This is a genomic window from Phycicoccus elongatus Lp2, from assembly GCF_000367525.1.
Taxonomy (GTDB): Bacteria; Actinomycetota; Actinomycetes; order Actinomycetales; family Dermatophilaceae; genus Phycicoccus_A; species Phycicoccus_A elongatus.
Map to the genome: position 1 here is coordinate 639,385 of NZ_HF570956.1, position 40,672 is coordinate 680,056.

Consider the following 40,672-nt stretch of genomic DNA (forward strand, 5'->3'; position numbering starts at 1 on the left):
CGGGCGCCGCACGTCCGGCGTCGAGACCGTGCTCGACGCGGTGGGCTTCGACGACCTGCTCCTCGGCGCCGACGTGGTCGTCACCGGGGAGGGAGCCTTCGATTGGCAGAGCCTGCACGGCAAGGTCACCGTCGGGGTCGCGCAACGTGCGGCCGCGCGCGCCCTGCCGGTCGTGCTCATCGCGGGGCAGGTCCTCGTCGGCCGCCGCGAGACGATGGGCGCCGGGATCAGTGGTGCGTATGCCGTGGCCGAGACCGCGGAGCAGGTCGCCGCGGCGATGGCCGACCCGGTCGGCACCCTGGCGGACCGTGCCGCGCGGGTGGCTCGCACCTGGTCACCGCGACGGTGACCCTCTGTGGGGGCGCGTATCCTGTCGGGGAACACTTCGTGGCCTCCCATGGTTCCCCTTGACGGCCACGTCCTCGATCCCAGGAGTCAATTCGATGAGCGAGCAGCTCGACACCGCCACCCCGGACACCACCACCGAGGCGCACGGCGTCCTCCTGACCGATGTCGCCGCCGACAAGGTCAGGTCCCTCCTCGAGCAGGAGGGCCGCGATGACCTTCGCCTGCGCGTCGGCGTGCAGCCCGGTGGCTGCTCCGGCCTGATCTACCAGCTCTACTTCGACGAGCGCACCCTCGACGGTGACCTCGTGCGCGACTACGACGGTGTCGAAGTCGTCGTCGACCGGATGAGCGCCCCCTACCTCGACGGTGCGTCCATCGACTTCTCGGACACGATCGAGAAGCAGGGCTTCACCATCGACAACCCGAACGCCGGCAGCAGCTGCGCCTGCGGCGACAGCTTCAGCTGAGCCCACGGCATACGAAAGAAGGAAGTCTCACCCCACGCGGGTGAGACTTCCTTCTTTGCGTATGCCGTCAGCTCGCCTTCTGGGTGAAGGCTCGCCACGGACGGGCGACCAGGACGAAGGCGAGCAACGGCAGCCCGAGGACGTACCACTGCGCATTGCCGGCGCCGACGGACAGGCCACCACGGTTCGGCTCGATGCGGGCCATGAAGTCCACGCCGAACCACGGGAAGACGAATCCGGTCACCTGCTGGCCGACGACCCCGGACGCGTCGACGCCCGAGGTGAAGGTCGACGCGGTGTACATCAGGCCGAAGACCACGACGACGAAGGCGAGGGATGCCCACATGGCCCCGAGGGACCAGCGGGGCCGCTGGGCCGCCTCCGGTGTCATCGCGTAGGCGAGTTCCTTGGGTGATCCGATGTTGAAAAGGGCCTGGGTCACGCCGACGTCAGCGGCGGCGTCACGCAGGTTGGTGCGCAGCTCGCGTCGTGCCTCCTTGCGTCGGCGCGAGCGCATACCGCGTAGCTCGAGCCAGAAATCGTAGGTCTGGACGGCGTTCTCGATGCGGAACCGGTCGATGATCCCCATGTCAGTTCTCCTTCGGGTGCGTGACGGACGGTGTCAGACCACTGACCCTGCCGACCGAGGCGACCAGGTCATGCCAGGACTCGCGACGGGCGACGAGGTCGGCGCGCCCGTCCGCTGTGGTCCGGTAGTACTTGCGCGCCGGCCCGCTGGCCGAGCGCTGGAGGTAGGACTCGAGATGACCGGCGGCCTCGAGCCTGGTGAGCGCCGGGTAGACCGTGCCCTCCGCGAGGTCGGTGAAGCCCGCCTCGCGTAGCGCCGTGACGATCCCGTAGCCGTAGTTGTCCTCGTCGGCGAGCAAGGAGAGAAGCAGAAGGGCGAGGACTCCCTTCAACATCTGCGCGTCGTGGATGCTCATGGGTTCATCTTTCACCTAGTACTAGGTAATGTCAAGTACTAGGTGAAAGAGGACCGAACAATCGCGGCATCTCGAAACAACGTCGGGAAGTTAGAGTGCTTGCCGTGCGCATCGCAGTCACCGGTTCCATCGCCTCTGACCATCTGATGACCTTCCGCGGACGGTTTGCCGACAGTCTCGTCGTCGAGCAGCTCGACAAGATCTCGGTGTCCTTCCTGGCCGACTCGCTCGACATCCGGCGCGGGGGAGTGGCCCCCAACATCTGCTTCGGGATGGCAAGCCTGGGCCAGCGGCCGATCCTCGTCGGCGCGGCCGGTGAGGACTTTGCCGACTACCGCAGTTGGTTGACTCGCCATGGGGTCGACTGCGACCACGTGCACATCTCGACGACCAAGCACACCGCGCGCTTCGTCTGCACGACCGATGACGACATGGCCCAGATGGCCACCTTCTACGCCGGAGCCATGGCCGAGGCCCGCAACATCGAACTCCAGCCAGTGGCCGGAGCGGAGGGGCTCGACCTCGTGCTCATCGGCGCCAACGACCCGGACGCGATGCTGCGCCACACCGAGGAGTGCCGCACCCGCGGCTACCGGTTCGTCGCCGACCCCAGCCAGCAGCTCGCCTTCGCCGACGGCCCCTTCATCCGCCGGCTCATCGACGGAGCCGACTACCTCTTCACCAACGACTACGAGTCGCACATCATCGAGCAGAAGACCGGCTGGTCCCAGGACGAGATCATGGATCGCGTCACGACGCGGGTGATCACCCGCGGGCGGCACGGCTCCGACATCTACACCAAGGGGGAGGAACCGATCCACGTCGGCGTCGATGACGACGTGGCGCGCGTGGACCCCACCGGGGTCGGGGATGCCTTCCGGGCCGGTTTCCTCACCGGACTGTCCGCCGGCCTGGGTCACGAGCGATGCGCGCAGTTGGGGTCGGTGCTCGCGGCCTACGTCCTGGAGACGGTCGGGACGCAGGAGTACGCGCCGGGCACCAAGGCCTTCGTGGACCGTTTCGCGCTGGCCTACGGCGACGACGCTGCGGCCGAGGTCGCCCCGCACTTCACGTGCCCCCGTCCCTGACCCCTCCCTTCCCGCCGCTCGACCCCGGGCCGAGCAGCTGGGACCTCGGTGCCCTCGTCGCGACTGCCGAACCCGGTGAGGACCTCATCGCGGCCGGGGGAGACCTCGACCCGTCCACCCTCGTGGACGCCTACCGCCACGGACTCTTCCCCATGGGGTTGGGCAAGCATGGCAAAGGGCCCATCGGCTGGTGGTCACCGGACCCGCGTGGCGTGTTGGTGCCCGGGGACCTACGCGTCCGCAAGTCCCTCCGGAAGGTTCTCAAGCGGTTCGAGATCCGGATCGACACCGCCTTCGACGAGGTGATGGCCAGTTGCGGTGACCCCACGCGGACCGGTCGCTGGATCACGCCGGAGGTGACCGCGGCCTACCGGCGCCTCCATGACCTCGGGTGGGCGCACAGTGTGGAGACCTGGCTCGGCGGTGAACTCGTGGGAGGCCTCTACGGCGTCGCGATCGGCGGTCTCTTCGCGGGAGAGTCGATGTTCCACAACGTGCGCGACGCGAGCAAGGCCGCCCTCGTCGGGCTGGTCGAGTTGATCGCGGCCGATGGCGATGAACGTCGTCTCATCGACGTCCAGTGGCGCACCGATCACCTGGCCAGTCTCGGGGTCAACGAGGTCGGCCGCGCGGACTACCTCGCCGCTCTCGGTCGCGCCCTTCAGGCGCCCCCGGTCGACTTCCGGGGCGCCTGACCCACCACCACGAGGTATGCCGTGTGCTCACCCACGTCGGTCTGGCTCACGGTGTGCCCCTTGAGTCGGCACCAGGCCGGGATGTCGGCTCGGGCAGCCGGGTCGTCGGCCAGGACCTCGATGCGGCTACCCGCCGGCAGGTCAGCGGCCAGCCGCGCCAGAGCGATGACGGGCAAGGGGCATTTCTGGCCGCGCGCGTCGAGGTGGTGGCTGCTCACAGGCGGTCGGTCCCGAGCTGCGCGCGGACCGTGCTGACCGCGTCGGGGAGGACCGTGCAGAAGCGGTCCACGTCCTGTGCTCGATGGGGAGCCACCGCCGACGTCGGCAGCGTGATCCGCACATTCCCGTGGGTGACCGCCCCGATGGCCGCGAGCACATGGCTCGGCTCGAGGGTGTCCGCGGTGCACGCCGAGCCGCTGGCGACCGCGAAGCCGCGGCGGTCGAGCTCGTGGACGAGTGTCTCGCCGTCGACGTAGAGCACACTGAAGGTGGCGACGTGGGGCAGTCGGTCGGTCGCCGATCCGACGACCTGGACGTCCGGGAGAGCCGCGGCCGCGGCACGGATCCTGTCGATCAGCGCAGAGGTCGCCCGATCCTCGACCTCGCGGTCCGCCTCCTGTTGGCGCCAGGCCTCGGCGGCGGCCAGGGCGAGCGGGACGAATGGGGGAGCGGGCTCCAGCCCGCGCTCGGGCGTCGACACGGGCTGCCGCTTCACGCGGGTGCCCGGCCGGACGGCGAGCACCCCAAGGGGTGGGCCGCCCACGGAGGACGCGTCCGCGGCATACGCATCGGGGCGGGGTGGCAGTGGGGACCGACCCCACGAGGCCGCGAGGTCGACGAGCAGCGGAACCCCCGCCGCCGCACTGGCGGCGAGCGCGTCCGCGATGGGTTGCCGGGTGCCGATCTCCTGGTTGGCGGCGGCGAGGACACACAGGGCGACATGGGGAGCGGCGAGTCGCTCGCGGAGGGCCACGAGGTCGAGACGGCCCTCCGAGTCCACGCCGACCGCGTCGACATCCGGTTCGCGCAGGACCAGGGCCTGGTCGACGGCCGTCGTGACGATGGTCGCTCCGACACGCCGGCGCGCCTGTCGTATGCCGCGCAGACCCGCGAGGAGCGCATGGCTGCCGGTCGGGTGGAGGGTCACCTCGTCGGGGCGAGCGTCCAGCCCCGCGGCCAGCACCGAACGGGCTGTGTCGAGCAGCGCAGCAGCCCTCCGACCCTCACTGTGCAGGCGCCTCGGATCGGCCCATCCGGCGTCGAGTGCGGCGAGGAAGGTCTCTCTCGCGGCTGGGTGCATCGGACCCGGTGCGGCGTCCAGAACTGCACGCTGGAAGTCGGGGTCCGCCACGGCCGCCACGTTAGTCGACCCCACCCGCCCAGAAGGCGGTCGATGCACTAGTCTGGCCACGTTCACTGCCTCAACCGTCGAAGGGTGCCTCGGTGCGTCAGCGCGACCACGTCGTCCCCCGATCCCGGAGCCGCGCACTGCGCGTGGGTGTGCTCTCGGTGATCGCCGCGCTCACCCTCACGGGGTGTGAGCAAGGCCAGTTCGTCAACGGCTTCCTGCCGCAGGGTGTCACCGAAGGAGCCGATCGGGTCACGACCCTGTGGGTCTGGTCCTGGGTCGCCCTCTTCGGCGTCGGCTTCCTGGTGTGGGGCCTGATCATCTGGTGCATGGTCGCCTACCGGCGCCGCAAGGATGACAACGAGCTGCCCGTCCAGCTCCGCTACAACGTGCCGATCGAGATCCTCTACACGGTCGTGCCGATCTTCATGATCGCCACCTTCTTCTACTACACCGCCCGCGACGAGAGCGCCCTGCTCGACACCGCGCAGGAGCCCGACGTGAGCATCAACGTCGTGGGCAAGCAGTGGAGCTGGGACTTCAACTACGTCGATGAGCAGGTCCACGAGACCGGCGCGCAGGCCATCCTCACCGGTGAGCCGGGCGCCGAGGAGACCATCCCCACGCTCTACCTGCCCGTCGGTGAGCGCGTGCAGTTCTACCTGACCGCGCGTGACGTCATCCACTCCTTCTGGGTCCCGCAGTTCCTGCAGAAGATGGACATGATTCCGGGGCGGGTCAACACCTTCCAGGTGACGCCGACCCAGGAGGGCACCTTCAAGGGCAAATGTGCCGAACTCTGCGGCGCCTACCACTCGGCCATGCTCTTCAACGTCAAGGTCGTGTCCCGCAGTGAGTACGACGCGCACATGGCCGAGCTCAAGGCCAAGGGCCAGACCGGACTCCTGCCGAACGGGCTCTCCCGTCAGCAGTTGATGAAGGGCCAGGAAAAGCTCCTGCCCGAGAACGCGAGGGGTTGACCATGAGCGCAGTCGTCGACAGCGGCACCATGCACCGCACCGCCGAAGCCACCCGGGCGACCCACCGGCTGGCTCCGGGATCGACCGTCGTCAAGTGGATCACCACGACCGACCACAAGGTCATCGGCAACCTCTACTTCATCACCTCGTTCATCTGGTTCCTGCTCGGTGGCGCGATGGCCCTGGTCATCCGCGCCGAGTTGCTCGAGCCGGGTCTGCAGCTGGTCGACAACCCCGACCAGTTCAACCAGCTCTTCACGATGCACGGCACGATCATGCTGCTGCTCTTCGCGACACCGCTCTTCGCGGGCTTCGCCAATGCGCTCATGCCGCTGCAGATCGGTGCGCCGGATGTCTCCTTCCCGCGCCTGAACATGTTTGCCTACTGGCTCTACCTCTTCGGTGGGGTCATTGCGGCGGCCGGCTTCCTCACCCCCGGCGGAGCTGCCGCGTTCGGCTGGTTCGCCTACGCGCCCCTCTCCGACTCGGCCTACAGCCCCGGTGTCGGCGGTGACCTCTGGGTCTTCGGCCTCGCGCTCGGTGGTTTCGGCACGATTCTGGGCGCCGTCAACTTCATCACGACGATTCTGACCATGCGGGCGCCCGGCATGACGATGTTCCGGATGCCCGTCTTCACCTGGACGGTCCTGGTGACCTCGATCCTCGTGCTGCTCATCTTCCCGGCGCTGGCTGCGGCCCTCTTCGCCCTGGGTGCGGATCGACGCTTTGGGGCTCATGTCTTCGACCCGGACAACGGCGGGCCGATGCTGTGGCAGCACATCTTCTGGTTCTTCGGCCATCCAGAGGTCTACGTCATCGCCCTGCCCTTCTTCGGCATCATCTCCGAGGTGCTGCCGGTGTTCAGCCGCAAGCCGATCTTCGGTTACAAGACCCTCGTCGCGGCGATGATCGCCATCGCCGCCCTCTCGGTCGCGGTCTGGGCCCACCACATGTATGTCACGGGCCAGGTCCTGTTGCCCTTCTTCGCGATCATGACGATGCTCATCGCGGTGCCGACAGGCGTGAAGTTCTTCAACTGGATCGGCACGATGTGGGGCGGCAAGCTTTCCTTCGACACCCCGATGATCTGGGCGCTGGGCTTCCTCACCACCTTCCTCTTCGGTGGCCTGACCGGCGTCATCCTGGCCAGCCCGGCCCTGGACTTCCAGTTGTCCGACAGCTACTTCGTCGTCGCCCACTTCCACTACGTCGTCTTCGGCACCGTCGTCTTCGCGATGTTCGCCGGGTTCTACTTCTGGTGGCCCAAGCTGACCGGCCGGATGCTCGACGAGCGGCTCGGCAAGATCCACTTCTGGCTGCTCTTCGTCGGCTTCCACACGACATTCCTCGTGCAGCACCTGCTGGGTATCTGGGGTATGCCGCGGCGGTACGCCGACTATCTGCCCGAGGACGGCTTCACGCTCGGCAACCAGATCTCCACCGCTGGGTCCTTCATCCTCGGCATCTCGTTCGTGCCCTTCCTCTGGAACGTCTACACAACCTGGAAGAACGCACCCTTGGTCAAGACCGACGACCCGTGGGGCTATGGCGCCTCGCTGGAATGGGCGACGTCGTGCCCGCCGCCGCGGCACAACTTCGACTCGATTCCGCGGATCCGCTCGGAGCGCCCGGCCTTCGACCTGCACCACCCCGAGGCCGCCCCCGGTGCCGCACCGAGCGGAATCAACAAGCACCTGGGCGGTGCCGACCTGCGCGGGGCCAGCAAGGCGCCCGTGGGTCAGGACGGTGGCACCGGCTTCAAGGACGCGCCGGAGACCATCCCGGAGCCGACCGATGTCGACGACACTAAGGAGCACTGACCGATGAGGGCCATGGAGCGCATCGGCACCCTCATCGGTGTCTTCGCCTTCGCCGTCGCCGCGTGGTACGGCATCTGGACATCCTCGACCGTCAATGGCGTCGAGTTCGTCGGCGTCATCGGTCTGATCATGGGTGGCCTGCTCGGCTTCATGATCGCGTTCTACCTCTGGCGCACCCGGATCAAGCACGCAGAGGACCCCTCGGACAACCCGGTCGGCGACATCGACGACATCTCTGGTGACTACGGGTTCTTCAGCCCCTACAGCTGGTGGCCGCTGTGGCTCGGACTCTCGGCCGCGATCTGCTTCCTCGGCCTCGCGGTCGGCTGGTGGGTCTTTGCGATCGGCGCCTTCTTCGCCGTCCCGGCCCTGATCGGCTGGACCTTCGAGTACTGGAAGGGTGCACACCACCTCTGATCCGCCCCGCGCGCCGTTCCCCTGACGGAACACCTCGGCCCCCGCCACTGTTGTGGATGGGGGCCGACGGCTTTCGGGCGCGGTCGGTCCACCCGGCTAAAATGGGTTTTCGGTCGCGACCTGCGGCCGGACCGGCAACCAACGATCGTTCGGACGTGACACCCAGTGACCAAGGACCCTCTCGGCCCCCTCTCTCGCCGCCACCTGGCGGCGGCTGCAGCCGTCGGCCTCCTTGCGGCCGCCTGCACCACGAGCCCGGAGAAGAAGTCCGCCGACGCGGCCACTGACGACGCCACGAGTGCCGCTCCCACGCCCACGCCGAGCCCGACACCCGCCGTGGTGGAGATCGTTCCGGCCGACCGGGCCACCGACGTGCTCCCCAACACCCCGGTGACCGTCACGGCGTCGGTCGGCAAGGTGAGGACCGTCAAGGTCACCGATGACCAGGGCGAGGAACTGGCGGGCAGCATCGATGCGGCCGGCAACTGGACCTCGTCGCGGTTCATGAAGCCGTCGGCGACCTACACGGTCGAAGTGTCCGCCGAAGGCCCTGACGGCACGCCGAGTACCCAGCAGGCGCAATTCACCACGCTGAAGCCGGGGGTCACCGCCACGTATGGCATCAACTACTCGGGCATGACCGTGGGCGTGGGTATGCCGGTGGCCATCCAGTTCGACTCCGCCGTGCAGACCAAGGAGATGCGCGCCCAGGTCGAGAGACTCGCCACCGTCACCACCGAGCCCGCCGTCGAGGGCAGTTGGGGGTGGCTCGACAACCGCCAACTCATGTGGCGCCCCAAGGACTTCTGGGCACCCGGCACGAAGGTGACCGTGTCCGCGCCCCTCGCGGGCGTGCAAACCGGCGACACCAAGTGGGTCGGCAAGGACGAGTCCGGTGGGTTCACCATCGGTGACGCGATGATCAGCCATGTCGACGTGCCCGGCCACACGATGACGGTGACCCGCAACGGTCAGGTCATCCGGACCATCCCGGTCAGCAACGGCCGCCCCGGTCCCGAAACCGAGACGCGGAGCGGCACCAAGGTCATCATCGAGCGGCAGTCCGAGATCACCATGGACTCGGCGACGGTCGGTATCCCCGAGGGATCGCCTGGCTACTACAAGGTCGAGACCAAGTGGAACCTGCGGGTGACGTGGACCGGTGAGTTCCTTCACTCCGCCCCGTGGTCGGTCGACGCGCAGGGGACCTCGAATGTCTCGCACGGGTGCACCAACATGGCCCCGGACAATGCCGAGTGGATGTTCAACAACAGCCGGGCCGGCGACGTTGTGCAGGTGACCGGATCAGGACGAACCTTCCAGCCGACCGAGGGCATCGGGGTCTGGCAGTACTCCTTCGAGGACTGGAAGGGGCAGAGCGCGCTGGTCTAGCCCCAACCGAGATCGTGCAGCGCCTGCTCGTCGATCCCGAAGTGGTGCGCGATCTCGTGCACGACCGTGATGACGACCTCCTCACGCAGGTCCTCGCGGTCCTCGCACATGCGTGTCAACGGGCCGCGGAAGAGCCGGATCGTGTCCGGGAGGTTGGCCAGGCCCCAGCCGGCGTCACGCTCGGTCTGCGGGATGCCCTCATAGAGCCCCAGGAGGTCGGGGTCGTCAGCCGGTGCCTCGTCCTCGACGAGGAAAACGACGTTGTCGAGCAGGTCGAGCAGGTCCGGCGGCACCTCGTCGAGCGCGTCGGCGACCAACTCCTCGAACTCCTCAGGGGTCACGTCCACCATGGTGACCACCCTGTCATGACCACAACGCACGGTGCCGTGGGCTCACCGGTGAGCCCACGGCATACGCGTGCGTGCGGGGTCGGGGTCAGATGATGATGGCTCCCAAGCCGAAGGCGAAGGCGACGCTGAGGACGATCGCGATCAGACCCGGCATGAAGAACGGGTGGTTGAAGATGTAGTGCCCGATCTTGGAGGAGCCGGTGTCGTCGATCTCGACCGCCGCGAGGAGCGTCGGGTAGGTCGGGAGGACGAACAGCGCCGACACGGCGGCGAAGGAGGCCAGCGCCGCGAGGGGGCTGACACCGATCGCGAGGGCGGTCGGGATCAGGGCTTTGGTCGTGGCGGCCTGCGAGTAGAGCAGGGAGGCCGCGACGAAGAGGACGATCGCGAGCGTCCACGGGTGGTCGGTGAGGATCGAGCCGGCGTACTCCTTGATCGTGTCCTCATGCGCCTTGACGAAGGTCGTGCCCAGCCAGGCGACACCGAGCACGCAGATCGCGGCGCTCATGCCGGACTTGAAGACCGACGAGTTGAGGATCCGGCCGGGCTCGACACCGCAGGTGAGGACGATCGCCGTACCGATGGTGAGCATGATGGCGATGATCGCGGCATCGCGGGTCATGGGCGGATCCTTGATGAGGCCGACCTTGTCACTGATGGCCGTGGAGTAAGCCATGACGGCCAGCAGACCGAGGAGGAAGATCGCGACGGACCGTTTGCCGGCCCAGGTGATCTCGCGGCCCTCTTGGCGCCCGGTGGGGGCGACCAGACCGGCAGCCTTGCGCTCCTGGTAGATCTTGAGCGTGTGCAACTCGGTGGTGCCGCGCATCTTGTCCCAAGCCATCATGATCGCCGCGGTCAGCATGCAGGCCACGAAGGTCGTCGGAATGGTGACCGCCAGGATCTGCAGGTAGTCGATGCCCTCCTTCTCCAAGGTCGAGGAGAGGAAGACCACGGCGGCCGAGATGGGGGAGGCGGTGATGGCGATCTGTGAGGAGACCACGGCGATCGACAGCGGACGCGAGGGTCGAATGTCGTTCTCCTTGGCCACTTCCGTGATGACCGGCATCATCGAGAAGGCTGTGTGACCGGTGCCCGCCATGAGGGTCAGGAAGTAGGTCACGACGGGCGCGAGGAAGCTCAGGTGCTTGGGGTTCTTGCGCAGGATGCGCTCGGCGAGGTCGACGAGTGCGTCCATGCCGCCGGCGACCTGCATCGCCGCGATGGCGACGATGACGGCCATGATGATGGCGATGACGTCGAGCGGGAGGTAGCTGATGTCACCGTCTGGGGTGTGCTTGGTGACGGCGACGGGCGCCCCGAGCAGGGCCAGCGCGAGCACACCGGCACCACCGGCGAAGCCGATCGCGATGCCGCCCTTGCGCGCCCCGATGAAGATGAAGACGAGGACGACGAGCAGGTGGATCCAGAACATCAGCGGGCACTCCGTTCGGGGAGGCCGCGCTCGTCGGCGGCGTAGACCTTGCCGGTGTAGCGCGGGGAGAGGAAGTTTTCGGTGGTGAGGACGGCGTCGACCTCATCGGCGGTCATCAGGCCCATGTCGACGACGACGTCGCGCACGGTGCGTCCGGTGCGGGCGCACTCGCGGCCGACGAGGTCACCGTTGTGGTGGCCGATGATCTCGTTGAGGTAGGTGACGATCCCGATCGAGTTCATGACGTTGGCGCGGCAGACCTCGACGTTGGCGGTGATGCCCGTGACGCACTTCTCGCGCAGGGTGCGGGCCGCGTTGGTGATCAGCTGGATCGACTCGAACAGGCTCTGGGCCAGGGCCGGCTCCATGACGTTGAGCTGGAGTTGGCCTGCCTCAGCGGCGTGGGTGATCGTGACGTCATTGCCCATGACCTTGAAGCAGACCTGGTTGACCACCTCGGGGATGACCGGGTTGACCTTGGCCGGCATGATCGAGCTGCCGGCCTGCATCTCCGGGAGGTTGATCTCGTTGAGCCCGGCGCGCGGGCCGGAGGAGAGCAGCCGCAGGTCCGAGCTGGCCTTGGAGAGCTTGACCGCGAGCCGCTTCACCGCGGAGTGGACGGCGATGTAGGCGCCATTGTCGTAGGTCGCCTCGATCAGGTCCGGTGCCGAGATGATGGTGTAGCCGGAGACCTCGCTGAGCTTGCGGCTGGCGACCTCGGGGTAGCCGTCGGGGGTGTTCAGGCCGGTGCCGATGGCGGTCGCGCCGAGGTTGACCTCGAGCAGGAGGTCCGCGGCGTTCTCGAGGCGCAGGACCTCCTCGCCGATGTTGGTGGCGTAGCCGTGGAACTCCTGGCCCAGGGTCATCGGGACCGCGTCCTGGAGCTGCGTGCGGCCCATCTTGAGCACGTCGGCGAACTCGACGCCCTTGTCGGCGAACGCCTGCGTGAGGGACTTGACCTCGGCGACCAGGTCGTCGATGAGCATGTGGACCGCGAGCCGGAACCCGGTGGGGTAGGCGTCATTGGTCGACTGGCTCTTGTTGACGTGATCGTTGGGGTTGATGGCCGCGTAGTCACCCTTGGGCAGCCCCACGAGCTCCAGGGCGAGGTTGGCGACGACCTCGTTGGTGCACATATTGGTGGAGGTGCCGGCGCCGCCCTGGAAGACGTCGATCGGCCACTGGTCCATGCAGCGGCCCTCATCGAGGATGGCGTCGCAGGCGGCGACGATCGCGTCAGCGATATCGGTCTGGATGGTGCCGAGCTCGCGGTTGGCCAGGGCCGAGGCCTTTTTGACCATGACCATGCCGCGGATCATCTGGGGGACGTCGTTGATGGTCGTGTGTGAGATACGGAAGTTCTCGATGGCTCGCAGGGTGTGCACGCCGTAGTACGCCTGCTCGGGGACCTCTCGCTGGCCGAGCAGATCCACCTCGACCCTGACTCTTGGCTCCGCCTGCGTCCCCATTCTCCTGCTCCTTGTCCTCACGGCCTGCGGCCATCGATGGTGGTCCGGGGAGCGGGCTTTGTGGGGCCGTTCCCACTACTACAAAGCGTAGTGGTTTCCCCTCGGGTTTGTGGACGAATTGGCCCATTTGGGGGTATCTGGTAGGTCACTTTGTGGGGTCTGGTCGTCAGCGAGGACGCAAGGGAGGATGGGGGCATGCGCGTCGACGGCGCGGCGACGGCCGCGGTGCTCGCTGCGGTCGCGCAGGCCTTCGAGGTGCGGACTCGCGCGGTCACGCTCGTGACCGTGCGACCAGCAGGACCAAGGTGCTCGACGTCGACATCGACGACGCGGAGGGTCACCGCCGCTGGGTCGCGCTCCTGGACTCCTGACGTCGGCCCAGGCGACACCCGCGACGAACGCCGTGAGGCCCGGCTCCGCGAACGGAACCGGGCCCCGCGGCATACCTCAGTGGTCGCGGCTTGGGACGGCTGAGCCCAGCTGGGCCGAGTCGTCCTCGTCCGCGGCCTCGATCGCCTCGTGGCCGTGGCCGTCGTGGTGGGCGGCAGCCAGCTCGGCCGGGGTGACCGGATTGACGGCGTCCTTGAAGTAGAAGTGCGACAACTTGGCCCGCAGCTTGTCGCCGCGACTGGCCGGCTTGGCCACGCCGTTCTCGTCGACTCCATCGGTGATCTCGATCGGGGCGACCGGCTCGTGCTGGACCAGGATCCAGCGCTCGTCGGCGGTGAGCTCGTCGTGCCGCTCGAAGAAGGACCCGTCGGGGGTGCGGATGATCGTGCCGGACTCGCGCTGGTGGAGCGCCAGGTTGCGGTCGGCCCGCTGCAGCGAGAGGCAGATCCGCTTGGTGCACCAGAAGACGATGATCGGCAGGATGAAGAAGGCCGCCCGCAGCACATGGGTGATGTCGTTGATCGACATGTGCAACTTGATGGCGATGATGTCGTTCGCGGCCGCGAACATCAGGACCGAATACATCGAGATGCCGGCCATGCCGATCGCGGTCCGGGTCGGGGCATTGCGGGGACGGTCGAGCAGGTGGTGCTCGCGGTTGTCACCGGTCACCCAACGCTCGACGAAGGGATAGACCCCGACGACGATGTAGACCAAGGGGAGCAGGATGAGCGCCCCCGGCATGATGTTCATCGAGAACGTGAAGCCGGCGAGGGTGAACTCCAGCCAGCCGGGCAAGAGGCGCAGGGCGCCATCGGCGAAGCCCATGTACCAGTCCGGCTGCGAGCCGGCCGTCACGGGGGAGGGGTCGTAGGGTCCGTAGGCCCAGACCGCGTTGATCGTGACCAAGGCGGCCATCAGCGAGATGACGCCGAAGACGATGAAGAAGAACCCGCCGGCCTTCGCGGCATACACCGGCATCACGGGGAAGCCGACGACGTTGTCGTTGGTCCGGCCCGGGCCGGGGAACTGGGTGTGCTTCTGCAGGGCGACCAGGACGATATGGGCCGTGAACAACCCGATCAGCACGGCCGGCAGCAGCAAGATGTGCGCGCTGTAGAGCCGGGGGATGATCGCCTCGCCGGGGAAGGGTCCACCGAAGATGCCGTAGACCAGGTAGGAGCCGATGACCGGTGCGGTCTGGACGAAGCCCTGCATGGCGCGAATACCGGTGCCCGAGAGCAGGTCGTCGGGAAGGGAGTAGCCCGAGAAGCCCTCGACGATGGCGAGCAGGGCGAGCACTGAACCGATGACCCAGTTGATTTCACGCGGCTTGCGGAAGGCGCCGGTGAAGAACACGCGGAACATGTGGACGACGATCGCCACGATGAACATCAAGGCGGCCCAGTGATGGATTTGGCGAATGATCAGGCCGCCACGGACGTCGAAGGAGATGTGCAGGGTTGAGGCGTAGGCCTCGGACATGTGGACGCCCCGCAGCGGGACGTAGGAGCCCTCGTAGACCGTGTGGCCCATGCTCGGGACGAACCAGAGCGTGAGGAAGGCGCCGGAGATGAGCGCGATGATCATCGAATACATCGCGATCTCGCCGAGCATGAAGCTCCAGTGGTCCGGGAAGACCTTCTTCATGAGGTAGCCGACGGCCTTGCCGGCACCGGTGCGGTCGTCGACCCAGCCGGCGACGCCGCCGATCTTGCGGGCTGCCGCGCTCGGTGGCGTCTGGGTCGGCTTGTCGTCGGCGCGCAGGGCGTCGGCGGGACGGGCGCTGGTGCTCATCAGCCACGCTCCCAGAAGCTCGGGCCGACCGCTTCACGGAACGGCTGGGCGGACACGAGGTAGCCCTCGTCATCGACGGTGATCTTCAACTGGGGAAGCGGCCGCTTGGCCGGGCCGAAGATGACCTTGCAGTCGTCGGTGACGTCGAAGGTCGACTGGTGGCACGGGCAGAGCAGGTGGTGGGTGCCTTGTTCGTACAGGCCGACCGGGCAGCCCACGTGGGTGCAGATCTTGGAGTAGGCGACGATGCCCTGGTGGCCCCAGTCGAGCTCCTTCTGGCTCTTGATGTCACTGGGATCCAGGCGCATGAGGAGGACAGCTGCCTTGGCCTTCTCCTCGAGGACGCCGTGCTCGAGGTCGAGCAGGCCTTCGGGCAGGACGTGGAAGACCGAGCCGATGGTGACGTCGGAGGCCTTGATCGCGGTGTTCTCCGGGTCACGCATGAGGCGCATCGGGGTGAAGGCGGGCTCCTCGCCGGGACCGGACGGACCGCCGTTCCAGAAGGTGAGGGACATGCTCTTCTGCGGCATCGGGCCCAGGCCGCCGAGGACGGGCAGCAGGACCGGGAGGGCGAACAGGCTCATCGCACCACCGAGGGTGTACTTGAGGAGCGGCCGGCGGCTCAACTGTGCCTTGCCACCCTCTTCCTTCATGATGCGCACGACCTCGTCCCGGTCGGCGTCCGAGCTGCGCATGGGGTGGCGCATCTCGACGACTTCCTCGTCGGGCATGAGGGTCTTGGCCCAGTGCACCGCGCCCAGCCCGATCCCGAGCAGGGCCAGGCCCATGCCGACCCCGAGCAGGACGTGCTGCAGGCTCATGTCGCCGATGCCCGGCAGGTAGGCCATGGTGCGGATGTCGACGAGGAAGTAGGCCAGCACGAAGAGGACCGTGCCCAGAATCGACAGGGTGAACAGGCCGGCGACCTGCTTTTCGGCACGCTTGGCCGCGGCCTCGCTGAGATCGGCTCCGCGCGGCACGTGAGGGGGCAGGCCGGGGTTCTCGAAACGGTCGGGGATGCCGCCCTGACCGACGACGTGACCCTCGTCGAGACGGACGGCGTCCTTGCCGAATCCCTCGGCGGCGGTGATGTCCTGGTCGTTCATCGGCTGATCGATCCTGTCGATGTGCGGTGGATGTGGGCGTCGGTGACGAGTGTCATGCGGCCTTCTTCCCGAGCCAGACCGCGATCCCGACCAAGAGGCCCAGGCCGAAGATCCAGGCGAACATGCCCTCGGTCACAGGCCCCAGGCGACCGAGCGAGAGACCGCCGGGGTTGCCGCCCTCCTCCACGCTCTTGAGGAAGGCGATGATGTCGCGCTTGGCCGTCGAGTCGAGGTTGGTGTCGTTGAAGACGGGCATCGACTGCGGGCCCGTCTCCATCGCCATGTAGATGTCCTTGGGGGCCACGTCCATCAGCGAGGGGGCGTACTTGCCCCGGGTGAGCGCGCCGCCCGCCCCGGAGGAGTTGTGGCACATCGCGCAGTTGACGCGGAAGAGTTCGCCACCCTTGGCGGGATCACCCTTGGTGGGGTCGACCATCTCTTCGGAGGGAATGGCCGGACCCGGGGCGAGCGACGCGACGTAGGCGCTGATCTTGGCGATGTCCTCCTCCGAGAACTTGATCGTGTCCGACCGAGGAGCCTGGGCGGTGGGGGCGCGCATCGGCATCCGGCCGGTCGACATCTGGAAATCGACCGCGGCGGCACCGACGCCTGCGAGTGTGGGGCCGGCGATGGCATCACCGGAGCCGGTCTTGCGACCCTCGGCGTTGAGGCCGTGACAACTCGCGCAGTTGGCCTGGAAGAGTTGCTTGCCCTCGCTCACGTCGTCCTGGCTGACCACGCCGGCCTCGGCCGGGCGCGGTGCCACGGCGGAGTAGGCGGCCCCCATGAGGAACAGGCCGATGAGGAGCAGCACGGCGATGGCTGCGGGGTGGCGACGGCGGGCGGCCAGTGCGTTCACGGTTGCGCGTCTTTCGTCTCGGGTCGGTGTCGGTCGGCTCGGTTCAGGGTGTCAGCGAAGGATGTAGATCATCGCGAACAGCGCGACCCACACGACATCGACGAAGTGCCAGTAGTACGAGGTGACGACGGCACCGGCCTCCTGCATGCGGGAGTAGCGGCGGGTCGTGAAGGTGCGACCGATGATGAGCAGGAAGGCGATCAGGCCACCGGTGACGTGCAGGCCGTGGAACCCCGTGGCGAGGTAGAAGACCGATCCGTAGGCGTCACTCGACAGGGTCACGCCATCGGCGACGAGGTGGGCGTACTCGAGCACCTGGCCGGCCACGAAGATCGATCCGAAGATGTAGGTGAGGACGTACCACTCACGCATGCCCCAGGAACTGACGTTGAAGAGCGAACCGGAGCGATGGGCCTTGCCGTGTTCGGCCTGGTGAACGCCCAACTGGCACCACACCGAGGAGATGACGAGGATGGCGGTGTTGGCGGCGGCGAAGGGGATGTTGAGTTGAGCCGTGCGCTCTGCCCACAACTGCGGCTCGTGCCCGCGGATCGTGAAGTAGAAGGCGAAGAGGGCAGCGAAGAACATCAACTCGCTCGACAACCAGACCATGGTGCCCACGGCCACCATGTTGGGTCGGGTCGCCGGACCATGCCCGGGGATGCTGGGGACGGGCCCCGAAGGCTTGTTCTGGATCACCGCTGCATTCGCCACGCGCGCCATTATGTCGGTAAACCGCTCGGCGCGCTCCTCCGACCCCCCGATTGAGGCAACGCAGTTGATGAATTGAGCACGGGTACGATCACGACATGGCTTCCTCGACCCACTCCGCCGCCGCGATCGAGCCCGGTTCGGCCGCCTCCGCCGGTGCCGGCCCTCGCCAGGTGAGCGTCCTTCTCTACAGCGACGACATCACGACCCGCGACTCGGTGCGCGCCGCTGCGGGTCGCCGACCCGCGCGTGACGTCGAGATCATCCGGTGGCATGAGTGCGCAACCGCGCCGGCCGTCACTGCGGCCCTCGACGCTGGTGGCTACGACCTGGTCATCCTGGACGGTGAGGCCGCACCGACCGGCGGCCTCGGTCTCTGCCGCGAACTCAAGAACGAGATCTACAACTGCCCGCCGGTGCTCGTCCTCACCGGGCGTCCGCAGGACGGGTGGCTGGCGGCGTGGTCGCTGGCCGACGCTGTCGTGCCACACCCGCTGGACCCCATCCAGGTGGCCGAGGCGGTTGCGTCGCTCGCCCGCGGCGCCCGCTCCGCCTGACCGCGGTGGACGTTGAGCCGGGTCGGATCACCTGGCCCGACCTCCTGACGGTCCTCGTCGGTGGCTCGGATCTCACTCTGGAGCAGGCCCAATGGGCCATGAACGAGGTCATGAGGGGCGAGGCGACCCCCATCCAACTGGCCGGCTTCCTCATGGCGCTGCGGGTCAAGGGTGAGTCGGTCGCGGAGATCCGCGGGTTGGCCGATGTCATGCTGGCGCACGCCCATCGCATCGAGGTGCCCGGGCCCACGATCGACATCGTCGGCACGGGCGGCGACCGCCAGAACACGGTCAACATCTCGACGATGTCAGCCATCGTCATGGCGGCCTCCGGGGTGCGCCTGGTCAAACACGGCAACCGTGCGGCCTCCTCGAGTTCTGGGTCGGCGGATGTGCTCGAGGCGTTGGGTGTGGACCTCACGCTTCCGCCCGAGCAGGTGCGACAGGTCGCGCTGGAGGCGGGGATCACCTTCTGCTTCGCCAACGCCTTCCACCCCGCGATGAGGCACGCCGCACCCGCCCGAAGCGGACTCGGAGTGGCCACGGCCTTCAACCTGCTCGGGCCGTTGACCAATCCGGCCCAGCCGACGTGGACGGCGGTCGGAGTGGCAGACAAGCGCTACGCGCCGATCATCGCCGGCGTCTTCGCGTCCCGCGGCACCGATGCCGCGGTCTTCCGTGGGCGCGACGGACTCGACGAGTTGACCGTCTCGGACGTCTCGGACCTCTGGTGGGTCCGGAACGGAGAGGTCTCCGAGCTCCAGATCACCCCGGAGGCGGTCGGGGTCCGGCGACACCCGCTCGACGACCTACGCGGTGGCGATGCAGTGCAGAACGCGGCAGTCGTCCGGGCGGTGCTCTCGGGGGAGGAGGGCGCGGCCCGGCAGGCGGTCCTGCTCAATGCGGGTGCTGCTTTGGCGGTCGCCTCCGGCGCCGCGGACGCGACGTCGGAGGCGATCACGGCAGCCATTGCCGTTGGGGTGCGCCGGGCGGCGGAGACGATCGCTTCGGGTGCGGCCCTGGCCACCCTCGACGGATGGGTCGCCGCCACTCGCAGGCTGGCTGGGCAGCAGCACCGGCCCTGACGTCAGTCGAGTCCGAGGCTGAAGGCCGTCTCGAGGTCGTGCTTGGAGTAGGTGCGGAAGGCGATGTGCGTCGCCGTCCCCGTCACGCCCTTGACCTTGTTGAGACGGTCGGCGATGACGTCGGCGAGATCCTCGTGCTGGCGGACGCGCACCAAGGCGATCAGGTCGGCGTCACCGGCCACGGAATACACCTCCGTGACGCCATCGAGGTCGGCGATCTCCTGAGCCACCTCCGGAATTCGGTCGACGTCGGCGCTGATGAGGACGATGGCGGTGATCACAGGCGTGAGCCTACTGACTTCCGTGCGCCGAGCGGCAGGACGAGGTCAGGCGCTGTGGGCGAAGCCGATGGCGTCGGCGGCCGACTGAGTGAGTGCTTCCAGTTCGGCACGCGCGGCCCCGGCACCCCCCACGGGACAGGTCCACTGCCCGACGATGTCGACGATCCGCACGCCGGGCTGCTCGAGCCACCGCAGGATCTTGTCGGTCTCCTCTGGGGTGGCCGCACTCGCTGGGGCATCGGGGGCCAGGACCACCTCGGCGGTGGCACGTGCCGCCTCGACGTAGGGCATCGGGTCTGCTCCTCGCGGTGAGATCGAGGACCCGGCGAGGCGACCGTGCCGGACAACGACGATCTCCCAGCCTCCGGCGAGGGGATGCCGTCGGGCCGCGACGAGTTCGGCCGTACGCGCCAGGGGGTCCATCCGCTGGGCGCGCGCCGCGCCCCGCACCAGCGAGAGGGTGCGGTCGCGCACCGTCCGCGCGTCCTCGAAGCGCTCCTGCTCGGAGAGCGTGGCCATCCGCTCCCGGAGACGCGCCATCACCTGCCGCGAGTCCCCGGTGAGGAGGTCGGCCACCTGGGCTGAGACCACGGCATACTCCTCGACGGTTTGGCGTCCGACGCAAGGCGCGCCGCATCGCCCCATGTCGGCGAGGGCGCAGGCCGAGCGCGGCCGGGTGGGGGAGAGCCGCTCGAGACACTGGCGCAGCGGAACCACCTCGTGGATGGCGGCGACGGCCGCCTCGGCGGCTGAACGGGAGGCGAACGGGCCGGCATACCGAGCTCCGTCGCCGATCACCGCCTTGACGATCGACAGGCGAGGGAAGGGCTCGATGGTGAGTTTGAGCCAGAGGGCCTTCTCGGGGTTGCGCGATCGACGGTTGTAGCGGGGCTTGTGGGCGGCGATCAGGCGCAACTCGCGCACCTCCGCCTCGAGAGCGGTGGGGCAGACGATCGGGGTCACCGTCTCGGCGATGCGGACCATCTCGGCCATCCGACGCCGGCCTTCGCTGGCTGTGAAGTAACTGCGCACGCGGGTGCGGATGTTGACCGAGGTGCCGACGTAGAGAGCGCGTCCCTGACCGTCCTTGAAGACATACACACCGGGGGAGTCGGGGAGGCTGTCGGCGAGATGGCGCTTGCGGCGGGTGGCGGCCGGGACCCGAGCCGAGTAGTCCTTGAGCTCCTCGAGGGAGTGCACCCCGAGGTTGCCGACTCGCTCGATCAGGCCGTGGAGGACGTCGACGGTGGCGCGGGCGTCGTGGAGGGCGCGGTGGTCGGGGGTCGTGGTGGCGCCGAAGAGGACGGCGAGGGAGGAGAGGCGGTGGTTGGGGGCCTCGTCGCGGGTCACGAGCTGGCGTGCGAGATGGACGGTGTCGAGGACGGGGTGGTTGGGCCAGGACAGGTTGGCCCGGCGTGCGGCGGCTTTGAGGAAGGAGACATCGAACCCGGCGTTGTGGGCGACGAGCACCGACCCGGCGGCGAACTCGAGGAAGGCCGTGAGGGCGGCCTCGACGCGGGGCGCGTCGCGCACCATGGAATCGGTGATGCCGGTGAGGACGGAGATGAAGGCGGGGATCGGGTGACCTGGGTTGACGAAGGTCTGGAACTCGCCCAGGACCTCGCCGCCCCTCACCTTGACGGCGCCGAACTCGGTGATGCCGCACTCCTGCGGCGAGCCCCCAGTGGTCTCGAGGTCGACGACGACGAAGGTCACGTCGGACAGAGGGGTGCCCAGGTCCTCGAGGGTGCCCTGGATCATCCGCATGTCTCGAACATATGTTCCCGGCCTGACAGTGGGTGGCAGGCGCGCTGGAAAGGCTCCGCTGAGACAACTTCTGCGTGACGCGGAAACCGGGTTTCCCGCCGCTCGGGGCCGGGCTTGAGCGGGCTGTCGGTGGCGGCTTTTAGCGTGGTCACAACACCAACGAAAGGGGTGAGTTCCGATGACCTCCCGTCACCCATTGCTCGGCCCGAGCATGACGATCGACTGTGCGCGATGTCCGGTGCAGCACACCGGGTGCGCCGACTGCATGGTGTCGGCCTTCCTGGCGAGCCCGCCGGTGATGGCCGGTGAGACAGTCCTCTCGCTCGACGCCGACGAGCGAGCGGCTGTCGACGCGTTCGCTCGTGCCGGGCTTGTCACACGTGCGGCGGCGTCGTCGGCCGTTGCGCGACACCGCGACCTGCCGGGCGGGCGCGCGACGGGCTGAGTGCGACGATGAGCCCGTGAGGTCACCGAGGCGCCGGACGCGACGCGCCACGGGAGGCGCCGTGTTGTGGGCGATTTCTCTCCTCGTCGCGTGCAGCCTCACCGCGTGCTCGACCGGGGGTCACGACCCGACTCCGCGCTCGACTCCCCGGACCTCCGCGACGCTCGACCCTGCGGCCGAGGCCGCCCTCCTCGATGCCGTCGACGTGGTACTGACGACGCGAGAGCGTGCGATCCGTGCAGGCGACGAGCAGACGTATGCCGCGCTTCTCGCCGATCCGACGGCGGGCCGCGGCCCGGCTCTGCTCACGCAGTTCGCGACCTTGGCCGCCGTGCCCTGGGCCGAGTTGCGCCACCACCACCCCAGACTCTCCAGAACCCCGACCGCGACCCCATCCGGAACTGGGTCACGTGGTGCGACCACGGTCGATGTGCTCGTCCCGACGACCTGGCGGCTGGCAGGAGAGCGGGCCGACACCCACGCCGAGGAAGGCTTCACAGTGACTCTCGTCGGCGGCGCCGACGGTGGCTGGCGCATCGTCGACCACACCGCACCGATCACGGCAGCGGCGCCGTGGTGGGCGCCAGGGGCAGGGGTGACGAACGCAGCCCACGGGCTGGTCGTCGGGACCGTCGACGAGGTGACGCGCACGGCATACGCCCAATGGGTGGAGCGGGCACACGAGCTTGCCGTCGCCGCTTGGCCCTCCGGCGCCCCGATGCCGCCTCTCGTCGTCGTCGCACCGGCCACCGCCACGGACTACCTGGCCTGGTCGAAGGCCGCCGCCGGCACCGACCAGGTCGCTGCCGTGACCGACGGACCACTCGACGCGACCGGCCGTGCCGTCGCGGATCGGGTGCTGCTCAACCCGGACGCCCTAGCCCGGCTCAGCCCTGATGGGCGCGCCTTCGTCATCGCACACGAGGCGGTGCACGTCCGGCTCCGGGCCGAGTTGGCCGGACAGGCCCCGCTGTGGCTCTCGGAGGGTTTCGCCGATCACGTTGCGTATGCCGCGACCGGCCTCACGCCGACGACGATCGCCGCCGACGCGCTCGCGCCGGTGAGAGCCGGCAACCTTCCGACCCGGCTCCCCGACCAAGGTGATTTCAACGCCGAAGCTGCGACGATCGGCCCCACCTACCAGCGCAGCTGGGTGCTCGTGACCCTGCTCGTCGACCGCCACGGCGTTGAGGCGGTGCGCGAATTCATCAGGGCGGCAGCGATTCCCGGGACACAAGCGGACGCCGAAGCAGCAGCGGACCGTGCTCTCGTCAGCGTCCTCGGGACAACCCGAGCGCAACTGCTCAGCGACTGGCAGGCGCGACTGCAGGAACTCGCCGAAGAGGGATGACGAGCGAGACGGCGACGAGCGCCAGCGACAGCCAGAATTGGTTGTAAAAGGCCTGCTTGTTCACGAGACTGGCGACCAGGAGCACGAGGGCCGCCCAGCGCAGCAATTCGCCGAGATCGGGTTGCCGGCGATGGACGGCCACCATCGCGATGGCGAGTGCGCCGAGCACCACGAGGCCGGTCACCCAGAAGGGCAGCGTGATGCCGAACTCGTTGAGGAAGAACAGAAACCACGTGTTGGCGAAGCGAATCGGGTGGAACTGCACGAGAGCCGTCACCGTGTCGTGCCAGAAGGCGGCGAAGTCCGCGAGGACCCACGGGGAGATCAGGGCGGCGGTCAGGGCACCGGTCGCGAGGACCCGGCGCCACCCGAAAGGTCGCCAGACCAGCAGGAGCGGGACGACCAGCGCCAAGTGCTGCTTGCTCGCGCAGGCCAGAGCGAGAGGAATGATCGACCACCAGGCCCGGCCGCGCGCGACGAGCACGGCCCAGACAACGATCAGGGCGGCGAGCAGTGGCTCGGTCCAGGCCTGGTCGACCTGGGTGATCGTGCCCGGCACGACGACCAGGAGGGCGGCGATGGCCGCGCCGCGACGGTTCCCGAGCCCGTCGGTGGCGCTGAGGCGAGCAAGGGCAACGGTGGCGAGGAGGAGCACGAGCGACCACAGGAGCAGCGCCCACCGCACGTCACCGAAGAGCCACTTCCCCGGAGCGACGAGGACGGTCATCCAGGGCAGGTAGGAGTGGATGTCCTTGACGCCGGGGGAGCCGGTCCACGTTGCGGTGTAGAAGTTGCCGCCGCGACCCAGGACCTCGCTGGCCTGCTGGAGGAGGTACCAGACGTCGATCCGCGGCGCGGGGTCACCGATGATCGCGATTGTCGACAGCGCGATGGCGGCGACGGCAGCCGTGCCGACCACCGCCCCCCAGAGGTATGCCGCGGGGCTGGGTCCCGCGGCATCCGAAGGCAGGGTGGTGAGCCACGTGAGAACGGCCGTGACCACCGCCGCTCCCACCGTGACCGTCACGGCGGCGGTCAGCCACCCGTCGCGTAGGTACGTGAACAGCGGCACGGCCAGGGTGACGACGGCACTCCCGGCGAGGGTGACCGGCACCCAACGCTGCGCCGGATCGGGAACCACGCGACGGGCCAGGGACACCGCGAGCACGACCGCCGCAGCGGTCAGGACGAGCAGGATGAGCAGCCGGAAGCGGACGACGCTCCACTGCATGGCGGCCGTGGTCGCCAGCCAGGTGGCCGCCGCGGCGACGCCGATCCATCGAGGGCTCGGGGTGCGCGGGATCACTGCACCATCCTAGGAAGCCCTTGCCGAGGCATCTCCGGCGGCGCGATAGCCTTTCGAGTCATGGCCGACAGCACCACGTCCTCGATCGAGATTGCCGCAGAACCCGCAGCGGTGCTCGACGTCATCGCCGATTTCGAGGCCTATCCGCAGTGGGCAGGCCAGGTGAAGTCGGTCACCGTGCTCACCGAGGACGGTGACGGCTGGGCCGACCAGGTCGAGTACGTCCTGGACGCCGGCGCCATCAAGGACACCTATGTCCTGAAGTACGACTGGGACGCCATCGAGGCCGATGGCACCGGCTCGGTGTCGTGGAGTCTGGTCCGCGCTGGCGTACTCACCGCCCTCAACGGCACCTACGCCCTCACCGGGAAGGCCAAGGGACCCACCAAGGTTACCTACGACCTCGAGGTCGACCTCAAGATCCCCATGATCGGCATGCTCAAGCGCAAGGCGGAGAAGGTCATCACCGACACCGCGCTCAAGGAGTTGAAGAAGCGCGTCGAGTCGATGAAGGCGTGACCGAACCTCCCGGCAGCACTCGAGTCCTGCTCGTCACCGGCAAGGGGGGCGTGGGCAAGACGACCACGGCCGCGTCGATGGCCGTCGCTGCCGCCTCAAGCGGTCATCGTGTCCTGGTCCTCTCCACGGATCCCGCGCACTCCTTGGGTGACGTCCTCGACGTCGATTTGCCCTCGGCCCGGCACTGGCGCAGCGGCACCGATGTCCCGGTGGGTGTCCCGGGGTCGCCCGGCGGGCTCACCGTCCTGGCGGTGGACCACCACACCGACGTCGAGGCTGACTGGGACGTCGTGCGCGACCACCTGCTCCGCATCCTCGAGGGCCTGGACGTGGACCCGGTCATCGCCGACGAACTCGTCACGCTCCCCGGAGCCGACGAGGTCCATGCCCTCCTGACCTTGGCGCTCGCCGTCGACTCCGGCGACTGGGATCTCGTCGTCGTCGACTGCGCCCCGAGCGCCGAGACGCTGCGCCTGCTCACCCTCCCCGAGATCCTCGGCTGGCACCTCGATCGGTTGTTGCCCGCCCAACGTCGCCTCCTCACGACCTTGCGCCCGGCTGCGGCGGCCGCGACCGGCATACCGCTGCCGGACCGCGAGGTCCTCGACGTCATCGGCACCTGGCGTCGCCTGATGGCGCGCTGTCGTGAGGTCCTCACCGGGCCGTCGGCGAGCGTGCGCATCGTCCTCACCCCGGAGCGTGTCGTCGTCGCGGAGGCGCGCCGGTTGCGGTCCGCCTTCGCCCTCCACGGGTATGCCGTGGACGAGGTCGTCGTGAACCGCGTGCTCCCGGCGGGTGAGGACGAATGGCGCAGCGCGTGGAACAGGGCACAGGCCGACGGGCTCACGCTGATCATCGAGTCCTTCGACGGCATCCCGGTGACGGTCACCCCGCACGTGGCCGGCGAGCCGATCGGTGTGGCGGCCCTGGCGGCCCTCGCCGACGAACGCTCGGTCCTGGCGGGCACGCCGCGGGCCCTGACCGACCCGGTCGAGGTGGCGGTGCCACGGGTGACCGGGGCCGAAGACGGATTCGTCCTCGAGCAGCCGATCGGGCTGGCCGACGCGGCCGCGGTGCGGGTGCAGCGCCGGGCCGACGACCTCATCGTCAGCGTGGGCGGTGACCGGCGGATCATTGCGCTGCCGTCGGCGCTGCGGCGTTGCGTCGTTGAGAATGCGTCGGTGGGCAGTGGGATGCTCACGGTGCGGTTCGTCAAGGACGAGGAGGTGTGGCCCCATGGCCGATGAGGACGTCGACGCCGCCATCGGTTCGGTGGCCGAGGAGACCGCACGCCTGCTGCGCGTGCTCGGTGGGGGACCACCGAACACCGACGACCGCGCCGACCCAGCGACCGCGCCGACCATCGACACCACGCCGGCCACCCACTCCCGTGCTTGCACGTGGTGCCCGCTGTGCCGCGGCGTGGAGCTCGTCAAAGGGCTGAGTCCGGAGACCTTGCGGTCCCTCGCCGACGTGGCCACCCTTGCGGCGACCACCTTCGCTGACCTGGCCGCGCGGCATACCCCATCCTCGAGGAGCGAGGAGGGGGCGCCCCCACCACGGCGCCCGCGCCCACCGGTGGAGGACATCATCGTGACCGGCACCGACCCGCGCGGAGAGGAGGGGGCGTGAACGGCCCGCTCACCATTGGCATCGACATCGGCGGCACCAAGGTCGCCGGTGGGGTCGTGGACGCGCGGGGTGCCCTGCTCGCCACCGCGCGCACCGTGACACCGGACCGCTCCCGCAGCCCTCGCGTCGTCGAGGAGACGATTCTCTCGGTGGTCGACGAACTTCGTGCTGTCCATCCGGACGTTGCGGCCGTCGGCATCGGTGCCGCCGGCTTCGTCTCGGCAGACCGCTCCACTGTCGTCTTCGCGCCTCACCTGTCGTGGCGCAACGAGCCCCTGCGCGAGCGGCTCGGCGAACGCGTCGGGCTGCCGCTCGTCGTCGACAACGATGCGAACGCCTCGATCTGGGGCGAGTACCGCTTCGGTGCCGGACGCGGTGAGTCCCACCTCGTCATGGTCAACCTGGGCACGGGCATCGGGGGTGGCATCGTCTATGAGGGGCAGGTGATCCGGGGTCGCTACGGCATCGCCGGGGAATTCGCGCACATGCAGGTCGTCCCCGATGGCATTCGCTGCGAGTGTGGCAACCGAGGCTGTTGGGAGCAGTACGCCTCCGGCAACGCGCTGGTTCGCGAGGCTCGCGTGCTCATGGCGTCGACCTCGCCGATGATCACCGACCTCTTCCGGGAGGTCGTCGGCCCGGCCGACACCCTCTCCGGACCGTTGGTCACCGAGGCTGCCAAGCGCGGTGACCGTCTCGCCATCGAACTCATCGGCGAGGTCGGCCGATGGCTCGGTGTCGGGATCGCCAACCTCGCCGCAGCTCTCGACCCGGGGACCTTCGTCATCGGCGGCGGGGTGAGCGCGGCCGGCGAGTTCCTGCTGGGTCCGGCGCGCGAGAACTTCCGCCGCCACCTCACCGGCCGTGGTTATCGACCGGAGGCTCGCATCGTTGCGGCGGCGCTGGGCAACGACGCCGGCGTCATCGGGGCCGCGGAACTCGCACGGGACGCCCTGTCCACGTGAGGGCGGTGCGTGTCGCGTCGTACAACACGCGCGACTTCCTCGACGACCGCGACGCGGCAGCCAGCGTCGTGCGCGCCATCGATCCGGACGTGCTCTGCCTGCAGGAGGTTCCGCGCCGCCTCGGCGCCGCGTGGCGGGTGTCGCGCTTCGCGACGGCGTGCGGCATGGCGTGGGTGGGGCGTCATCGGGGCAGTGGAGGGACGACGATCTTCGTCTCCGAGCGCATCCGCGTCTCGGGTGCCGGTCACCACCGACTGCCGGTGCGGTTGCTCGACCGGACTCGTGGGTATGCCGTGGCGCACCTGGTGATCGACGGCTGGCAACCGCTGACCGCGGTCAGTCTCCACCTGAGCCTGAGGCCGGATGAACGGCAACGTCATGCCGGGGCCATCCTCGCCGCACTTGCCGACCAACCGGGTGCGCTCGTCGTCGCCGGAGATCTCAACGAACTCGATGACGGCGCGGCCCATCGTGCCTTTGCCCAAGGGCTGCGCGTCGTCAGCGGGTCAGTGCCCACGTATCCCTCTCGCGCTCCGCGCAAAGCACTCGACGTCATCTTTGCCACGCCGCACCTGAAGGTCGTGGCCGGCCCGCCCGTCGTGCTGGACGATGCCGTGCTCGCCGCCGCCTCGGACCACCGGCCGGTGTGGGTCGACCTGAGGCCCGGCTCGGTCTGACGCGAGCGGCAGGGACTCAGACGCGGGAACCGTCGTCGGAGTCGAAGGGATCGCGTTCCCTGGGAGCGCGCAGGACCAGCAGCCCGAAGCCGAGCACGATCGCGGCGATGCCGGCGAGCAGCCACCAGGTGGCGTGGAACGGCCGGGCGAAGACGACATAGAGAACCATGACCGGGCCGAGCACCAAGCCCGCCACCGCCCCCCAATAGTGCAGGTCCTCACCCGGTGGCAGGGCCACCTCTGGTGGTACGAAGCCGTCGTCCTCGTCGTCCTCGTCGTCCTCGCCGGCACCAAGGTCGGGTGTCTCGTCCGTGATCGACGGCCCGGTCGGGCCGCGCCAGACGGGAAAGGACAGGACGGTGACCTCTGGGGTCGAGCTCCCAGCGGGAGCGGGAGGCTCGGCGTCGGTGAGATCGGGTGGGGTGCCTTCTGTGTCCGACACGCTCGTGCCGTCGGGGTCCGCGTCACCCCAGTGCGCCACGATGTCCTCGAAGCGTCGGTCGACCACGTCGTCGGGGAGCCGTGAAGAATCTTCACGGGCACCGTCGTCGCGGGAGGTCACGCCATCCATTGTGACCCACGGTGGCGTGGGCTCGGTCGACTAGGCTGCACGGGTCGGTTCTCGGAAGGACGAAACGCCCGGTGTTGTACTGGTTGCTCAAGACGGTCGTCCTCGGACCGGTCCTCAAAGTGCTCTTCCGCCCGTGGGTGGAAGGGGAGGAGCACATTCCGGACGCCGGGGGAGTGATCTTCGCGAGCAACCACCTCTCCTTCTCCGATTCGATCTTCCTGCCGCTCGTCGTGCCTCGGAAGATGACCTTCTTGGCCAAGGCCGACTACTTCACCGGCACCGGCCTGAAGGGACGTCTGACCAAGATGTTCTTCACCGGGGTCGGCCAGCTTCCCGTGGATCGCAGCGGTGGTCGCGCGAGCAGCGCCGCTCTCGACGCCGGTCTCAAGGTGCTGCGCGCCGGCGACATCCTGGGCCTCTACCCCGAGGGCACCCGTTCGCCGGACGGGCGCCTCTACAAGGGCAAGACCGGGGTGGCCAGGATGGCCATCGAGGCTGGGGTGCCCGTGGTGCCGGTCGCGATGATCAACACCGACAAGGTGCAGCCCACCGGCACGGTGATCCCGAAGATCCAGCGCGTCGGCATCCGCTTCGGCGCCCCCCTGGACTTCTCCCGGTATGCCGGCCTCGAAGAGGACCGCTTCGTCCTGCGGTCCGCGACCGACGAGATCATGTACTCGCTCATGGAGCTCTCCGGGCAGGAGTACGTCGACATGTATGCCGCGCAGATGAAGGACAGCCTCAAGGCCAAGAAGGCGGGCACCACCTCGACCTGACTGACCGGCATCCGGGCCGGGCGAGGAGGTCGCTCGCCGGGGAACCTATCCTTGGACGGTGAGCATCACCACCGATCCGGCCCCCATGGCCGGACTCCTCGCGCCCGATGACCTGCCGGCTGCCCAGCAGCCGACCTGGCCGGACGCCGCCGCCCTGCAGTCGGCGGTCGCCACGCTCGCCACCTATCCACCGCTCGTCTTCGCCGGCGAATGCGATGTCCTCAAGACCCGGATGGCGGCCGCCGCGCGCGGCGAGGCCTTCGTGCTCCAGGGCGGGGACTGCGCCGAAACCTTCGCCGGGGCGAGTGCCGACAACATCAAGAACCGGGTCAAGACGATCCTCCAGATGGCGGCTGTCCTCACCTACGGGGCGTCCGTGCCCGTGGTCAAGGTGGGGCGGATGGCCGGGCAGTACGCGAAGCCGCGCTCGAGCGACGTCGAGACCCGCGACGGCGTCACGCTTCCGGCCTACCGCGGCGACATGGTCAACGACTACGACTTCTCGGCGCCCTCGCGCGAGCCCGACCCGCAGCGCTTGGTGCGGGGGTATCACGCGAGCAGCGCGACCCTCAACCTCGTGCGGGCCTTCACCACCGGTGGCTTCGCGGACCTTCGGTACGTTCACGACTGGAACAAGGGCTTTGTCTCCAACGCGGCCAACGCCCGCTACGAGAAGATCGCGCGCGACATCGACAAGGCGATGAAGTTCATGGCCGCCTGTGGTGCCGACTTCGAGGCGATGAAGACCACGGAGTTCTTCGCCGCCCACGAGGCGCTGCTGCTGGACTACGAGCGACCCCTGGTGCGCACCGACTCCCGCACAGGTGAGCTCTACAGCACCTCGGCGCACTTCCTCTGGGTCGGGGAGCGCACCCGCGACCTGGCCGGCGCGCACATCGACTTCGTCTCGCGCATTCGCAACCCGATCGGCGTCAAGGTCTCCGCCGGCGCCGATGTCGACGACCTGCTGCGGATGATCGACGCACTCGACCCGACTCGCGAGCCGGGGCGCCTGACCTTCATCACGCGCATGGGTGCCGGCCGGATCCGTGAAGCCCTACCGTCGATCGTCGAGAAGGTCACGGCCTCGGGTGCCCAGGTCACGTGGGTGTGCGACCCGATGCACGGCAACACCTTCTCGTCTGCTTCTGGGTACAAGACAAGGGATTTCGAGGACGTCGTCGACGAAGTCCGTGGCTTCTTCGAGGTGCACCAGGGCTTGGGCACGGTGCCAGGTGGCATCCACGTCGAGCTCACCGGCAACGACGTCACCGAGTGCATCGGTGGCTCGGAGAAGATCCTCGACGCGGACCTTGCGAACAACTACGAGTCCCTCTGCGACCCTCGGCTCAACCACCAGCAGAGCCTCGAACTCGCCTTCCTCGTCGCCGAGATGCTCTCGCGTGACTGAGGTCGTGGCGGACCTGTTGTCCGACACCCTCACTCGTCCCACAGCCGCCATGCGGCACGCGATGGCGGAGGCCGAGGTGGGCGATGACGTCTTCCGCGAGGATCCGACCGTCAGGGCGCTCGAGGAGCGGGTTGCCGGGCTGCTCGGCCACGAGGCCGGACTCTTCTGCCCGACGGGATCCCTCGCCAACCAACTCGGCCTGCGCCTGCACGTGCGACCCGGCGGAGAGATGCTCGCGGACTCGTTGGCGCACGTCGTGCGCGCCGAACTCGGTGCCGCCGCGGTCTTCTCGGGCATCACCTCGCGCACCTGGTCCTCGGTCGCCGGCCGCCTCGTGGCGGCCGACGCGCTGGCGATGGTGACCACCGGTGTCGGGCCCTATCAGGTGGAAACCCAGCTCGTCGTCGTCGAGAACACGCACAACTTCGGCGGTGGGACGATCCAGCCGCTCACCGAGATCGAAGCCCTGCGGGCGGGGTTGGAGCCACTCGGGGTGCCGATGCACCTCGACGGTGCGCGGCTGTGGAACGCGCACGTGGCCACGGGGGTGGCGCTGGCGGCATACGGCCGGCTGTTCGACACCGTGAGCGTGTGCCTGTCCAAGGGGCTCGGAGCCCCGGTCGGCTCCGTGCTCGTCGGTTCCACCGACGCGATGGCCGAGGCGCGGGTATGGCGCAAGCGTTACGGGGCCGGGATGCGTCAGGCCGGCGTCATCGCGGCTGCCGGTCTATATGCCGTGGACCACCACCTCGACCGGCTCGCCGAGGATCACGCCCGGGCGCGCCGATTCGCGACGGCGCTGGCCGAGTCGGTGTCCGTCGTCGACCCGGCGGCGGTCGAGACCAACATCGTCATGATCGACACCTCCTCCACGGGCCGCTCCGCCGCTGAGATCTCAGCAGCGGTGGGGGAGAAGGGTGTTCGCGCCTTTCCCGCCGGCAAGGACCGCGTCCGGCTGGTGTGGCACCTCGACGTCGACGACGCCGGCACGGACGCCGCCATCGAGGCCTTTCGCGAGGTTCTGCTCACCCGCTGAAGGACAACTTCTGCGTCGCGCGGCCCGCCCGATCCTGCAGGTTGGGTGTCAGGCTCGTGGTCAGGCTTCGTGGTGCAGCGCTTCGGCCGGCGGATCCTCCAGTGCTGTTGCCGCCGGGTCGCGAGCCCCGGGGCGCAGCTCCACCAGGTAGGTGGCGCCGATGACCAGGGCGCCGCCGATCAGCATGCGTGTGGTCAACGACTCGCCGCCGAAGAGGACCGCGAAGAAGGCGGCCATGACGGGCTCGAGCGACATGACGATGGCCGCCTTGGTGGCCGTGAGGTGGGCCTGGGCCCAGGTTTGCGCCCAGAGGGCGAAGGCTCCCGCGACGAGCGCCATGTAGAGCATCGAGGTCCACTGCCCGGTGGAGTGCGGCAGGGTGAGGCCACCGGGCAGGGCGGCCACGAAGCAGATCGCCGCGATGACGCCTGCCTGGACCGTCGCCAGCCCGACGGCCGTGTCGCTGGTCGACCACCGGCCGAGCGCGATGATGTGCAGGGCATAGATGGCAGCGGCCACGAGGGTCTGGGCCTCCCCGATCCCCACGGCGAATCCGCGCAGGGACAGCACGGCCAACCCGATCGTGGCCAGGGCCACCGCGAACCACGCCACCCCGGAGATGCGGTCCCTGAGGAGGACGGCGGCAAACACGGGGGTGAGCACGACGTACGTCCCGGTGATGAAGCCCGAGATGGAGGCGTCCGTGTGCTGTAGCCCCATCGTCTGGAGCACTTGTGCTCCCCCGTAGAGGGCTCCCAGGATGACCCCGAGCCGCACGTCACGGGTGCTCAAGCGGCGCACCTGACGGTGGAAGAGGGCCAGCATCGCGACGGCCGCGATGGCGAAGCGCACGGCGAGGAAGTCCGCCGGTGGCACGGTCCGGACCAGGTCCTTGATGAGGAAGAAGGTCGAGCCCCAGACCGCGGTCACGCAGATGAGGAGGAAGGCCGCCAGCCTCGCGGTGGTCGCCGAGCGCACGTCAGACGGTCTTCAAGGTGACTGTCGAACCCTTGGGGATCTGGGTGCCGGCCGCCGGATCGGTGCTCTGCACCGTGCCGAAGTTGATGCCCGGCAGCAACTTCTGCACCTTGACGCGGAGGCCGGCCGCCTCAAGGGTCGCCGTGGCCGCGCCGACCTGATTGCCGACGACATCGGGGACGGCGACGAGCACCGGACCCTTGGAGACGACAACCGTGACGGTGTCGCCCTTGAAGAGTTGCCCGCCGGGGGGAGTCTGCGAGATGACGTTGCCCTTGGGCACGGTGTCGCTGTTCTCCTCGCTGCCGACCGCGACGACCAGCCCGGCACCCTCGAGAGTGCTCTTGGCGTCGGCCAGCGACTTGCCCTCGACGTTGGTGACAGCGATCGGCTGGCGTCCCTTGGAGATGACAAGGTTGACCGCACCGCCCGGTGGAAGGGGAGTGCCTTCGGCCGGGTCGACGGAGATGATGGCGCCCTGGGTGACCGTCTCGGAGAACTCCTGGCTCTGCCGGCCCGAGCTGAGGCGGGCCTCCTTGAGGGCGGCCAACGCCTGGTCGACGGAGAGGTTGGCCAGTGGGGGCACGGCATACCGCTCCGGGCCCTTGGACACGATCAGGCCCACGGTCTGCGACTTGCGGATCGTCGTGCCCGCCCGAGGGTCGCTGGAGATCACGATGCCGGCGGCAGCGTCCTCCGAGAACGCCTGCTGGGTGCTCGACGCCAGGCCCACGCTGGTGAGTAACTTCTGCGCGGCGGCGAGCTCGAGGCCTTCGACCTTGGGCACCGGCGTGGGCGTGAGCGGGCCCTTCGTGAAGACCCAGACCGTGGCCGCCAGGAGGGCCGCCGAGAGGGCGACGAGCACCCACGGCCACGCCTTGCGCTTGCGCTTCACCGGGTATGCCGTGCGCACGGGCGGCAGGGCGGGCTGCGGGGTCGCGGTGGGCAGGGTCGTCGTCGCGACATCACTCGAAGGGACCGGCAATGGCGCCGTCGCCGCCGAGAGCGCCGCCGCGCTGCGGCCGCTACCGTCGGTGCCCGTGTGGGCGGTGCCGAGCCGACGGTCGAGTTGCTGGTCCGAGAGCCGCGAGCGAGCGCCGGCGAGCAAGGAGCGGAACTCGGCGGCATCGGTGGGTCGCAGGTCGGGATCACGCGCCCCAGCGGCCGAGACGATCTCGTCGAGCACCTTGGGGGTGCCGGCGACCTTGGACGAGACCTTGGGGACGTCCTCGTGCACGTGCTGGAAGGCGACGTTGACCGGCAGGTCGCCACTGAAGGCCTTCTCGCCGGTGAGCATCTCGAAGAGAATCAGCCCCGCGGCATACACATCGGAGCGGGCGTCGGCGATGCCTCGGCCCACCTGCTCGGGGGAGACATAGGCCACCGTGCCGAGGAGGACCTGGCTCGATGACGTGACCGTCTGGCTGGTCACGGCGCGCACGAGACCGAAGTCAGCGACCTTGACGACGCCGTCGTCGCGCAGCAGGACGTTCTCGGGCTTGACGTCCCGGTGGATGAGCCCGGCGCGGTGGGCGTGGGCGAGTGCGTCGAGGGTCGGGTCGAGGATGTCGAGCGCGGCGCGCGGCGTCAGTGAGCCCTCGTCTTCGAGTACCTGCCGCAAGGTGCGCCCGGCGACGTACTCCATGGCGATGAAGAGGTGCCCGTTGTCGGAGCCGTAGTCGAGCACGCCGACGATGTGAGGGTGCTGCAGTCCTGCCGCCGAGCGAGCCTCGCGCTCGAAACGACGCACGAACTCGTCGTCGTGGACCAGGTGCGGGCGGAGGACCTTGAGGGCCACCTCACGATGGAGGCGCAGGTCCAGAGCTCGGTAGACGATGGCCATGCCGCCGTCGGCGAGGTGTTCGAGGACTTCATACCTGCCGTCGAGGACCTCACCGACGAGGTCGGGAACAGCAGGCGAAGACACCCCCCGAGTGTAGGCGTTCACCCTGTCTCACCCCGCCATCGTTCGTCGTACCCGACCTGTCAGAAAGCGTCAGACGCGGTCCTTGAGGGCCTTGACCGAGCGCACGTAGAAGTGGGTGTCCTTGAACCAACCTTTGCTCCGCACCGAGGCGAAGCCCTGGTAGTAGGCCGCGATGACCTCGTCCTCGCTGGTGGCCATGGACCCGAGAGTGCGGAGCATGACGACTCCGGCCGTGACGTTGTCGCGGGTATCGAGCAGATTGAGATCGCGCCCGATCATGGCCTCGGCCCACTGGCCACCGGCGGGGATGACCTGCATCGCCCCGATCGCGTTGACGCCGGAGACATTGCGTTGGTTCCAGCCGGACTCCTGCATGGAGATCGCGAGCGCGAGCTTGGGGTCGACACCGTGCTGGCTCGCGGTGGCGACGATGAGGTCGCGCGTGGCAGAGCGACTCGGGACGGTGGCGGCGGCCAAGGCCGCCCGATTCGTGGCCGGGTTCTTCGACATCGCTGGCGTTCCCCCGGGGAAGACCGTGTCGTGGCCATCGCTCTGTTGGGATGCAGGTGGCGTCTCGGGCGCCGGCGCCGGCTTGGCGGGGGCGGTCTGCGCGGCTGCCACCATCGTCGTGATCTGCAGGACCTGGCCGGGATGAATGTGGGAGCGGGGGTTCAGGCCGTTGGCTTTCACCAGGCTGGGAAGGCCGATGCTGTGCGAGGCCGCGATCGACCACAAGGTGTCGCCCTGCTTGACCGTGTATGCCGTGGCCGGGGGTGCGGGGTCGGCCGGGGCTGCGGGGCCGCTCTGGCCCGTTGATGCAGCGTCGCCGCGGGGCACGAGGATGGTGCTCCCGGCGCGAAGTGCGCGTGGATTGGCCAGGTTGTTGTGCGCCGCGAGCTCGCCAGGACTGGTCTTGAAGATCGCGGCCAGGCCGATCAGGGTGTCGCCGCCCTTGACCTGGTACTCGGTCCAACCGTTGGGCGCCGTGGTGTTGGTTCGGACGGTCGCGGTCGTTGCCGGCAGGCTGGGCAGGGAAACGATCTCCGCCGGCAGGGCGGGGGCCGTGAACAAGACCATGGGGGAGATCCTCCGAACGTGCGATCTGGTGCGCATGTGACAGGTGTGACTCCTCGCGAGGGTAACCGAGGGAACCGGAGGATCCGGGGAGGCGCGTCGTGGGGGCCCGTGGCACGCTTGTGCGCGTGAGTGACCTCGACCGCGTCAGCGCGTGGCTGACCCTTCCCGATCTCGTCGAGCGCTACGGCGAACGCCTGTCGACGGTGCGCCGGTGGCTCGACGATCGTGAGCTCATCGGCATACGCCGCGGTGAGCACAAGGCGCTGGCCGTGCCGGCCGAGTTCCTCGACGAGACTGGGCCCCTCCCTGCCTTGAGGGGCACCTTCACGGTTCTCGCCGACGGGGGGATGAGCGATGAGGAGATCATCGCGTGGCTCTTCGCGGCTGACCCGACGTTGCCCGTCGACGGCGCCCCGATCGACGCGATCCGGGCCGGCCACAAGACCGAGGTGCGTCGTCGCGCCATGGAGGCCGCCTTCTGAGGGCCGACTCCATACAGATCTCGCACCGGACGCCAGCCACAGGTGTGGTCGGGTGCGAGGTCTGGTCCGGGCGGGTGTGGTCGAGTGCGCGCGTCAGGCCGTGCGGGCGGTCGAGATCTCGACAAGGTCGGCGAGCACCGCCCGGGCGTCGGCGGCGACACCCGCGGCCCGACCCAGGGCGGCCAAGGACTGCTCGGCCAACCGGCTGATCTCGGCCTCGACGGCGGTGACGGCACCGGACTCGGTGATGATCGCCCGCAGGTCCTCGACGTGTTCCTGGGCCAGGTCGGCGCGGCCGAGCAACTCCTCGACCCGCCCACGGCCGGCCGCGGAGGCACCGGTGAGGGTGTGCGCCACGAGCACGGTGCGCTTGCCCTCCCTCAGGTCGTCCCCGGCCGGTTTGCCGGTCGTCTCCGGGTCCCCGAAGACCCCGAGGATGTCGTCGCGCAGCTGGAAGGCGTGCCCGAGGTCGAGTCCATAGGACGACAACTCGGTCAGGTCGGTCTCGCCCAGACCACCGGTCGTCGCGCCGATCAGCAGCGGGTGCTCGATCGTGTACTTCGCGCTCTTGTACCGGATCACCCGGGACGCCCGGGCGACGCGCTCGCTGTCGTCGAGCCCCGCCCACGGTCGCACCGACTCGACGACGTCGAGGAACTGCCCGGCCATCAACTGGGTCCGCATCCGGTCGAAGAGCCCTCGTGCCCGCGTCAGGTCCTCGGTGGCCAGTCCGCTGGTGGCGTACAGCTCCTCGGTCCAGTTCAGGCAGAGGTTGCCGGCGAGAATCGCCCCGGCCATCCCGAAGCGGTCGGCATCCCCGGCCCAGCCCCGCCCGGTGTGGTGGCTGGCGAGCGCGCGGTGCGCGGCCGGCATACCCCTGCGGGTGTCGCTGTCGTCCATGACGTCGTCGTGGATCAACGCCGCGCCCTGGAAGAACTCCATCGACGTCGCCAGACGGACGGCTGCATCGCTGTCGGGGCGACCGGCCGCCCGGTGCCCCCAATAGAGGAAGGCGGCGCGAAGGCGCTTTCCACCGGTGAGCAGCAGGCCGATCGCGTCGACGAGGTCGTCGACGTCGGGCCCGATCTCGGCGAGGACCTCGCGCTGGTGAACCAACTCGCCATCGATGCACGCCTGGACGCGCTGGCGCAGGTCGGCCTGGTCGAGCGGGCTGGGCACGGGGTCCTCCGGGACGGGCGGTCGCGGGTCTGACCGCGACGTGGATGACCGAAAGCCTACGTCGTCGCTCTCGCCTACCCTTGGCCGCATGGTCCCGCACATCCCATATCGCCTCCGTGCGGAGCGGCCCTCGATCAGCTTCGAGTTCTTCCCGCCGAAGGACGACGGCTCCGAGGCCCAGCTCTGGGAGGCGATCCGGCATCTCGAGCGGATCCGGCCGGACTTCGTGTCGGTGACCTACGGCGCGGGTGGCACGACCCAGGACCGCACGATCCGCGTCACGGAGCGGATCGCCCGCGAGACCTCACTGGTGCCCTTGGCGCACCTGACGTGTGTGGGCGCGACGGTGCCGCAATTGCGTCGCGTCGTCGGTGCGTATGCCGCGGCCGGGATTCGCAACATCCTCGCCCTCCGCGGGGACCCGCCCGGCAACGTCGGGGGGGAATGGCTGCCCACCGAGGGCGGGCTCTCCCACGCCGACGAGCTCGTCGAGTTGATCCGCGGCCTGGGTGACTTCACGATCGGCGTCGCGGCCTTCCCGGACGTCCACCCGAGCAGTCCTGGCCTCGATCACGACATCGAGGTGCTCGTGCGCAAAGCCGATGCCGGCGCGAGTTTCGCGGTGACCCAGATGGTCTTCGACGCCGACACCTACCTCCGGTTGCGCGATGCCGTGGCGGCCCGCCCCCACCTGCCGGTGACTCCCGGCCTCATGCCGGTGACCAACCTCCGGCAGATCCAGCGGATGTCGCAGCTCATGGGGACGCCCCTGCCCGCGGCCGTGGTGTCGCGGCTCGAGGCGGTCGGTGAGGATGCGGCCGCGGTGCGCGCAGTGGGTGTGGAGATCGCCACGGAGTTGGCTCAGCGGATGCTCGGCGAGGGCGCGCCGGGGCTGCACTTCATCACGATGAACCGGTCGACCGCGACCCTCGAGGTGCACCGCAACCTCGGGTTGGCCTCGGACATGTCGCTCGTCTGAGCCAGACGCCCCAGGCAGGCGCCTGCCGCGGAGACTCGCGCCCGGTCAGACCACCTCGACCGGTGTGCCGGCTGTCATCGTCAGTAGGTCGTCGTAGGTCGTCGCGAAGACCGAGTGGGAGTGGCCGGCGGCCGCCCAGACCACGGCAAATCGGGCCAGGCTGACGTCGACGACGGTGCGCAGTGGGCTGAGGCTGCCGACCGGGGCGACCCCGCCGATGGCGAAGCCCGTCCACGCCCGGACCTCCTCGGGCGTCGCCTGGCGCAGCGGGGCGCACTCGAGGGTGTCGGCGATCTTGATCGTGTCGACCCGGTGTCCGCCGGAGGAGAGCACGAGCAGTGGGACCGGTGGCGTTCCGTCGCCCGCGTCAGCAGCGAACACGAGGGAGTTGGCGATCTCGGCCGGGGTGATGCCCAACGCCTCGGCCGCCGCCTTGGCGGTGCGCACCGCATCGGGCAGGTGGCGGATCTGCGGTGTGTGTCCGAAGGCGGCCAGGACAGCGAGGACCCGGCTGACCGCCGGATGATCGGCCCGGTCCGGCCCCTGCTCGACGCTCATGGCGGAAGCGTAGGGGGCCGGGGTCTTCAGAGGCGACGCTTGAAGCCCTCGTGGGACGCGGCATACCCGAGGCGGCCGTAGAACCGGTGGTGGGCCGGATCCGCGGTGATGGCCTCGAAGGCGCGCTCGTGGGTGTCGGTGGGCGTGGGGTCGACAGGCTCGCGGAGGCCCCGAGGACGTCGTCGTGCAGCAGGGCCAAGATGGCAGGCAGGTCCCGCGATCGGCGCGGCTGACGGTGAACTGCGCGCCCGCAGCTGTGATGTCGTCCGCGGGCCGCACTCTGTCACGCAGGACTTGACGCGTGTGCTCGGGGTGGGGCTACTCTGGGCATTGTTCGAACACGCGTTCGACAATGTGCAGGTCGTCTCCACACCATCCATTACGGCTCGAAGGGAGCCCATGTCGTGCTGCGCAGATTCGACGAGCCGATCGAGGTCAGGGTCGAGGACGAGCCGGCCGACGGCCAGGCACCGGGAGCACCGCGGGCCTTCCTCTGGCGCGGTCGGGTCTATGCGGTCCGGGGCATCGATGGGCACTGGAGCGAGCGGCGTGCCTGGTGGCGCGGTCCGGGCCCGGGCCTGGGGGATCGGCAGGTCTGGCGGGTCCGGGCCCAGGCCGGCCGCAGCGCGACCCCGGTCATCGCCGAGCTCGGCACGGACGGGCCGGCCGCGACCGACCCCTGGGTCCTCCTCGGCATCCTCGACTGAAAGGCGATCGTCATGACCACCAGCACCCTGGCTCTCGTCGAGCGCGCCCACGACTCCCTCTTGGTGGGGTATGCCGCGGAGTCCGCCACCGCACGCCACCACGCCGCCCAGATCGCGGCGCTGCGGGCCGCGGCAGCCGTCGTCGCCGCGCGGGACCGGCGCGACCGATCCTCCTCGCTCGGCCCGGTGAGCCTGTGGGACCTGCTCGGCCGACTCACCCCCGAGTTGTCCGAGTGGGCCCGTCACTTCGCCGTCATCACCCGTCGAATGCCGCTCGTGGAGTCCGGCCGGATCCGGGTCAGCGTCCGCGAGGCCGACGACCTGCTGCGCGATGCCGAGGCATTCCTCGCCCGTGCCGAGCTCGTCATCGGGTTGCCGACCCGGGTTGATCCCACGCCCCGGCTCGCGCCGGTCCGCTCGGCCTGACCGGCCTGACCGGCCTGACCAGCATGACCGCCTGCAGCGCAGAACTGAGGTGGCGCAGAACAGAGAACGCGCGACACGGACCTGACCCGTTGACCTGGCCCCGCGGCATACCGATTCGAGACCGATGACTGACTTCGCCCACCTTCACGTCGCCTCCGGCTTCTCGCTGCGGCACGGCGCGAGCACCCCGCAGGCCCTCGTCGAGCGGGCCGCCGCGCACGGCCAGCCAGCGCTCGCGCTCACCGACCGAGACGGGCTCTATGGTGCGGTGCGGTTCGCGACGGCGGCGATCGCGGCGGGCGTCCTGCCGGTCCTGGGCGTGGATCTCGCCGTCGGTCCCGACCCGGGGCAGGTGCGCCCGGCG

General features: G+C 69.0%; 45 protein-coding genes. 25 read left to right on the top strand and 20 right to left on the bottom strand.

What is annotated here, in order from left to right; genetic code table 11:
- On the top strand, positions 1 to 349 hold a 349-nt coding region (locus BN10_RS03020; protein ID WP_198013995.1), incomplete at its 5' end, for a glycerate kinase.
- Between the two features lie 94 nt (positions 350 to 443).
- Positions 444 to 815: an iron-sulfur cluster insertion protein ErpA gene (erpA, locus tag BN10_RS03025; protein WP_010849687.1), complete on the top strand. Its 372-nt coding sequence runs from the start codon at positions 444 to 446 to the stop codon at positions 813 to 815.
- 67 nt (positions 816 to 882) lie between these two features.
- Here erpA and BN10_RS03030 read toward each other — a convergent pair whose 3' ends face one another.
- Positions 883 to 1,404 (bottom strand): hypothetical protein, encoded by a 522-nt coding sequence (locus BN10_RS03030; RefSeq protein ID WP_010849689.1) that lies wholly within the window; start codon positions 1,402 to 1,404, stop codon positions 883 to 885.
- Between the two features lies 1 nt (position 1,405).
- Positions 1,406 to 1,759, bottom strand: a complete 354-nt coding sequence (locus BN10_RS03035; RefSeq protein WP_010849690.1) for a PadR family transcriptional regulator — start codon at positions 1,757 to 1,759, stop codon at positions 1,406 to 1,408.
- A 104-nt stretch (positions 1,760 to 1,863) separates the two neighbouring features.
- Here BN10_RS03035 and BN10_RS03040 point away from each other — a divergent pair, with 104 nt between their 5' ends.
- The gene (locus BN10_RS03040; protein ID WP_010849691.1) at positions 1,864 to 2,847 is read left to right on the top strand and encodes a carbohydrate kinase family protein; all 984 of its coding nucleotides are present in this window, start codon (positions 1,864 to 1,866) and stop codon (positions 2,845 to 2,847) included.
- A complete protein-coding gene (gene aat / locus BN10_RS03045) occupies positions 2,832 to 3,542 on the top strand; it encodes a leucyl/phenylalanyl-tRNA--protein transferase (protein ID WP_010849692.1) in 711 nt (236 codons plus the stop codon). Before BN10_RS03040 ends, aat begins: the two co-directional genes overlap by 16 nt.
- On the opposite strand, the gene BN10_RS03050 is transcribed toward aat, so the two are convergent.
- Together BN10_RS03050 and BN10_RS03055 are read right to left on the bottom strand one after the other, a co-directional pair.
- Positions 3,509 to 3,760, bottom strand: coding sequence for a sulfurtransferase TusA family protein (locus tag BN10_RS03050; RefSeq protein ID WP_010849693.1), 252 nt, complete (start codon positions 3,758 to 3,760; stop codon positions 3,509 to 3,511). The two genes, aat and BN10_RS03050, sit on opposite strands and share 34 nt — an antisense overlap.
- Positions 3,757 to 4,893 (bottom strand): cysteine desulfurase family protein, encoded by a 1,137-nt coding sequence (locus tag BN10_RS03055; protein ID WP_233354251.1) that lies wholly within the window; start codon positions 4,891 to 4,893, stop codon positions 3,757 to 3,759. The genes BN10_RS03050 and BN10_RS03055 overlap by 4 nt, the downstream gene beginning before the upstream one ends.
- A 92-nt stretch (positions 4,894 to 4,985) precedes the next feature.
- On the opposite strand from BN10_RS03055, the gene ctaC reads away from it, so the two are divergent.
- The 4 genes from ctaC (at position 4,986) to BN10_RS03075 (ending at position 9,499) form a co-directional block, all read left to right on the top strand.
- The gene (ctaC, locus tag BN10_RS03060) at positions 4,986 to 5,870 is read left to right on the top strand and encodes an aa3-type cytochrome oxidase subunit II (RefSeq protein ID WP_010849695.1); all 885 of its coding nucleotides are present in this window, start codon (positions 4,986 to 4,988) and stop codon (positions 5,868 to 5,870) included.
- Positions 5,871 to 5,899: 29 nt separating this feature from the next.
- Positions 5,900 to 7,690, top strand: coding sequence for an aa3-type cytochrome oxidase subunit I (gene ctaD / locus BN10_RS03065; protein ID WP_040752371.1), 1,791 nt, complete (start codon positions 5,900 to 5,902; stop codon positions 7,688 to 7,690).
- Positions 7,691 to 7,693: 3 nt separating this feature from the next.
- The gene (locus BN10_RS03070; protein WP_010849697.1) at positions 7,694 to 8,107 is read left to right on the top strand and encodes a cytochrome c oxidase subunit 4; all 414 of its coding nucleotides are present in this window, start codon (positions 7,694 to 7,696) and stop codon (positions 8,105 to 8,107) included.
- A 165-nt stretch (positions 8,108 to 8,272) separates the two neighbouring features.
- Positions 8,273 to 9,499: a L,D-transpeptidase gene (locus tag BN10_RS03075; protein WP_010849698.1), complete on the top strand. Its 1,227-nt coding sequence runs from the start codon at positions 8,273 to 8,275 to the stop codon at positions 9,497 to 9,499.
- Here BN10_RS03075 and BN10_RS03080 read toward each other — a convergent pair.
- From BN10_RS03080 to ctaE, 7 genes are all read right to left on the bottom strand, one after another.
- Positions 9,496 to 9,849, bottom strand: a complete 354-nt coding sequence (locus BN10_RS03080; protein WP_010849699.1) for a metallopeptidase family protein — start codon at positions 9,847 to 9,849, stop codon at positions 9,496 to 9,498. The genes BN10_RS03075 and BN10_RS03080 overlap by 4 nt on opposite strands.
- 85 nt (positions 9,850 to 9,934) lie before the next feature.
- The gene (locus BN10_RS03085; protein ID WP_010849700.1) at positions 9,935 to 11,284 is read right to left on the bottom strand and encodes an anaerobic C4-dicarboxylate transporter; all 1,350 of its coding nucleotides are present in this window, start codon (positions 11,282 to 11,284) and stop codon (positions 9,935 to 9,937) included.
- Positions 11,284 to 12,753 carry an aspartate ammonia-lyase gene (gene aspA / locus BN10_RS03090; protein ID WP_040750874.1) on the bottom strand — a complete coding sequence of 490 codons (1,470 nt, stop codon included), beginning with the start codon at positions 12,751 to 12,753 and terminating at the stop codon, positions 11,284 to 11,286. Before aspA ends, BN10_RS03085 begins: the two co-directional genes overlap by 1 nt.
- A 447-nt stretch (positions 12,754 to 13,200) precedes the next feature.
- On the bottom strand, positions 13,201 to 14,940 hold the full coding sequence (gene qcrB, locus BN10_RS03100; protein WP_010849703.1) for a cytochrome bc1 complex cytochrome b subunit: 1,740 nt from the start codon (positions 14,938 to 14,940) through the stop codon (positions 13,201 to 13,203).
- The gene (qcrA, locus tag BN10_RS03105) at positions 14,940 to 16,046 is read right to left on the bottom strand and encodes a cytochrome bc1 complex Rieske iron-sulfur subunit (RefSeq protein WP_010849704.1); all 1,107 of its coding nucleotides are present in this window, start codon (positions 16,044 to 16,046) and stop codon (positions 14,940 to 14,942) included. The genes qcrB and qcrA overlap by 1 nt, the downstream gene beginning before the upstream one ends.
- A 52-nt stretch (positions 16,047 to 16,098) precedes the next feature.
- Positions 16,099 to 16,905: a cytochrome bc1 complex diheme cytochrome c subunit gene (qcrC, locus tag BN10_RS03110; RefSeq protein ID WP_010849705.1), complete on the bottom strand. Its 807-nt coding sequence runs from the start codon at positions 16,903 to 16,905 to the stop codon at positions 16,099 to 16,101.
- Positions 16,906 to 16,956: 51 nt separating this feature from the next.
- Positions 16,957 to 17,628, bottom strand: a complete 672-nt coding sequence (gene ctaE / locus BN10_RS03115; RefSeq protein WP_010849706.1) for an aa3-type cytochrome oxidase subunit III — start codon at positions 17,626 to 17,628, stop codon at positions 16,957 to 16,959.
- An 86-nt stretch (positions 17,629 to 17,714) separates the two neighbouring features.
- Between ctaE and BN10_RS03120 the strand changes: the two genes are divergently transcribed.
- The gene (locus tag BN10_RS03120) at positions 17,715 to 18,173 is read left to right on the top strand and encodes a response regulator transcription factor (RefSeq protein WP_010849708.1); all 459 of its coding nucleotides are present in this window, start codon (positions 17,715 to 17,717) and stop codon (positions 18,171 to 18,173) included.
- Positions 18,174 to 18,178: 5 nt separating this feature from the next.
- Positions 18,179 to 19,258: an anthranilate phosphoribosyltransferase gene (gene trpD, locus BN10_RS03125; RefSeq protein ID WP_010849709.1), complete on the top strand. Its 1,080-nt coding sequence runs from the start codon at positions 18,179 to 18,181 to the stop codon at positions 19,256 to 19,258.
- 2 nt (positions 19,259 to 19,260) lie between these two features.
- Here the strand turns inward: trpD and BN10_RS03130 are convergent, their stop codons facing one another.
- Together BN10_RS03130 and BN10_RS03135 are read right to left on the bottom strand one after the other, a co-directional pair.
- Positions 19,261 to 19,539 carry an Lrp/AsnC family transcriptional regulator gene (locus BN10_RS03130; protein WP_010849710.1) on the bottom strand — a complete coding sequence of 93 codons (279 nt, stop codon included), beginning with the start codon at positions 19,537 to 19,539 and terminating at the stop codon, positions 19,261 to 19,263.
- 45 nt (positions 19,540 to 19,584) lie between these two features.
- The gene (locus BN10_RS03135) at positions 19,585 to 21,306 is read right to left on the bottom strand and encodes a DEDD exonuclease domain-containing protein (protein WP_010849711.1); all 1,722 of its coding nucleotides are present in this window, start codon (positions 21,304 to 21,306) and stop codon (positions 19,585 to 19,587) included.
- 178 nt (positions 21,307 to 21,484) lie between these two features.
- Between BN10_RS03135 and BN10_RS03140 the strand changes: the two genes are divergently transcribed.
- Positions 21,485 to 21,751 carry a hypothetical protein gene (locus BN10_RS03140; RefSeq protein WP_010849712.1) on the top strand — a complete coding sequence of 89 codons (267 nt, stop codon included), beginning with the start codon at positions 21,485 to 21,487 and terminating at the stop codon, positions 21,749 to 21,751.
- A gap of 16 nt (positions 21,752 to 21,767) precedes the next feature.
- Positions 21,768 to 23,102 carry a hypothetical protein gene (locus BN10_RS15510; protein ID WP_156917117.1) on the top strand — a complete coding sequence of 445 codons (1,335 nt, stop codon included), beginning with the start codon at positions 21,768 to 21,770 and terminating at the stop codon, positions 23,100 to 23,102.
- On the opposite strand, the gene BN10_RS03150 is transcribed toward BN10_RS15510, so the two are convergent.
- Positions 23,056 to 24,408, bottom strand: a complete 1,353-nt coding sequence (locus BN10_RS03150; protein WP_010849714.1) for a hypothetical protein — start codon at positions 24,406 to 24,408, stop codon at positions 23,056 to 23,058. The genes BN10_RS15510 and BN10_RS03150 overlap by 47 nt on opposite strands.
- A 60-nt stretch (positions 24,409 to 24,468) precedes the next feature.
- Between BN10_RS03150 and BN10_RS03155 the strand changes: the two genes are divergently transcribed.
- From BN10_RS03155 to BN10_RS03175, 5 genes are read left to right on the top strand one after another with little or no spacing between them, the layout of a single operon-like run.
- Positions 24,469 to 24,927, top strand: a complete 459-nt coding sequence (locus tag BN10_RS03155; RefSeq protein ID WP_010849715.1) for an SRPBCC family protein — start codon at positions 24,469 to 24,471, stop codon at positions 24,925 to 24,927.
- Positions 24,924 to 26,174 carry an ArsA family ATPase gene (locus tag BN10_RS03160; protein WP_010849716.1) on the top strand — a complete coding sequence of 417 codons (1,251 nt, stop codon included), beginning with the start codon at positions 24,924 to 24,926 and terminating at the stop codon, positions 26,172 to 26,174. The genes BN10_RS03155 and BN10_RS03160 overlap by 4 nt, the downstream gene beginning before the upstream one ends.
- Positions 26,164 to 26,559 (top strand): hypothetical protein, encoded by a 396-nt coding sequence (locus BN10_RS03165; RefSeq protein WP_010849717.1) that lies wholly within the window; start codon positions 26,164 to 26,166, stop codon positions 26,557 to 26,559. The genes BN10_RS03160 and BN10_RS03165 overlap by 11 nt, the downstream gene beginning before the upstream one ends.
- Positions 26,556 to 27,524, top strand: a complete 969-nt coding sequence (locus tag BN10_RS03170; RefSeq protein WP_010849718.1) for an ROK family glucokinase — start codon at positions 26,556 to 26,558, stop codon at positions 27,522 to 27,524. The genes BN10_RS03165 and BN10_RS03170 overlap by 4 nt, the downstream gene beginning before the upstream one ends.
- A gap of 5 nt (positions 27,525 to 27,529) precedes the next feature.
- Complete coding sequence (locus tag BN10_RS03175; RefSeq protein ID WP_233354252.1) at positions 27,530 to 28,201, top strand: endonuclease/exonuclease/phosphatase family protein; 672 nt, start codon at positions 27,530 to 27,532, stop codon at positions 28,199 to 28,201.
- A 16-nt stretch (positions 28,202 to 28,217) separates the two neighbouring features.
- Here BN10_RS03175 and BN10_RS15515 read toward each other — a convergent pair whose 3' ends face one another.
- Positions 28,218 to 28,763: a hypothetical protein gene (locus BN10_RS15515; protein ID WP_156917118.1), complete on the bottom strand. Its 546-nt coding sequence runs from the start codon at positions 28,761 to 28,763 to the stop codon at positions 28,218 to 28,220.
- An 80-nt stretch (positions 28,764 to 28,843) separates the two neighbouring features.
- Here BN10_RS15515 and BN10_RS03185 point away from each other — a divergent pair, with 80 nt between their 5' ends.
- The 3 genes from BN10_RS03185 to BN10_RS03195 all read left to right on the top strand — a co-directional run bounded on the left by BN10_RS03185 (position 28,844) and on the right by BN10_RS03195 (position 31,995).
- The gene (locus tag BN10_RS03185) at positions 28,844 to 29,548 is read left to right on the top strand and encodes a lysophospholipid acyltransferase family protein (protein ID WP_010849721.1); all 705 of its coding nucleotides are present in this window, start codon (positions 28,844 to 28,846) and stop codon (positions 29,546 to 29,548) included.
- Positions 29,549 to 29,633: 85 nt separating this feature from the next.
- Positions 29,634 to 30,959: a class II 3-deoxy-7-phosphoheptulonate synthase gene (locus BN10_RS03190; RefSeq protein ID WP_084311154.1), complete on the top strand. Its 1,326-nt coding sequence runs from the start codon at positions 29,634 to 29,636 to the stop codon at positions 30,957 to 30,959.
- Positions 30,952 to 31,995 (top strand): threonine aldolase family protein, encoded by a 1,044-nt coding sequence (locus BN10_RS03195; protein ID WP_010849723.1) that lies wholly within the window; start codon positions 30,952 to 30,954, stop codon positions 31,993 to 31,995. Before BN10_RS03190 ends, BN10_RS03195 begins: the two co-directional genes overlap by 8 nt.
- A gap of 60 nt (positions 31,996 to 32,055) precedes the next feature.
- On the opposite strand, the gene BN10_RS03200 is transcribed toward BN10_RS03195, so the two are convergent.
- The 3 genes from BN10_RS03200 to BN10_RS03210 all read right to left on the bottom strand — a co-directional run bounded on the left by BN10_RS03200 (position 32,056) and on the right by BN10_RS03210 (position 35,977).
- Positions 32,056 to 32,973, bottom strand: a complete 918-nt coding sequence (locus tag BN10_RS03200; protein WP_010849724.1) for a DMT family transporter — start codon at positions 32,971 to 32,973, stop codon at positions 32,056 to 32,058.
- A gap of 1 nt (position 32,974) precedes the next feature.
- On the bottom strand, positions 32,975 to 34,900 hold the full coding sequence (gene pknB, locus BN10_RS03205; RefSeq protein WP_040752386.1) for a Stk1 family PASTA domain-containing Ser/Thr kinase: 1,926 nt from the start codon (positions 34,898 to 34,900) through the stop codon (positions 32,975 to 32,977).
- A 69-nt stretch (positions 34,901 to 34,969) separates the two neighbouring features.
- Positions 34,970 to 35,977 carry a lytic transglycosylase gene (locus tag BN10_RS03210; protein WP_010849726.1) on the bottom strand — a complete coding sequence of 336 codons (1,008 nt, stop codon included), beginning with the start codon at positions 35,975 to 35,977 and terminating at the stop codon, positions 34,970 to 34,972.
- A 119-nt stretch (positions 35,978 to 36,096) separates the two neighbouring features.
- Here BN10_RS03210 and BN10_RS03215 point away from each other — a divergent pair, with 119 nt between their 5' ends.
- Positions 36,097 to 36,459 carry an Rv2175c family DNA-binding protein gene (locus tag BN10_RS03215; protein WP_407674661.1) on the top strand — a complete coding sequence of 121 codons (363 nt, stop codon included), beginning with the start codon at positions 36,097 to 36,099 and terminating at the stop codon, positions 36,457 to 36,459.
- A 93-nt stretch (positions 36,460 to 36,552) separates the two neighbouring features.
- Here the strand turns inward: BN10_RS03215 and BN10_RS03220 are convergent, their stop codons facing one another.
- Positions 36,553 to 37,638 (bottom strand): polyprenyl synthetase family protein, encoded by a 1,086-nt coding sequence (locus BN10_RS03220; protein WP_010849728.1) that lies wholly within the window; start codon positions 37,636 to 37,638, stop codon positions 36,553 to 36,555.
- Between the two features lie 88 nt (positions 37,639 to 37,726).
- Between BN10_RS03220 and metF the strand changes: the two genes are divergently transcribed.
- A complete protein-coding gene (gene metF / locus BN10_RS03225; protein ID WP_010849729.1) occupies positions 37,727 to 38,617 on the top strand; it encodes a methylenetetrahydrofolate reductase [NAD(P)H] in 891 nt (296 codons plus the stop codon).
- Positions 38,618 to 38,662: 45 nt separating this feature from the next.
- On the opposite strand, the gene BN10_RS03230 is transcribed toward metF, so the two are convergent.
- Positions 38,663 to 39,175 carry a YbaK/EbsC family protein gene (locus BN10_RS03230; RefSeq protein WP_010849730.1) on the bottom strand — a complete coding sequence of 171 codons (513 nt, stop codon included), beginning with the start codon at positions 39,173 to 39,175 and terminating at the stop codon, positions 38,663 to 38,665.
- 404 nt (positions 39,176 to 39,579) lie between these two features.
- Between BN10_RS03230 and BN10_RS03235 the strand changes: the two genes are divergently transcribed.
- From BN10_RS03235 to BN10_RS03245, 3 genes are all read left to right on the top strand, one after another.
- Positions 39,580 to 39,882: a DUF6504 family protein gene (locus BN10_RS03235; protein WP_010849732.1), complete on the top strand. Its 303-nt coding sequence runs from the start codon at positions 39,580 to 39,582 to the stop codon at positions 39,880 to 39,882.
- Between the two features lie 12 nt (positions 39,883 to 39,894).
- Positions 39,895 to 40,308, top strand: coding sequence for an SAV_6107 family HEPN domain-containing protein (locus tag BN10_RS03240; protein WP_010849733.1), 414 nt, complete (start codon positions 39,895 to 39,897; stop codon positions 40,306 to 40,308).
- Positions 40,309 to 40,432: 124 nt separating this feature from the next.
- Positions 40,433 to 40,672, top strand: a 240-nt coding sequence (locus tag BN10_RS03245) for a PHP domain-containing protein (RefSeq protein WP_040750880.1), incomplete at its 3' end; no start/stop codon positions are given.

Coding starts and splice junctions, on each gene's coding strand:
- erpA (WP_010849687.1), top strand. CDS start 444: ATGAGCGAGCAGCTCGACACCGCCACCCCGGACACCACCACCGAGGCG.
- BN10_RS03030 (WP_010849689.1), bottom strand. CDS start 1,404: ATGGGGATCATCGACCGGTTCCGCATCGAGAACGCCGTCCAGACCTAC.
- BN10_RS03035 (WP_010849690.1), bottom strand. CDS start 1,759: ATGAGCATCCACGACGCGCAGATGTTGAAGGGAGTCCTCGCCCTTCTG.
- ctaD (WP_040752371.1), top strand. CDS start 5,900: ATGCACCGCACCGCCGAAGCCACCCGGGCGACCCACCGGCTGGCTCCG.
- BN10_RS03070 (WP_010849697.1), top strand. CDS start 7,694: ATGAGGGCCATGGAGCGCATCGGCACCCTCATCGGTGTCTTCGCCTTC.
- BN10_RS03080 (WP_010849699.1), bottom strand. CDS start 9,849: ATGGTGGACGTGACCCCTGAGGAGTTCGAGGAGTTGGTCGCCGACGCG.
- BN10_RS03085 (WP_010849700.1), bottom strand. CDS start 11,284: ATGTTCTGGATCCACCTGCTCGTCGTCCTCGTCTTCATCTTCATCGGG.
- aspA (WP_040750874.1), bottom strand. CDS start 12,753: ATGGGGACGCAGGCGGAGCCAAGAGTCAGGGTCGAGGTGGATCTGCTC.
- qcrB (WP_010849703.1), bottom strand. CDS start 14,940: ATGAGCACCAGCGCCCGTCCCGCCGACGCCCTGCGCGCCGACGACAAG.
- qcrA (WP_010849704.1), bottom strand. CDS start 16,046: ATGAACGACCAGGACATCACCGCCGCCGAGGGATTCGGCAAGGACGCC.
- ctaE (WP_010849706.1), bottom strand. CDS start 17,628: ATGGCGCGCGTGGCGAATGCAGCGGTGATCCAGAACAAGCCTTCGGGG.
- BN10_RS03120 (WP_010849708.1), top strand. CDS start 17,715: ATGGCTTCCTCGACCCACTCCGCCGCCGCGATCGAGCCCGGTTCGGCC.
- BN10_RS03135 (WP_010849711.1), bottom strand. CDS start 21,306: ATGCGGATGATCCAGGGCACCCTCGAGGACCTGGGCACCCCTCTGTCC.
- BN10_RS03140 (WP_010849712.1), top strand. CDS start 21,485: ATGACCTCCCGTCACCCATTGCTCGGCCCGAGCATGACGATCGACTGT.
- BN10_RS03155 (WP_010849715.1), top strand. CDS start 24,469: ATGGCCGACAGCACCACGTCCTCGATCGAGATTGCCGCAGAACCCGCA.
- BN10_RS03165 (WP_010849717.1), top strand. CDS start 26,164: ATGGCCGATGAGGACGTCGACGCCGCCATCGGTTCGGTGGCCGAGGAG.
- BN10_RS03190 (WP_084311154.1), top strand. CDS start 29,634: ATGGCCGGACTCCTCGCGCCCGATGACCTGCCGGCTGCCCAGCAGCCG.
- BN10_RS03210 (WP_010849726.1), bottom strand. CDS start 35,977: ATGGTCTTGTTCACGGCCCCCGCCCTGCCGGCGGAGATCGTTTCCCTG.
- metF (WP_010849729.1), top strand. CDS start 37,727: ATGGTCCCGCACATCCCATATCGCCTCCGTGCGGAGCGGCCCTCGATC.
- BN10_RS03230 (WP_010849730.1), bottom strand. CDS start 39,175: ATGAGCGTCGAGCAGGGGCCGGACCGGGCCGATCATCCGGCGGTCAGC.
- BN10_RS03240 (WP_010849733.1), top strand. CDS start 39,895: ATGACCACCAGCACCCTGGCTCTCGTCGAGCGCGCCCACGACTCCCTC.